Below are 57,671 nucleotides of genomic sequence, written 5' to 3'. Positions count from 1 at the left end.
TCTGTGGACTGGCCGTCGTGGCTGTGTCCGCCTGGTTCGTGCCGCCGCTGGCGATTCCCGTCCTGGGAGCCGTCGCGGCGGCCGCCCTCGCCGTGGAGGAGCGCGGCCGCCGCCGCTGAGTCGGCTGCTCCGGCTGCTCCGAACAAGGTCGGCGCCCGGCGTCGTACCGCGCTCTGTCATGCCCCTGACTTCCTCGTAAGGAAAGGAAAGGCTGAATTCTGATGGCTCCCATCCCCCGCAGGTCCCTCCTCAAGGCGGCCGCCGTCGCCGGAGCCGCCGCCCAGTTCAGCTGGGCCTTGGGCGCGAAGGAGGCGCAGGCCGCCCCGGGAACCGAGGCCGCCGACGCGGACCCGGTGAGCCTGGACTGGCTGGAGGACGGCGGCCTCGGCAAGGCCCCCGGCTCGACCGTGGGCGTCCCCTGGCCGAAGGGCACGTACGAGAAGGACCAGACGTTCGCGCTGACCGACGCCGACGGCAAGGAGGTGCCCGTCCAGTCCTGGCCGATCGGCTACTGGCCGGACGGCTCCCTGAAGTGGACCGCGCACGCCGTCGGGCCAGGGGCAGGAAGCGGAAAGCTCACCCTCGACGCGGGTTCGCCCGCCGCGCCCGCGAAGAAGGTGACCGTCGACAGGCGCGGCGGCTCCATCGAGGTGTCCACCGGTGTCATCACCGCGAAGATCGGCAAGAGCGGGTCAACCCTCGTGAAGTCCGTACTGCGCGGCTCGACGGAGATCGCCAAGGACGGCCGTCTCGTGCTGCTGCGCCAGCCCGAGATCGAGGACGGCGACCAGGGCGCCGAGAGGTACGAGCGGTTCGAGAGCGTCGTCTCGGAGGCCGAGGTCGAGCAGGACGGCCCGGTCCGCGCCGTCGTCCGCATCGACGGCAAGCACCGTAAGGGAAGCAGGAGCTGGCTGCCCTTCTCGGTGCGGCTCTACTTCTACGCGGGCGCCGAGTCGTTCCGCATGGTGCACACGATCACCTTCGACGGCACGCAGGAGCCGGGCAAGGCCAGTGGCGACTTCATTCGCGGCATCGGCGTCCGCTTCAAGGTGCCCATGCGCGACGCCGCGTACGACCGGCACATCCGCATCGGCGGTGAGGGGACCGGTCTGCTGCGCGAGGCGGTGAAGGGCGTCACCGGTCTGCGCCGGGACCCGGGCGCGGCCGTGCGGACGGCCCAGTTCGAGGGCGAGAAGCTGCCCGATCCGTCGACCTGGGACCAGCGGGTGACCACGCGGCTCCAGTACATCCCCGAGTGGGGCGACTACACCCTCTCGCAGCTCTCCGCCGACGGCTTCACGGTCCGCAAGCGGACGAAGAAGGGGCACGGCTGGATCGGCGCCGGCGGTGGCCGGCGGGCGAGCGGCTTCGGTTACGTCGGCGGCGCGAGCGGCGGACTGGCCTTCGGGCTCCGGGACTTCTGGGAGAAGTTCCCTGCCCAGCTCGACATCCGCGACGCCCAGACCGACGAGGCCGAGGTCACCCTGTGGCTCTGGTCGCCCGAGTCGCAGCCGATGGACCTGCGCTTCTACCACGACGGCATGGGCCAGGACACCTACCCCGAACAGCTCGAAGGCCTCAACATCACCTACGAGGACTACGAGCCCGGCTTCGGCACCCCCTACGGCATCGCCCGCACCAGCGAACTCCTGTTCTGGGCGCACGAGTCGACGCCGAGCGCCGAGGCGATGGCCAGGCAGGTGGACGCCGTACGCACCCCGGCGCAGCTCGCCGCCCCGCCCCGGCAGCTCGTCGAGGCAGGCGTCTTCGGCGGGCTGTTCTCCGAGCCCGACCGCTCCACCGCCGCCAAGGCGAAGATCGAGGACCACCTCGACTTCCTCTTCACGTATTACAAGGACCAGGTGGAGATGCGTCGTTGGTACGGCTTCTGGGACTACGGCGACATCATGCACTCGTACGACCCCAGCCGGCACCAGTGGTGCTACGACGTGGGCGGCTACGCCTGGGACAACTCCGAGCTCTCGCCCGACCTGTGGCTCTGGTTCGCCTACATGCGCTCCGGGCGCGCCGACATCTTCCGCTTCGCGGAGGCCATGACGCGGCACACCGGCGAGGTCGACGTCTACCACCTGGGCAAGTGGGCGGGCCTCGGTACCCGCCACGGCGTCCAGCACTACGCCGACAGCGCCAAGCAACAGCGCATCGCCAACACCACCTACCGCCGCTACTACTACTTCCTCACCGGAGACGAACGCGTCGGCGACCTCATGCACGCCAACGTCGACTCCGACGAGACGTTCCTCGTCCTCGACCCGATCCGCAAGATCCGCACCGAGCCGTACGAGCCGGACAGGAACGCGCTCTCGATCGGCTTCGGCACCGACTGGAGCGGCCTGGTCTCCGCCTGGCTCACCGAGTGGGAGCGGCGCGGCCCCAAGTGGGAGAAGGCGAAGGCGCGGGTCCTGTCGACGATGGAGACCATCGCCGCCCAGCCCAACGGGTTCGTCCAGGGCAGCGCCCTGTACGACCTGGACACCGGGAAGTTCGCCGTCGCGGGGAAGGCCGTGGTCGGGGTCTCGCACCTCTCGGCGATGTTCGGGCTGGTCGAGCTGAACGCCGAACTCCTCGACCAGATCGACATGCCGGAGTTCAAGGAGGCGTGGCTCGACTACTGCCGCTACTTCAATGCCACGAAGGCCGAGCAGAAGGCACGCTACGGCTCCGACTTCGGCTCCCTGCTGCTCTTCCAGGGCCACTCGCGCCAGGACGCCTACGCCGCGGTCGAGCTGGGCGACGACGCGCTGGCCGCGCGGGCGTGGCGGCAGTTCTACAACAGCGCCGACACGTGGGACTACAAGGAGTCGACGGACTGGTCCACGAAGAAGGTCGAGGGGCCGGTCGGCCTGGTCGCCGGAAGTGAGGCGTCGTGGGTGTCGACCAACACGACGGCGCTGTACGGGTTGGCCGCGATCCAGAATCTGGCGCTGATCGGCGACAAGATGCCGTGACGCATCCGTCAGGGGCGGGGGAGCGACCGCGGGCCCGCCGGGGCCGGCCGTGCGGTCACTCCCCGCCCCTGACGGGGCTGCCCCCGACGGGCGCCCCGTCAGCGCATCTTTTCCAGAATCTCTCGGACGCGGCGGGCGTCTCGCAGGCGTTGTTCGTACGTGGCGCCCAGCGCGAGCAGCAGCAGACCGGCGAGTGCGGGAGGCGCCCAGCGCGGTACCGCGCCCATGGCCTGGGCGATGTACGGGGCGAGTTCGTGCAGCGCGACCAGGACGAGCGTGCCGCCACCGAGGACGAGCGGTGCCCGGAGGCGGTGCCGGACGCCGACGAGGGTGACGGCGAGCGCCGCGGCGCCCAGCAGCAGGGGGCGCGGCCAGTCCGCGTCACCCCACACCGCCAGGAGACTCGGCACGAGCGTCACCGACAGGCCGGGCCCGTACGCGATCCAGGACGAGGCCTGCGCGTCACGGCTCCGGCGGAGGTACCCGACGAGCAGCGCGGGCACGGTCACCGGCAGCGTGTACGCCTCCGGGGAGCCGACCTCCCAGGCGCCCAGCCGGACCCAGGCGGCCAGCACGAACAGTACGGCCGCGGCATGGCCGACCCGCCTGCGGTCCGGGCGTACGGCCGTGCCCGCGGCGATCACGCCGCACAGGGACAGGACGAGGGCGAGCGTGGGCGGTTCGCCGAGTGCGAGGACGATCGCCGCCGGCCCCGCGACGGCTCCCGTGATCTCGACGGACGCCTTCAGCGTGGCGTCACCGAGCCGGGGCGCCAGCACCGCGGCCGCGGCGGGCACCACCAGGACGAGCAGCCCGATGTGATGCGGCTGCCAGTCGAGAGACGCGCCGGTGGCACAGGCGAGCGCGGTGGCGTACGCCAGGGAGGCGGCAGCGCAGACGGCCCGGAACCTCTCCTGCCCACGCCGGGCGGCGGCCGTCGCGAACAGGACCGTCAGGCTCCCGAGGACGGCGAGTGTGGCGGCCTCGGCGGCGAGGGAGAGGGCGACGAGGTGGAGTGAGCCGAGCAGGGCCAGACAGAGCGCGGTCGTGGCCAGGGGCGACAGCCGACCTGCGGTAGGGGAGGGGAGTGGCGAGGGCCGGTCGTTCGTCGGACTCGTGTACGCCGCCGCTGCCAGCGCCGCCACCGTGGTCACTCCCAGCGCCGACAAGGTGGCCGGGTAGGGGAGTTCCAACGTGGCGGGCAGGACGAGGGCGGTGGCCCAGGCCAGGGCCAGTGCCCCGCCCAGGGCGCGGGACCGGTGCGGGCCGCCTCGCAACGCCAGGGCCAGGACGACCGCGACCGCGGCCAGTACCAGCGCGGCCGTCTCCATGCCGGGTGGCCAGGGCGCGGAGACCGTCACCGCGTCACGGGCGTCCGACGGCGCACCGGACCACACCCGCCCCGCCCAGCCGGCCGGGCCGAGAAGCACCAGGCCGAGCAGGGGCAGGGTCCACGCCACGGCGAGGGCCTGCACCGTCACGGAGGCCCACCCCAGACCACTGCGTACGGTCCCGGGCAGCCAGGCGCCCCGTACGGCAGGCAGCGCGATCGCGCAGGCCAGGCAGGCCGGGACCGTCCACACGTCGGGCAGTACCGAGTGCAGCGCGCCACCCGCCGCGGCGACGGCGATCAGACCGCCGGCCGACGCCAGAGAGAGCGCGGCCCGCGCGGCGGGGGCACGCCATGCCGCCCCCAGCGCGATCGCCGCGGCGAGGGCGAGGAGCGCCGCCGCACGGGTGGCGGCGCTCGGACCGGTGGCCCCCCACGAGAGGAGACCGGCCGACAGGGCGCCCCAGGCGCCCGCCCCGTACGCGCCGACTGCGGCCACGACCCGTACGGACCGCACGGACACCGAGAGCGCGACGGCCGTGTCGAACGAGGCCGTCGCCAGCATCGCTGCTGTGATCGTGTAGTCGCCCGCGTCGGCCGCGAGCACCCAGAGCAGCAGCGGGAGTTGAGCGGCCGCCATGGCCGCCGGGAGCGGTGGGCGCAGGTCACCGAGGACGCGTCCGTACGCCGTCCACAGCGCGGCCAGGAGGGCGGATGCCGCCGCCGCGTAGCCGGTGCCGTCCACCCCGGAGAGGGCGGCCTCGTGCAGGGCGTAGGCGTCGAGCACCGTCAGTGCGAGACCGAGACCCGCCACCGACTCCGCCGTCGAGCGGAGCCCGCGCTTCAGCAGCGGCACGGGCGCGGCGAGCGCGGCCACCGTGACCGCGCCGAGGACCGCCGCCCGCCCGGCGATGCCCATGTCCCCCCAGCTCACCAGTGTGAACGCGATCGCCGCGACGGTCAGCAGGACGCCGCCCAGTACGAGCAGCACGTTCTGCACACCGGGGGCCGAGGCCTCCTCCCGTCGGGGGCGGGGCGTGTGGGCGGGCCAGATGACAGGGACCTGGGCCGGGGTCGCCTGGGACCCGGCCGACCGAAGCACATCGAGCAGCCAGGCCCTGCGGGCCAGCAACTGGGCCTTACGGGCGTCCAGTTGCAGCAGCTCGTGGTCGAGGATCCGCAACTCCTCAGCCGGTGGCGGAATGTTCGTCATGTCCCGGAGTGTGGTCCTGGTCACGCCGCAGGACATGAGCGAACGTACTCAGGACGTACTCAGATCCTCCGTGGGGCATCCGTGGGTCATCCTTGGATTCATGGGCCGTCCGTGGGCTGTCCGTGAGGCAGGGGGGCTTCTTGCCGCGGGCGGGCAGACTCGGACCATGAAGCGCATGGACTGGACGCACTACCGCTTCCGCAGCCTGTGGAGCCTTGCCGCCCCGCTCGACGACGTCTACGGCGCGCTGGCCGACGCCGAACGTTATCCGCGTTGGTGGCCGCAGGTGCGCGAGGTGACACCCGTCGACGAGCTCAGCGGCGTCGTCCGTATCCGCTCGGTGCTGCCGTACGACCTGGTGTTCACCGCCCGGGAAGTGCGCCGCGACCGGGCCGCCGGAATCCTGGAGATCACGATGACGGGTGACGTCGACGGCTGGGCGCGGTGGACCCTCGCCCCCGAAGGACCGGGCACACGCGCCCGCTACGACCAGGAGGTCCAGGTGACCAAGCCCCTGCTGCGGCGGCTCGCCGTACCGGGACGGCTCGTCTTCCGCGCCAACCACGCGCTGATGATGCGGGCGGGACGGCGGGGGCTGGCCGGCCACCTTCGCGAAACCGGGAACCGGGAAGCGGGAAGCGGGGGCCGTGAAGCGGTTTGAAGGAAACGCACGGGGGCCTGTATTGTTCGGTGCGTTCCCGGGCGATTAGCTCAGTGGGAGAGCGCTTCGTTCACACCGAAGAGGTCACTGGTTCGAACCCAGTATCGCCCACCGGGAAAGGCCGGTCCGTCACAGACGGACCGGCTTTTTGTATCGCCCGTGACCCCATGGCTCCGTGGCCTTGTCCTCAGGCCGCCGCCGCCCGGAGTTCGGGCCGCATGGGCCAGGACGGATCGACCGCCTCCTCCACACCGCTGCGGGCGAACCACGCCTGGAGGCCGCGGGCCTGCGCGGCGTGCCAGGCGGTCTGCAGCGTGTGCAGTTCGGCCGGCGAGAGCCGCTCCAGGCGGAGCGCGAAACGACGCCCGACCGCCCGTACGACCTCCAGGGACGCCAGTGCGTCGGCCGCCGCGTCATGGGCCTCCTGCAGCTCCACTTCGTAGTGCGCGCACAGGTCCGTGAGCGTACGGCGGCCCTTGCGGTAGCGGTCCAGGTGTTTGTCGAGGACCCGCGGATCGAGGACGCGCAGGGGCACGGACTCGAACCAGCGGTCCAGCGACGATGCCCGGTGCCTGCGCAGCTCCCGGTCCAGGAGCGTCAGATCGAAGGGCGCGTTCATCACCACGAGCGGCCGTCCCGCCGCGCTCTGTTCGGCCAGTTCCCTGACTATCTCGTCCATCACCGGCGACGGCCAGCGGCCGTTGCACCGCAGGTGCTCATCCGTCAGACCGTGGATCCCGGTGGCTTCCTGGGGCACCGGGACTCCCGGATTCACCAGCCAGCGGCGCACTCGCGGGCGGCTGCCGGGAGCGTCCTGGACGACTACGGCGGCCGACACGATCCGGTCGTTCTCCACGTCGACACCGGTCGTCTCGGTGTCGAACGCGGTCAGGGGTCCTTCGTACCAGCACGTCATACGCACACGCCTCCTCGTTCACGTTCGGCAGTTGACGCGCCGTCCCCTGCCCTTTTTGTGATACCCGGGCTGTTTGCGCTGTACGCCGAAAGGAGACAACAGAGGTACGAGTCTTTGCAGTTCAGCGACTCGTCGCAGGAATTCACCGGATTCGGAAGGCTGTTGGACATGGCGCTCGCGCAGCCCGAGCAGGGCGGGCTGCTGCCCCGGCGGACGGCACCGCATCGCGGCTCACTGGCCACCACGGCATGCATGGAGACACTGCAGGTCGGTTATCTGCACGCGGTGGCGGCCGCCTCGGGCTGCTCCCTGTCCCAGCCCTTTCCGGACAACGGCATCGACTGGCACGTCAGCCACAGCGCCCCCGGGCACACGGTCGACGACGAAGTCACCATCAAGGTGCAGCTCAAGTGCACGTACCAGATCCCGCCGAACCCGCCGGGCTCCGCCTTCTCCTTCACGCTCGACAACGCCCACCTGGAGAAGCTGGCCCGGACCCCGGTCTCGGTGCACAAAATACTGGTCGTGATGCTCGTGCCCAGGTCACAGGACGACTGGCTGCGTGCCGGCCACGACCGCCTCGACCTGCGCCACTGCTGCTACTGGATCAACCTCGCCGGACACCGGATCACCGGCCGGCGCAGGACCACCGTGCGGATACCGACCTCCCGCGTCTTCGACGACCGGGCGCTCTGCGAGATCATGACGCGGGTCGGTACGGGAGGCAGACCGTGACGCACCGCCCCATCGACGAGCCCCTACGCTCCGTCAGGCCTCACCCCGTCGAGCCGCCGGGCCTGTGGGAACAGCCTCCCCGGCCCGAGCAGGTGGACCCGGCCGTCCTCGGCGCGCTCCTTCACCGGCACGGCTGGCAGCGCCGCGGCGGAGCGCCCGGACGGTACGGCCGCTGGACCCCACCCGGGCCCGGCGGCTCCGGCACCAGCCTGCTCGTGCCGGAGAGCCGGGCCTTCCCCGACAGTGAGGACCTCCTCGGGGAGGCCCTCGTCGCGCTGTTCCGCAGCGGGTCGCCCTCCGCCCGTGACGTGCTGGTCGGACTCGCCGTGCCCAGCGACGAGATCCGCTGGTGGCGCGATGTGCCGACGGGCCCTGTCGGCGTCTCGCCGTGGACCGTCGAGGAGCAGTTGCGCACGGCGGCGCGGCAGATGCTGCTCGCGGGCGCCCTCGCCGCACGCGCGCGTGCGGGCTACTACGGCGCCCGGCACCGCAGGCCCGCCGCCGCGGCCCTGGAGAACGTGCTCGTCGGAGCCGCTCCCGGCGGCCGTCAGCTCACCGCCTTCGTGCCGGTCGCCACCGGCCGACCGCTCGCTGTCCGGTTCCACCACGCGTTGTACGCGGCCCGGGAAGCGATCGACTACCAGCGCGCCACCGGTGGCATGGACGCTTTCGACGGTGCGGTCGAGGCGGGAGTGAGCCATGAACTCACCGAGGCGCTCGTGGCGCTGGTCAGGGGTACGGAAGGGGCCAGGATCGCCGTCGAGTGGGCGCCCGCCGCCGGGATTCCCGAAGGGTGCGCGGCGCTTGCGGAACCCGTCGAGTTCTCGCCCGGAGATCTGCCCGCGCTGCGTGCGGCGGGAGCCCGCTATCTGCGCGAGGAGCCGCCCGTGCCCGTGCGCGTCACCGGAACCGTGGTGCGGATGCGCAGGTCCGGGCCACGCGGCGAGGGAAGCGTACGGCTGAGGGTCATCGCGGGAGCCGAGGTGCCGCACATCCGGATGACCCTCGACGAGGAGGCCTACCGGATCGCGGGGCACGCCCATCTGGTCGGGCTGCCGGTGCGGGTGCACGGGCGCCTGGAGAGCCGCGGCGGATTCCGGCGGCTGACCGGGGCGGCCGGGGTGACACCCGTACAGGTCGACGAGGCGGAGCGGGACCGGCTGATGAAGTCGCTGCAGGAGACCGCCGAGATCGCGGCCTTCGTCGAGGAGGCGTGCGGCGGGGACTGAGGACGACTGTTTCGCGAGGGGTGCCCAGGGCTCGGTAGTATCGCGAGCAGCATGGCAGCGCCATGCTGCTCGCGTTACCCCCTCAGTCAGGAGAGTCCGGTGTCAGACGTCCGTGTGGTCATCCAACGCGATTCCGAGCGGGAAGAGCGCGTGGTGACGACGGGCACTACGGCGGCCGAGCTCTTCACCGGTGAGCGCACCATCATCGCGGCCCGGGTGGCCGGTGAGCTGAAGGACCTCGCGTACGAGGTGCAGGACGGCGAGACCGTGGAGGCCGTGGAGATCTCCTCCGCGGACGGCCTCGACATCCTGCGCCACTCCACCGCGCACGTGATGGCACAGGCCGTGCAGGAGCTGTTCCCCGAGGCCAAGCTGGGCATCGGCCCGCCGGTCAAGGACGGCTTCTACTACGACTTCGACGTGGCGAGGCCGTTCACGCCCGAGGACCTCAAGGCCGTCGAGAAGAAGATGCAGGAGATCCAGAAGCGCGGCCAGCGGTTCTCCCGCCGCGTGGTCACCGACGAGGCCGCCCGCGAGGAGCTGGCGTCGGAGCCGTACAAGCTGGAGCTCATCGGCATCAAGGGTTCCGCCTCCTCGGACGACGGCGCGGACGTCGAGGTGGGCGGCGGCGAGCTGACCATCTACGACAACCTCGACGCCAAGACCGGCGACCTGTGCTGGAAGGACCTCTGCCGTGGTCCCCACCTGCCCACCACCCGTAACATCCCGGCGTTCAAGCTGATGCGCAACGCCGCCGCGTACTGGCGGGGCAGCGAGAAGAACCCGATGCTCCAGCGCATCTACGGCACCGCCTGGCCGACCAAGGACGAGCTGAAGGCGCACCTCGACTTCCTCGCCGAGGCCGAGAAGCGCGACCACCGCAAGCTGGGCAGCGAGCTGGACCTGTTCTCCATCCCGGAGCAGATCGGCTCCGGCCTGGCCGTCTTCCACCCCAAGGGCGGCGTCGTCCGCCGGGTCATGGAGGACTACTCGCGCCGCCGGCACGAGGAGGAGGGCTACGAGTTCGTCTACACCCCGCATGCCACCAAGGGGAAGCTCTTCGAGACCTCGGGCCACCTGGACTGGTACGCCGACGGCATGTACCCGCCCATGCAGCTCGACGAGGGCGTGGACTACTACCTCAAGCCCATGAACTGCCCGATGCACAACCTGATCTTCGACGCGCGCGGCCGGTCCTACCGTGAACTGCCGCTGCGGCTCTTCGAGTTCGGAACCGTGTACCGGTACGAGAAGTCGGGCGTCGTGCACGGCCTGACCCGGGCCCGCGGGTTCACGCAGGACGACGCGCACATCTACTGCACCAAGGAGCAGATGGCGGAGGAGCTCGACAAGACGCTCACCTTCGTCCTCGGCCTGCTGCGGGACTACGGTCTGACCGACTTCTACCTGGAGCTGTCCACCAAGGACCCGGAGAAGTTCGTCGGCTCGGACGAGGTGTGGGAGGAGGCCACCGAGACGCTGCGGCAGGTGGCCGAGAAGCAGGGCCTCCCGCTCGTCCCGGACCCGGGCGGCGCCGCCTTCTACGGCCCGAAGATCTCCGTCCAGACCAAGGACGCGATCGGCCGGACCTGGCAGATGTCGACCGTGCAGCTCGACTTCAACCTGCCGGAGCGGTTCGACCTGGAGTACACCAGCCCCGACGGCTCCAAGCAGCGGCCGGTCATGATCCACCGTGCGCTGTTCGGCTCGATCGAGCGTTTCTTCGCGGTCCTGCTCGAGCACTACGCGGGTGCGTTCCCGGCGTGGCTCGCGCCCGTCCAGGCGGTCGGCATCCCGATCGGCGACGCGCACATCGACTATCTGCACAAGTTCGCCGCCGAGGCGAAGAAGAAGGGGCTGCGGGTCGAGGTCGACTCGTCCTCCGACCGTATGCAGAAGAAGATCCGCAACGCGCAGAAGCAGAAGGTGCCCTTCATGGTCATCGCGGGCGACGAGGACATGGCGGCCGGCGCCGTCTCCTTCCGCTACCGCGACGGCTCCCAGGAGAACGGCATCCCGCTCGACGAGGCCATCGCGAAGATCGCGAAGGTCGTCGAGGAGCGGTCGCAGATCTGATGCGCCTGAAGGCCCCCGGGAAGCTCAGCTCCCCGGGGGCCTTTTGCTCCCCGGGGACCGTCATCCCTTGGCTCGACCCGGCGACATGCCGCGAGCGGGCGAAGCCATATGCTGCATCACATGACGAGTGAGCCGGAGCAGCAGATCGGAGTCGGCACACAGGACGCGTTCCAGCGCCTGTGGACGCCCCACCGGATGGCGTACATCCAGGGTGAGAACAAGCCCACCGGCCCCGGGGCCGACGACGGCTGCCCCTTCTGCTCGATTCCGGCGAAATCCGACGAGGACGGCCTCGTCATCAAGCGCGGCGAGCAGGTCTACGCGGTGCTCAACCTGTACCCGTACAACGGCGGCCACCTGATGGTCGTGCCCTACCGGCATGTCGCGGACTACACCGATCTGACCGTCACGGAGACCGCCGAGCTCGGTGAGCTGACCAAGCAGGCGATGACCGCGCTGCGGACCGCCTCCGGCGCGCACGGCTTCAACATCGGTATGAACCAGGGCTCGGTCGCGGGGGCCGGTATCGCCGCCCACCTCCACCAGCATCTCGTGCCCCGATGGGGCGGCGACACGAACTTCATGCCGGTGGTCGGGCACACCAGGGTGCTGCCGCAACTCCTCGCGGACACGCGGAAGATGCTCGCGGAGGCCTGGCCCTCGGCCTGAGCCCATGGAGTGTCCGCCGCGCGGCGGTGTGTCCGCGCGGCGTGGACGTCTACGCGTCGTACAGGTCCGCCTTCCTGGGGGAGACATCCTGGACGGCCGTGCTGAGGGACGACGAGCGGCTGCCGAACTTCTCGGTGTCCACGCCGTTGTCGTTCAGCACGCGGATCGCGGCCGCGTGCACCACGCGCAGCACGGGCGTCGCGGCGCGCAGGGCGTCGTCGGCCATGAAGCGGTGCCGCCAGGGCTTGGCAGCCCACGCGTGGCGCAGGCCGAAGGGCTCGGGCAGGGTCAGCTTGCCGCCGAGCCAGTCCAGGATCGGCGGATACCAGGTGAACGGGGCGCGCACCGCGAGCCGTACGACCTCGTCGGCGTCGATCAGCGGCAGCTTCTGTGTCTTGGTCTCCCAGAACCTGACGGTCTTCGCGACGGTCTTCGTCTTGGCGGCGGGCCCGCTGGTGAAGAGCGAGTGCACGGGCCCGAGAGCATGCCCCGTGACCTCGATACGCAGCGTCTCGTGCAGCACGGTCACGGTGATCAGCATGGTGATGATCAGCTGGCCGTCCCAGAGCGTCCACTGGACCCCGAGGTAGTGGCGGTCGCCGCTGCCGAACTGCTGCTTGTTGCAGATCTCCTGTATTTTGTGCGCCTTGACCTGGTACGCGTCCACATCGGTGCCGCCCGGGCGGGAGACCGAGCCGGCGTTCTCGTTGATCGGCGTGACCACCCAGTGCTTTATCAAGGGGGCCGGGAAACCGCCGGTGTTGAGCGGACCGCGCTCCAGCATGCGCAGCTGGTCGTGGATCGACCGGATGACGTCCCAGCTGCGGAACGGATGGATCTCCTTGGTGGGATCGGCCGACACCAGGTCCTCGGCGAGCTGCCAGCTGCCCCAGCGCGTGCCCATACCCAGTATTCCCTTGGGGCCCGCGTAGAAGACCGCGTTGGACTGCTGCTCGGCGCTGAGCCGGGCCAGGCCCTGGCGCAGCGTCTCGGCCGCCGTCTCGCCGGGGCTGCCGGGCACCGCCTCGGGGATCTTGGCGCCGATGCCGCCGCCCGCCAGCAGGCTGCTCCAGCGATCCCGAAGATCATGCGCGGTGCGCTCGCAGATCTGCTTCGCCCAGACCCAGCCGAGGACGGGTGCGACGATCGCCCCACGCGCGTACCAGGCCCAGAAGCCGGTGAACGGCATCTTCACCAGGAAGAGGACCGCCAGGGCGCCCACCCCGACCAGGATCGTGGTGGCGAGGGCGCCGGCCCGCTTGTCCTCGGCCTTGGCGACCGACCTGCGGATCTGGAAGACCAGCAGCCAGACGAGCAGACCCGGCAGGAAGATCAGGCCGGTCAGCACCATCACGGCCGTCAGCCAGCTGTCCCGCTCCTTGCGGATGCGGTTCGCCGCCAGGCAGTGCTCCACGACCACCTGCGGTTCCGTACCGAAGGACTGGATGAGCGGGCTGCGGCCGCCGCCCAGCATCCGTACCTGCACGGCTCGGGAGAACGCCTCGCCCAGATTCGGCTTGAAGATCGACGCCCATTTGCGGCCCGGCGAGACACTCGACTTGTGCCACTCACTGTTGGCGTCGAGGATCACTTCGACGGGACTGTCCCGGTAGGCCGCGGAGGCCAGCGCGAACGTCGCCGCCGTCTGTCCCGCGGAACCCGAGAGCGGAACCTGTGCCCCGGGCCTGAAATCGAATCCGTCGTCCGCCATTGCCGCCCCCCATCGCCGTGCCCCGCTGCTGCGGCTCTTCCCGACTTCGGTGCCCCGCACACCTGTTGATCAGGTCATCGTCTTGATCAGTTTCCCAGAGTATCGGCAGGGACCGACAATCGTCGGCGGACGGCCACAGCCGTCCGCCGGTCCGAAGGGGGCGTCAATCAGGGATTGCCCTGCGCCTGTTCGCGAATCCTGTCGGTCAACTGCGGTGGCATCGGCTCGTGTCGGGCGTAGGTCCGGTTGAAACGTGCGGTGCCGTGCGAGACGGAGCGCAGATCGACCGCGTACCGCCCGATCTCGATCTCGGGCACCTCGGCCCGTACGAGGGTTCGGCCGCCGGCCGCCTGCTCGGTGCCGACCACCCGTCCGCGCCGGCCCGACAGGTCACTCATCACGGGTCCCACGTACGCGTCGCCCACCAGGACGGTCACTTCGGCGACCGGCTCCAGGAGGTGGATCCGCGCGTCGGCCGCGGCCTCCCGCAGCGCCAGTCCGCCGGCGGTCTGGAACGCCGCGTCCGACGAGTCCACGGAGTGCGCCTTGCCGTCGAGCAGCGTGATCCGCACGTCGATGAGGGGGTAGCCCGCGGTCACACCCCTGGCGGCCTGGGCGCGCACGCCCTTCTCCACGGATGGGATGAACTGTCGGGGCACGGCCCCGCCCACCACCTTGTCGACGAACTCGATGCCGGAGCCGCCGGGCAGCGGCTCCACCTCGATCTCGCAGATCGCGTACTGCCCGTGTCCGCCCGACTGCTTCACATGGCGCCCGCGTCCCGCCGACCTGGCGGCGAACGTCTCCCGGAGGGACACCTTGTGCGGTATGACATCGACCTGGACGCCGTACCGGTTGCGCAGCCGTTCCAGGGCGACGTCCGCGTGGGCCTCGCCCAGGCACCAGAGCACGAGCTGGTGGGTGTCCTGGTTCTGTTCCAGGCGCATCGTCGGGTCCTCGGCGACGAGCCGGCCCAGGCCCTGCGAGAGCTTGTCCTCGTCGGCGTTGCTGTGCGCCTGGATGGCGAGTGGCAGCAGCGGGTCGGGCATCTCCCACGGCTCCATGAGGAGCGGTTCGTCCTTGGCGGAGAGCGTGTCACCGGTCTCGGCCCGGTTCAGCTTGGCCACGCAGGCCAGATCGCCCGCGATCGCGTGGGTGAGGACGCGTTGCTGTTTGCCGAAGGGAGCGGAGAGGGCGCCGATGCGTTCGTCCGCCTCGTGGAGGGCACGGGCCTCGTGGCCGCGGTCGGCCAGCCCGTGCCCGGAGACGTGCACCGTCTCGTCGGGGCGCAGCGTCCCGGAGAACACCCGCACCAACGAGACCCGGCCCACGTACGGGTCGGAGGCGGTCTTCACCACCTCGGCGACCAGCGGCCCGTTCGGGTCGCAGGCCTTGACCAGGCGGGCCCGGCCGTCCGGGGTGGTGACCGCCGGGGCCTCGCGCTCCAGCGGGGTCGGGAAGCCGCCCGTGATCAGTTCGAGCAGCTCCACCGTGCCCAGCCCCTGACGGGCGCCCTCGGCGGCGGGCGCGGCGGCCAGCACCGGGTGGAAGACCCCGCGCGCGACGGCCCGCTCCAGGTCCCGCACGAGTGTGCTGACATCGATCTCCTCGCCGCCGAGATAGCGGTCCATGAGGGTCTCGTCCTCGCTCTCCGAGATGATCCCTTCGATCAGCCGGTTGCGGGCCGTCTCGATGAGCGGCAACTGCTCGGGGCCGGGCTCGGACTCCTTGCGCTCCCCGGAGGCGTAGTCGAACAGCCGCTGCGAGAGCAGGCCGATCAGTCCCGTCACCGCCGTGTGTCCGTCGGGTCCCTGGGGCCCGTGCAACGGCAGGTACAGCGGCAGTACGGCGTCGGGGTCGTCCGCGCCGAAGGCCTCCGCGCAGATCCGTGTCATGTCGTCGAAGTCGGCCCGGGCCGACTCCAGGTGCGTCACCACGATGGCCCGCGGCATGCCGACCGCCGCGCACTCCTCCCACACCATGCGCGTCGAGCCGTCCACCCAGTCGGAGGCCGAGACGACGAAAAGGGCCGCGTCCGCCGCTCGCAGACCGGCCCTCAGCTCGCCGACGAAATCGGCGTATCCGGGAGTGTCCAGAACATTTACCTTGTACCCGTCCCAGTCGATGGGGACCAGGGAGAGCTGCACCGAGCGCTGCTGCCGGTGCTCGATCTCGTCGTAGTCGGATATCGTGCCGCCGTCCTCCACGCGGCCCGCCCTGTTCACCGCTCCCGCCGTCAGCGCGAGAGCCTCCACCAGAGTTGTCTTGCCCGATCCGCTGTGGCCGACCAGCACCACATTCCGTACGGACGCGGGGTGGTCGGCCGCCGTAGCCCTGCCGGCGGCTCCGGGGTGTGCGTTCGCCTTGTCGCCCATGGCCTTGCCTCCCGTACACGGTGAGGTCACTGTGGGCGCGGGCAGGCGGATCCGCGTATGGCGGCTCCGGTGACGCCCGCGGTGTCATCGAGCTTTGCACTCGTGTCACGGTGCGTCCATACACCGGACGCGATCGTGCGCCCCGCCCGGATGCAGGCCGTCGCGATCACGCGCGTCGGCCGGATGTCACCAGGACGTGACCCGGGGCGCGGGTGCCCGACCGTCGCACACGCGCACGCGTGACTACGATGGGCCAGCCGGTGGCCAGCAGGGGCCGCCCGGCCACACCGACCCTCGGGAAGGCCATGCTGAACAAGTACGCGCGTGCATTCTTCACGCGTGTCCTCACGCCGTTCGCCGCGTTTCTCATCCGCCGGGGGGTGAGCCCCGACACGGTCACGATCCTGGGCACGGTCGGAGTGATGGCGGGAGCGCTGGTCTTCTTCCCCCGGGGAGAGCTCTTCTGGGGCACGATCGTCATCACGCTCTTCGTGTTCTCGGACATGGTCGACGGCAACATGGCACGCCAGCTGGGCCGCTCCAGCCGCTGGGGCGCCTTCCTCGACTCGACGCTCGACCGGGTCGCCGACAGCGCGATCTTCGGCGGCTTCGCTCTCTGGTACGCGGGCGGCGGCGACAACATCGTCCTGTGCGCCGTCTCGATCTTCTGCCTGGCCAGCGGTCAGGTGGTGTCGTACACCAAGGCCAGGGGCGAGTCGATCGGCCTGCCCGTCGCCGTCAACGGCCTCGTCGAGCGGGCCGAACGGCTGGTGATCTCGCTGGTCGCGGCCGGTCTGGCGGGCTTCCACAAGACGTTCGGTGTGCCCGGTATCGAGATCCTGCTGCCCATCGCGCTGTGGGTCGTCGCCGTCGGCAGTGTCGTCACGCTGGTCCAGCGCGTCGTCACGGTGCGCCGTGAGGCCGCCGAAGCCGACGCGGCGGACGCCGCCCCGCCGGAGAACACGCCGGAGAACACCTCCCGGAGCAGTGAGGCCACCTCGTGAGCGGTCTGCGGGACCAGCTGACGTACGGGGCGTACGCGGCGGGCTGGGGAGCCGTCAAGAAGCTCCCCGAGCCGGTGGCCGTGCGCCTCGGCCGAACCATCGCCGACATCGCCTGGAAGCGGCGCGGCAAGGGCGTACGCCGCCTCGAATCGAACTACGCGCGCGTGCTGCCCGACGCGTCCCCGGAGCGGCTCGCGGAGCTGTCCCGCGCGGGCATGCGCTCGTACCTGCGCTACTGGATGGAGTCCTTCCGGCTGCCCGCCTGGAGCAAGGACCGCATCAGGGGCGGTTTCGAACCGAAGGACCTCCACCATCTGACCGATGGGCTCGCGGCGGGCAAAGGCGTCATCCTCGCGCTGCCGCACCTGGGCAACTGGGACCTCGCGGGCGCGTGGGTCACCACCGAACTCCGGACGCCGTTCACGACGGTCGCCGAGCGACTCAAGCCGGAGAAGCTGTACGACCGGTTCGTGGCGTACCGGGAAGGCCTCGGCATGGAGGTGCTGCCGCACAGTGGCGGCACCGCGTTCGGCACGCTGGCCCGGCGGCTGCGCGACGGCGGCCTGGTCTGCCTGGTCGCCGAGCGCGACCTGTCCGCCTCCGGGGTCGAGGTCACCTTCTTCGGGGACGCGACCCGGATGCCCGCGGGCCCGGCCCTGCTCGCCCAGCAGACGGGCGCTCTGCTGCTGCCGGTGACACTCTGGTACGACGACTCGCCCGTGATGCGCGGCCGGATCCATCCCCCTGTCGACGTCCCCGAGTCAGGTACCCGGGCCGAGAAGACGTCTGCCATGGTGCAGGCGCTGGCCGATGCCTTCGCCACGGGGATCGCCGACCATCCGGAGGACTGGCACATGCTGCAACGTCTGTGGCTCGCCGACCTGGAGCCCCGCCCCGGTCCGTCCGGCGCGGAGTCCACTGCCGCGGAGTCCGCTGTTGTGGAGCCGTCCGGCGGGGAGTCCCCGTCCGGAGCGCGCGAGGGACAGGTCCGGCCCGGGGAGCGGCGTTGAGAATCGGCATCGTCTGCCCGTACTCCTGGGACGTCCCCGGGGGAGTCCAGTTCCACATCCGCGACCTCGCGGACCACCTCATCGCGCTCGGGCACCACGTGTCCGTCCTCGCTCCCGCCGACGACGAGACACCGCTCCCGCCGTACGTCGTCTCGGCGGGCCGTGCCGTGCCGGTGCCGTACAACGGCTCGGTCGCGCGTCTCAACTTCGGGTTCCTGTCGGCCGCGCGGGTACGCCGCTGGCTGCACGACGGCACGTTCGACGTGATCCACATCCACGAGCCCGCCTCGCCCTCCCTCGGCCTGCTGGCCTGCTGGGCGGCGCAGGGACCGATCGTCGCCACCTTCCACACGTCGAACCCGCGGTCCCGGGCGATGATCGCCGCGTATCCGATTCTGCAGCCCGCCCTGGAGAAGATCAGCGCGCGGATCGCGGTGAGCGAGTACGCCCGGCGCACGCTCGTCGAGCATCTGGGCGGTGACGCCGTGGTCATCCCGAACGGCGTCGACGTGGACTTCTTCGCGAAGGTCGAACCCAAGCCCGAGTGGCAGGGCGGGACGATCGGCTTCGTGGGCCGTATCGACGAGCCCCGCAAGGGCCTGCCGGTCCTCATGAAGGCACTGCCGAAGATCCTCGCCGAGCGGCCGGGGACACGGCTCCTGGTCGCCGGACGCGGTGACGAGAAGGAAGCCGTCGAGAAGCTTCCCGCGGAGCTGCGGTCACGCGTCGAGTTCCTCGGCATGGTCAGCGACGAGGACAAGGCGCGGTTGCTGCGCAGCGTGGACGTGTACGTCGCGCCCAACACCGGCGGCGAGAGTTTCGGGATCATCCTGGTCGAGGCCATGTCGGCGGGCGCGCCCGTGCTCGCCTCCGACCTGGACGCGTTCGCCCAGGTCCTCGACCAGGGCGCGGCGGGCAAGCTGTTCGCCAACGGGGACGCGGACGCGCTGGCTCTCGCGGCGGTAGGGCTCCTCGGTGATCCGGGGCGCCGCGCGGAGCTCCGCGCGCGGGGGAGCGCGCACGTACGGCGCTTCGACTGGTCGACGGTCGGGGCGGACATCCTGTCCGTGTACGAGACGGTCACCGACGGCGCCGCGGCGGTGGCCGCCGCCGAACCGGCGGAGCCGGGGGGACTGCTGGCACGCTTTGGACTGGCCCGGGACTGAGAGGGCGCTGCGCGGCTGGGCCGGGGTGGCGGGCTGCTGCCGCCCGGGTCCGTGTCTCGGGTGGATGACGTCGGCTGCGGGCATCTGGGGGCTGGTCGCGCAGTTCCCCGCGCCCCTGACGGGCGGGGCTGCGCCCCTGCCCTTCAGCCCGTCCGGCGTTTGAGGACGAGGCCGTTCAGGCCGATGCGGGGGTCTGGGGGCGGCAGCCCCCGGGGGCGGACGCCGTACCGGGGGCGACGCCGCGTCAGACGGCGGCGGCCGCACCGGTAGCGTGTGCGCCCGTGACCTCCACACTGATCTGGATCGTGGTCGCCCTCGTGGCGATCGGCCTCTACCTGAGCTGGACCGCGGGCCGTCTCGACCGGCTGCACTCGCGGATCGACGCCGCGCGCGCCGCGCTCGACGCACAGCTCCTCCGGCGCGCCTCGGTGGCACAGGAACTGGCCACCGCCGGAGTGCTCGACCCGGCCGCGTCGATGGTGCTCTACGAGGCGGCACACGCGGCCCGGCAGGCCGAGGAGGACCACAGAGAGGTAGCCGAGAGCGACCTCAGCCAGGCGCTGCGGGCCGTCTTCGGAGAGACCGAACAGGTCGAGGCGGTGCAGGCGGCCCCGGGCGGCGAGGACGCGGCGCGCGAACTCGCCCAGGCGGTCCGCCGGGTGCCGATGGCCCGGCGCTTCCACAACGACGCCGTACGGGCGGCCCGCGCGCTGCGCCGCCACCGCACGGTGCGCTGGTTCCGGCTGGCCGGACACGCGCCGTTCTCCCTGGCCTTCGAGATGGACGACGAGCCGCCGACGGCTCTGGCGGACCGCCCCGGAACGTAGCCCGCGCGCGCGTGGTCCCCGTACAAGCCCCCTGACAGCTCCTCACGGCTCCGTACAGCTGCTGACAGCCAGCTGCTGACAGCCCTGACAGCCCTGACAGCCCTGACAGGCCGCTGATCAGGAGAAACGCGCACGGTGGCACGGAGAATGAGCCACCGCCTCCTCATTGGCCCTTGCTGTGGCCTGGTCCCCGGGCGTTTGCTCGGTGTCTGCAGAAACCCTCTTTCACCGAGTGAGGTCAACCCGTGTCCAGCACGCTCTCCCACCCCGTCCAGCCCACCGACACCCCGGCCACCGGCACCGCGCGCGTGAAGCGCGGCATGGCCGAGCAGCTCAAGGGCGGCGTGATCATGGACGTTGTCACGCCCGAGCAGGCGAAGATCGCCGAGGACGCGGGCGCCGTGGCCGTCATGGCCCTGGAGCGGGTCCCGGCCGACATCCGCAAGGACGGAGGCGTGGCGCGCATGTCCGACCCGGACATGATCGAGGGCATCATCGAGGCCGTCTCCATCCCGGTGATGGCCAAGTCGCGCATCGGCCACTTCGTGGAGGCCCAGGTGCTGCAGTCCCTCGGCGTCGACTACATCGACGAGTCCGAGGTCCTCACCCCCGCCGACGAGGTCAACCACTCCGACAAGTGGGCCTTCACGACCCCCTTCGTCTGTGGCGCCACCAACCTGGGCGAGGCCCTGCGCCGCATAGCCGAGGGCGCCGCCATGATCCGCTCCAAGGGCGAGGCCGGCACCGGCAACGTCGTCGAGGCCGTCCGCCACCTGCGCCAGATCAAGAACGAGATCGCCCGGCTGCGCGGCTACGACAACAACGAGCTGTACGCCGCCGCCAAGGAGCTGCGCGCCCCGTACGAGATCGTCAGGGAGGTCGCCGAGCTGGGCAAGCTCCCGGTCGTCCTCTTCTCCGCCGGTGGCGTCGCCACCCCCGCGGACGCCGCCCTGATGCGTCAGCTCGGTGCCGAGGGCGTCTTCGTAGGCTCGGGCATCTTCAAGTCCGGCGACCCGGCCAGGCGGGCCGCCGCCATCGTGAAGGCCACCACCTTCTACGACGACCCGAAGACCATCGCGGAGGCGTCCCGCGACCTGGGCGAGGCCATGGTCGGCATCAACTGCGACACCCTCCCCGAGTCCGAGCGGTACGCGAACCGCGGCTGGTGACCACCCGCTGCGAGCGCGTCACGTACACCCCTCTCCAGGGCACCACGTACACAAGGCAGGCATTCCGTAGATGAGCAACACCCCCGTCATAGGTGTTCTTGCCCTTCAGGGCGACGTACGGGAGCACCTCATCGCCCTCGCCGCGGCGGACGCCGTGGCCAGGCCGGTGCGGCGCCCCGAGGAACTCGCGGACGTGGACGGACTGGTCGTCCCCGGCGGCGAGTCCACCACCATCTCCAAACTGGCCGTCCTCTTCGGCCTGATGGAACCCCTCCGCGCGCGCGTGCGGGCCGGCCTGCCCGTCTACGGCACCTGCGCGGGCATGATCATGCTCGCCGACAAGATCCTCGACCCGCGCTCGGGCCAGGAGACCATCGGCGGCATCGACATGATCGTGCGCCGCAACGCCTTCGGACGGCAGAACGAATCCTTCGAGGCGAAGGTCGACGTGAAGGGCATCGAGGGCGATGCTGTGGAGGGCCTCTTCATCCGCGCCCCCTGGGTCGAGTCGGTGGGCGCGGAGGCCGAGGTGCTGGCGGAGTACGGCGGTCACATCGTCGCCGTACGTCAGGGCAACGCGCTCGCCACGTCGTTCCACCCGGAACTGACCGGCGACCACCGCGTGCACGGCCTTTTTGTCGACATGGTGCGCGCGGACCGGACATCGGAGTCCTTGTAGGATCTGGGGGTCCCCGGCTCTGCAAGTCCGGGGGGGTTCGTACGGGATGGGTTACGCGAAGGAGACAGGCAGATGTCCGGCCACTCTAAATGGGCTACGACGAAGCACAAGAAGGCCGTGATCGACGCCAAACGCGGCAAGCTCTTCGCGAAGCTGATCAAGAACATCGAGGTCGCGGCGCGCATGGGCGGCGTGGACCTGGACGGCAATCCGACGCTGTTCGACGCCGTACAGAAGGCCAAGAAGTCCTCGGTCCCGAACAAGAACATCGACTCCGCGGTCAAGCGCGGCGGCGGTCTCGAAGCCGGTGGCGCCGACTACGAGACGATCATGTACGAGGGTTACGGTCCGAGCGGTGTCGCGGTGCTCATCGAGTGCCTCACAGACAACCGCAACCGCGCCGCCTCGGACGTACGCGTCGCCATGACCCGCAACGGCGGCAACATGGCCGACCCGGGCTCCGTCTCGTACCTCTTCCACCGCAAGGGCGTCGTCATCGTCCCCAAGGGCGAGCTGTCCGAGGACGACATCCTGGGCGCCGTGCTCGACGCGGGTGCCGAGGAGGTCAACGACCTCGGTGAGTCCTTCGAGGTCCTCTCCGAGGCCACCGACCTGGTCGCGGTGCGCACCGCGCTCCAGGAAGCCGGCATCGACTACGACTCCGCCGACGCCAACTTCGTCCCGACCATGCAGGTCGAGCTGGACGAGGAGGGCGCCAGGAAGATCTTCAAGCTCATCGACGCCCTTGAGGACAGCGACGACGTGCAGAACGTCTTCGCCAACTTCGACGTGAGCGACGAGGTCATGGAGAAGGTCGACGCGTAACACCGCCGCGAGCGGCACCCGCTCAACGGGCCGACGGGACACGCCCGTCGGCCCGTCGCTCTGTCGGGGAGTCGCCGCCTGGCGTTGTCGGTGCCACCCGATAACCTGCACGAACCGGGGGACCTCCCAGCGGAGGCCGGGCGGGACCGAAGGAATCGAAGGAGGGGGCCGGGTGCGGGTACTGGGCGTTGACCCCGGGTTGACCCGGTGCGGTGTCGGTGTCGTCGAGGGCGTGGCGGGCCGGGCGCTCACCATGGTCGCCGTCGGTGTCGTCCGCACCTCCGCGGACTCGGGGTTGGGGCAGCGCCTCGTCGCCATCGAACAGGGCATCGAGCAGTGGCTCGACGAGCACCGGCCCGAATCCGTCGCCGTGGAGCGGGTGTTCAGCCAGCACAACGTCCGTACGGTGATGGGCACGGCCCAGGCCAGCGCCGTCGCGATGCTCTGTGCGGCCCGGCGCGGCATCCCCGTCACCCTGCACACGCCCAGCGAGGTCAAGGCCGCCGTCACCGGCAGCGGTCGCGCGGACAAGGCCCAGGTCGGTGCCATGGTCACCCGGCTGCTCAGGCTGGACGCGCCCCCGAAGCCCGCCGACGCCGCCGACGCCCTCGCCCTCGCCATCTGTCACATCTGGCGCGCCCCGGCCATGAACCGCCTCCAGCAGGCACAGGCCGCGCACCGCCAGGCCCAGGTCTCCCCCCGGAAGGTCACCCGATGATCGCCTTCGTCAGCGGCCAGGTCGCCGCCCTCGCCCCCGACTCCGCGGTGGTCGAAGTGGGCGGCATCGGCATCGCCGTCCAGTGCACGCCGGGCACGCTCTCCGGTCTGCGCATGGGCAAGGAGGCCCGGCTCGCCACCTCCCTGGTCGTCCGTGAGGACTCGCTGACGCTGTACGGCTTCGTGGACGACGACGAGCGCCAGACCTTCGTGCTGCTGCAGACCGCGAGCGGCGTGGGTCCGCGCCTTGCCCTGGCCATGCTCGGCGTGCACAGCCCCGACGCCCTGCGCCGCGCGGTGTCCACCGGCGACGAGAAGGCCCTCACGGCCGTCCCGGGCATCGGCAAGAAGGGCGCCCAGAAGTTGCTCCTCGAACTCAAGGACCGACTCGGCGAGCCCCTCGGCACCGGCGGCCCGGCCATCGGCAGGCCCGTCGCCACCGGCTGGCGCGAGCAGCTGCATGCCGCGCTGATCGGGCTGGGGTACGCGACCCGGGAGGCGGACGAGGCGGTGTCCGCGGTTGCTCCGCAGGCGGAGGCCTCCGGCGGGGCGCCGCAGGTCGGTCAGTTGTTGAAGGCCGCGCTGCAGACGCTCAACCGGGCTCGCTGAACTCCGCGGGAGGCTGTCGTGAAGCTGCAGGTCCGTTGTGGCTGGTCGCGCCCACGCGGCGTAGCCGCACATGTATAGAGCCCCGCGCCCCTACGGGGCCGCGCCCTCACGGGTCGCGCCCCCGTAAAAACGATCCACACCCGTACGACCCGGAACCCCTACATCGCGAGGCACACCGAATGAACTGGGACGACACGACCGACGACGCCACCGCCGAGCGGCTCGTCGGCGCGTCCACCGACGGTGAGGAGCAGGCGGTCGAGGCTGCCCTGCGCCCCAAGGACCTCGGCGAGTTCATCGGTCAGGAGAAGGTCCGCGAACAGCTCGACCTCGTCCTGCGCGCCGCACGCGCGCGGGGCGCCACCGCGGACCATGTGCTGCTCTCCGGAGCCCCCGGCCTGGGCAAGACCACCCTCTCGATGATCATCGCCGCCGAGATGGAAGCCCCGATCCGCATCACCAGCGGCCCCGCCATCCAGCACGCCGGCGACCTCGCGGCGATCCTCTCCTCCCTCCAGGAGGGCGAGGTCCTCTTCCTCGACGAGATCCACCGCATGTCGCGGCCCGCCGAGGAGATGCTCTACATGGCGATGGAGGACTTCCGCGTCGACGTCATCGTCGGCAAGGGGCCCGGCGCCACCGCCATTCCGCTCGAACTGCCGCCCTTCACGCTCGTCGGCGCCACCACGCGCGCGGGCCTGCTGCCGCCACCGCTGCGCGACCGCTTCGGCTTCACCGCCCACATGGAGTTCTACGAGCCCGCCGAGCTGGAGCGCGTCATCCACCGCTCCGCACACCTGCTCGACCTGGAGATCGGTGCGGAGGGAGCCGCCGAGATCGCCGGCCGCTCCCGCGGCACGCCCCGTATCGCCAACCGCCTGCTGCGCCGTGTCCGCGACTACGCCCAGGTCAAGGCCGACGGCATCATCACCCAGGACATCGCCAGGGCCGCCCTCGCCGTGTACGAGGTGGACAGCCGCGGCCTCGACCGCCTCGACCGAGGTGTCCTGGAAGCCCTGATCAAGCTCTTCGGCGGCGGGCCGGTCGGCCTCTCCACGCTCGCCGTGGCCGTGGGGGAGGAGCGGGAGACCGTCGAAGAGGTGGCCGAGCCCTTCCTCGTACGCGAGGGACTGCTGGCGCGTACGCCCCGCGGGCGCGTGGCGACCCCGGCGGCATGGGCACATCTCGGCCTCACGCCACCCCGGTCGTCAACCGGTGGAAACGGACAACAGGACCTGTTCGGGGCGTGACGGCGAGGAGGCTCGCAAGGTCAGGAACCCCGGTGCCATGCTGAGCGTTGTTCCTTGACGGCGGACTCGCCTAGACTCCGCCGGTGCCGCCCTTGTCGACGGCGCACATACCCCCATCCATCAGGCCGCTCACCATCGCGGCCGAATGAAGGAAGTTCCGTCCCGTGAGTCTCGTGACCCTCCTCCCGTTCGTCGTGCTCATCGGGGCCATGTTCCTGATGACCCGGTCGGCCAAGAAGAAGCAGAATGCGGCTGCGCAGATGCGCAATGACATGCAGCCCGGCTCCGGTGTCCGCACGATCGGTGGCATGTACGCAACGGTCAAGGAGGTCAACGAGGAGACGGTCCTTCTTGACGCGGGCCCGGGCGTCGACCTGCTCTTCGCGAAGAACGCCATCGGCGCGATCCTCGGCGACGACGAGTACAACCGCATCGTCCACGGCATCGAGCACGACCTGAAGTCCGACGAGTCGGTCGTGCCGGACGATGCCTCCTCCCTCACCGAGACGGGCGAGCCGGCCGACGCTTCCGACGACAAGCCCATCGACCTCGGCAAGAAGGACGCGGACGACAAGCCCGTCGACGAGGCCATCGCCGAACCCGCCGACAAGCCCGCCGACGAGTCGGTCGACGAGTCCGCCGTCGCGGAGCCGAAGAAGGCCGATGCCGCAGACCTGAAGAAGTCCGACGGCGAGTCCGACGCGAAGTAGTCACGACCGGGGACCGCGAAGTGCGCCGTTCGCGCGCCGCGGTCCCCGGAACGTCTGGCTTCGCTCGAAACCTCGACACTATTTGATGCCCGTCCGCGAAGGTACCGAGTGACCGGGCGGACGAAGAGGGAGAACGAGAAGGTGGCAGCACCTAAGAAGGGCCGACAGGGCACCCAGGGCAGGCCGGGGCGCACCTTGGCCCTGATGATGATCGCCATCGTGGCGCTCACCGGCGGCATGTTCGCCTCAGGGCACGCGACACCGCGACTGGGCATCGACCTCGCCGGCGGTACGAGCATCACGCTCCAGGCGAAGAACGAGCCCGGTCAGAAGAACGCGATCAACAAGACCAACATGGACACCGCGGTCGACATCATGAACCGCCGTGTCAACGGTCTGGGCGTCTCCGAGGCGGAGGTGCAGACCCAGGGCGCGAGCAACATCATCGTCAACATTCCCAAGGGCACGAACTCCCAGCAGGCCCGGGAACAGGTCGGTACCACCGCCAAGCTCTACTTCCGTCCCGTCCTGACCACCGAGGTCTCGGGCGGCGACCCCGCGGCCAGCCCTTCACCGAGCGCCTCCGGCAACTCTTCCGGCAGTCCCTCCGGCAGCCCGTCCGCCGGCTCGGACAAGGAGAGCGAGAAGGCCACCTCGTCGCCCTCCGCCTCCGCCACCTCGCAGGGTCGGGCGGTCACCGACGCGCTGAAGGCCGCCCCCACCCCCTCGGGCAGCGCTTCTGCCCCCTCCGACCCGGCCGCCTCGCCGTCCGCGAGCGTCGACCCGGCCACCGCCAAGCTCCAGGCGCAGTACACCGCGCTGGACTGCAGCAAGAAGACGGCCCGCGCGAAGGCCGGCGACGGCGTCAACGCCGCGGACCCGACCGTGGCCTGCGGTCAGAACTCCCAGGGCCAGTGGCAGAAGTACATCCTCGGCCCGGCCGAGGTCGAGGGCACGGACGTCGACAAGGCCTCGGCCGTGTTCGACACCCAGGGTGCCGCGGGCTGGAAAGTCACCATGGACTTCACGGACAAGGGTGGCAAGAAGTTCGCGAGCATCACGGGCAAGCTGGCGAAGAACCAGTCCCCGCAGAACCAGTTCGCCATCGTCCTCGACGGTGAGGTCGTCTCCGACCCGTACGTCAGCCAGGCACTGACCGGCGGCACCGCGGAGATCTCCGGCAGCTTCGACCAGCAGGAGGCCCAGGACCTCGCCAACATGCTGTCCTACGGCGCACTGCCGCTCACCTTCACGGAGGCGAGCGTCACCACCGTCACCGCCGCGCTCGGCGGCGAGCAGCTGGAGGCCGGTCTGATCGCCGGCGCCATCGGCCTGGCCCTGGTCATCATCTACCTGGTGGTCTACTACCGGGGCCTGTCGGTCGTCGCCATCGTCTCGCTGCTGGTCTCCGCGGTCATGACATACGTGATCATGTCGCTGCTCGGCCCGACCATCGGGTTCGCGCTGAACCTGCCGGCGGTCTGCGGCGCCATCGTGGCCATCGGCATCACGGCGGACTCGTTCATCGTGTTCTTCGAACGCATCCGGGACGAGATCCGCGAAGGCCGTTCGATGCGTCCCGCGGTCGAGCGTGCCTGGCCGCGCGCCCGGCGCACCATCCTGGTCTCCGACTTCGTGTCGTTCCTCGCCGCCGCCGTGCTCTTCGCCGTCACCGTCGGCAAGGTCCAGGGCTTCGCCTTCACCCTGGGGCTGACCACCCTGCTCGACGTGGTCGTCGTCTTCTTCTTCACCAAGCCGCTGATGACGATCCTGGCCCGCAAGAAGTTCTTCGCGGAGGGCCACAGCTGGTCCGGCCTCGACCCGAAGCGACTGGGCGTCGAGCCCCCGCTGCGCCGCACCCGTAGTGTCTCCGCCCCCGTCGACACGAAGGAGGCGTGAGATGTCGAAACTCGGCACCCTCGGCGCCCGGCTCCACCGCGGCGAGATCGGCTACGACTTCGTCGGCAAGCGCAAGATCTGGTACGGCGTCTCGATCCTGATCACCATCCTGGCCATCGCCGGCCTGGCGGTGCGCGGCCTGAACATGGGCATCGAGTTCCAGGGCGGCGCCGTCTTCACCACCGAGCGGACCAGCGTCTCGGTGAGCCAGGCCGAGACGTACGCGGAAGAGGCCTCCGGCCACGACGCGATCGTCCAGGAACTCGGCAACGGCGGACTGCGCATCCAGGTCGCCGGGGTCGACACCAGCAAGTCCGACCAGGTCAAGGAAGAGCTCGCCAAGGACCTGAAGGTCGACGCGGAGAAGATCAACGCCGACCTGGTCGGCCCCAGTTGGGGTGAGCAGGTCGCCAACAAGGCCTGGCAGGGCCTGGCGATCTTCATGGTCCTTGTCGTGATCTATCTGGCGATCGCCTTCGAATGGCGGATGGCCGCGGCCGCGCTCGTGGCACTCATCCACGACATCACCATCACGGTCGGGGTCTACGCCCTGGTCGGCTTCGAAGTCACACCGGGCACCGTGATCGGTCTGCTCACGATCCTCGGTTACTCGCTCTACGACACGGTGGTCGTCTTCGACAGCCTCAAGGAACAGACGAAGGACATCACCAAGCAGACCCGCTGGACCTACAGCGAGATCGCCGACCGCTCGATCAACGGCACCCTGGTGCGCTCCATCAACACCACGGTGGTCGCGCTGCTCCCGGTGGGAGGACTGCTGTTCATCGGCGGCGGTGTCCTCGGCGCGGGCATGCTCAACGACATCTCGCTGTCGCTGTTCGTCGGCCTCGCGGCCGGTGCGTACTCCTCGATCTTCATCGCCACGCCGCTCGTCGCCGACCTCAAGGAGCGCGAGCCGCAGATAAAGGCACTGAGGAAGCGCGTCCTGGCCAAGCGGGCCGCCGCCGCGAAGGGCGAGTCCCAGGAGGCGCCGGCCGTCGCCCGGACGTACGACGAGGAGCCGGAGGACGCGGCGCCCGCCGTCGTCGGGCCCCGTCCGCAGCGCGCTCAGCCGTCGTCCCGTGGCAGGGGCCGCGGCCGTCCGTCGGGCAAGCGCCGATGAACGGACTCGCGGACGCCACGGCGCTGCTGCTCAGCCGGATCCGTGACGTACCGGACCACCCGGAGCCGGGAGTGATGTTCAAGGACATCACCCCGCTCCTGGCGGACCCGGTGGCGTTCACGGCGCTCACGGACGCGCTGGCCGAGATCAGCGTGCGCCACGGCGCCACGAAGATCGTCGGTCTGGAGGCCCGTGGCTTCATCCTGGGCGCTCCCGTCGCGGTCCGCGCCGGACTGGGCTTCATCCCCGTACGCAAGGCGGGCAAGCTCCCCGGAGCGACCCTCAGCCAGGCGTACGACCTGGAGTACGGTTCCGCCGAGATCGAGGTGCACGCCGAGGACCTGAACGCGAGCGACCGCGTCATGGTCATCGACGACGTCCTCGCCACCGGTGGCACCGCGGAGGCCTCCCTCCGGCTGCTCCGCCGGGCGGGCGCCGAGATCGCCGGTGTCGCCGTCCTCATGGAACTCGGCTTCCTGGGCGGCCGCGCCCGCCTGGAGCCGGCTCTGGACGGCGCCCCGCTGGAGGCACTGCTCAAGGTCTGAGCGACTCACGGGACGGTCACCCGCCCGCAGCCGCTCAGAACCCCGTACAAGGCCGCGCAGGCGGGTCCCGGAGGAATCCGGGACCCGCCTCTCGTGTTCCACCCGTGGAAGGCTGTCTCACCGGCCGAAGGCGAGACCCGAGCCCAGGATCGCTACCATGGGGTTTCCGGAACCTGACCGGGGATCCGGATCGCGCACGAGGAGCCCTCTTGCCAGACGAGGCCCAGCCACTCGCCCCCGGGGCCGAACGCCCGGGGGCAGCCCCAGCCGCCGAGCCCGCCCAGTCCGCGGCGCCCGCAGGCACGCCCACGCCGGCCGCGCCCGCCAAGAACGGGTCGGCCGACCGGGCGGCCGGGGCCAAGGCGGCCGAGCAGCCACGCCCTGAGCCGGTGGCCTCCGAGCGGCAGGTCCCCGAGCGCCAGACCTCCGAGCGTCAGGCCCCCGCGTCCGCCGCCCGTCCTGCTCCCGCCGCTCGTCCCGCGGCCGGCCAGCCCGCGCGCTCCGGTGGTTCCTCCAACCGCGTACGGGCCCGGCTCGCCCGTCTCGGCGTCCAGCGCTCCAACCCGTACAACCCGGTCCTGGAGCCGCTGCTGCGGATAGTGCGCAGCAACGACCCGAAGATCGAGACGTCCACGCTCCGCCAGGTCGAGCGCGCCTACCAGGTCGCCGAGCGCTGGCACCGCGGCCAGAAGCGCAAGAGCGGCGACCCGTACATCACGCACCCGCTCGCGGTGACCACGATCCTCGCCGAGCTGGGCATGGACCCGGCCACTCTGATGGCGGGTCTGCTGCACGACACGGTCGAGGACACGGAGTACGGCCTCGACACCCTCCGCAAGGACTTCGGCGACCAGGTCGCCCTGCTCGTCGACGGCGTCACCAAGCTCGACAAGGTCAAGTTCGGCGAGGCCGCACAGGCCGAGACCGTCCGCAAGATGGTCGTCGCCATGGCCAAGGACCCGCGCGTCCTGGTCATCAAGCTCGCCGACCGGCTGCACAACATGCGCACCATGCGGTACCTCAAGCGCGAGAAGCAGGAGAAGAAGGCGCGCGAGACCCTGGAGATCTACGCGCCGCTCGCCCACCGCCTGGGCATGAACACCATCAAGTGGGAGCTGGAGGACCTCGCCTTCGCGATCCTCTACCCCAAGATGTACGACGAGATCGTGCGCCTGGTCGCCGAGCGCGCCCCCAAGCGCGACGAGTACCTCGCCATAGTGACCGACGAGGTCCAGTCCGACCTGCGCGCGGCCCGTATCAAGGCGACCGTCACCGGCCGCCCGAAGCACTACTACAGCGTCTACCAGAAGATGATCGTCCGCGGCCGTGACTTCGCGGAGATCTACGACCTGGTGGGCATCCGCGTACTGGTCGACACGGTCCGCGACTGTTACGCGGCCCTCGGCACCGTGCACGCGCGATGGAACCCGGTTCCCGGCCGGTTCAAGGACTACATCGCGATGCCCAAGTTCAACATGTACCAGTCGCTGCACACCACGGTGATCGGCCCCAACGGCAAACCGGTCGAACTCCAGATCCGTACGTTCGACATGCACCGCCGCGCCGAGTACGGCATCGCCGCCCACTGGAAGTACAAGCAGGTGGCCGTCGCCGGCGCCTCCAAGGTGCGCTCGGACCAGCCGAGGACCACGGGCAAGGACGACCACCTCAACGACATGGCGTGGCTGCGCCAGCTCCTCGACTGGCAGAAGGAGACCGAGGACCCCGGCGAGTTCCTGGAGTCCCTGCGCTTCGACCTGTCGCGCAACGAGGTCTTCGTCTTCACGCCGAAGGGCGACGTGATAGCGCTGCCGGCCGGTGCCACGCCCGTGGACTTCTCCTACGCGGTGCACACCGAGGTGGGCCACCGCACCATAGGCGCACGCGTCAACGGTCGCCTCGTACCGCTCGAATCGACCCTCGACAACGGCGACCTGGTGGAGGTCTTCACCTCCAAGGCGGCCGGTGCCGGACCGTCCCGGGACTGGCTGGGCTTCGTCAAGTCGCCGCGCGCCCGCAACAAGATCCGCGCCTGGTTCTCCAAGGAGCGCCGCGACGAGGCCATCGAGCAGGGCAAGGACGCCATGGCGCGGGCCATGCGCAAGCAGAACCTGCCGATCCAGCGCATCCTCACCGGTGACTCGCTGGTCACGCTCGCGCACGAGATGCGCTACCCCGACATCTCGTCCCTGTACGCGGCGATCGGCGAGGGCCACGTGGCGGCGCAGGGCGTCGTGCAGAAGCTCGTCCAGGGGCTCGGCGGCGAGGAGGCCGCCACCGAGGAGATCGACGAGAGCGTCCCGCCCGCGCGGGGCCGGGGCCGCAAGCGCCGCTCCAACGCCGACCCGGGTGTCGTCGTCAAGGGCGTCGACGACGTGTGGGTCAAGCTGGCCCGCTGCTGTACGCCCGTACCCGGCGACCCCATCATGGGCTTCGTCACGCGCGGCAGCGGAGTGTCGGTCCACCGCACCGACTGCGTCAACGTCGACTCGCTGTCCCGCGAGCCCGAGCGCATCCTCGAAGTCGAGTGGGCCCCCACCCAGTCCTCGGTCTTCCTGGTTGCCATCCAGGTCGAGGCCCTGGACCGCTCACGGCTCCTGTCGGACGTCACGAGGATCCTGTCCGACCAGCACGTCAACATCCTGTCGGCCGCCGTCCAGACGTCCCGCGACCGGGTGGCCACCTCCCGCTTCACCTTCGAGATGGGCGACCCGAAACACCTGGGCCACGTCCTGAAGGCGGTCAGGGGAGTGGAGGGCGTGTACGACGTGTACCGGGTGACGTCGGCACGCAGGCCGTCGGACGCCTAGCAAACAATGCAGGAGGGGCTCCCGGACGAATGTCCGGGAGCCCCTCCTGCATTGGCTGGGCAGCACCCCTTCAGGGGCGCGGGGCTGTGTCGATCTGCGGCTCCGCCGCGTGGGCGCGACCAGCCACGACGCACCCGCGGACAACAAACCGGGCTGTCGGCGGAGCTAACCGCCGAACTCGTGCAACCCCTTCAGCGCTTGCTCCAGCAGCGCCTGACGGCCGTCGAGCTCCCGCTGGAGCTTGTCGGCCTTCGCGTTGTTGCCCCCGGAGCGCGCGGTCTCGATCTGGCCCTGGAGCTTGTCCACGGCGGCCTGGAGCTGACCGGTCAGACCCTCGGCACGCGCGCGTGCCTCCGGGTTCGTCCGGCGCCACTCGGTCTCCTCGGACTCCTGAAGAGCCCGCTCCACCGCGTGCATCCGCCCCTCGACCTTCGGGCGGGCGTCCCGCGGTACGTGACCGATGGCCTCCCAGCGCTCGTTGATCGAGCGGAAGGCGGCCCTGGCCGCCTTCAGATCCTGCACGGGGACGAGCTTCTCGGCCTCCTCGGCCAGCTCCTCCTTGAGCTTCAGGTTCTCCGACTGCTCCGCGTCCCGCTCGGCGAAGACCGAGCTGCGCGCCGCGAAGAACACGTCCTGGGCGCCGCGAAAGCGGTTCCACAGGTCGTCCTCGTGCTCGCGCTGGGCACGGCCCGCGGCCTTCCAGTCCGCCATCAGCTCGCGGTAACGGGCCGCCGTCGGGCCCCAGTCGGCCGAAGCGGAGAGCGACTCGGCCTCAGCGACCAGCTTCTCCTTGGTCTTGCGGGCCTCCTCGCGCTGCGCGTCCAACGACGCGAAGTGCGCCTTGCGGCGCTTGGAGAACGCCGAGCGCGCGTGCGAGAAGCGGTGCCAGAGCTCGTCGTCGGACTTCCGGTCGAGCCGAGGCAGGCCCTTCCAGGTGTCCACAAGGGCGCGCAGCCGCTCACCCGCCGCCCGCCACTGGTCGGACTGGGCCAGCTCCTCCGCCTCGACGACCAGCGCCTCCTTGGAGTGCCGGGCCTCGTCGGACTGCTTGGCCCGCTGCGCCTTGCGCTCCTCACGGCGTGCGTCGACCGTCTCGACGAGCTTGTCCAACCGCGTCCGCAGCGCGGCCAGATCGCCGACCGCGTGGTGGGCGTCCACCTGCTCGCGGATGTGATCGATGGCGATCTGGGCGTCCTTCGAGGACAGGTCGGTGGTCTTCACTCGTCGTTCGAGGAGGCCGATCTCCACGACCAGACCCTCGTACTTGCGCTCGAAGTAGGCCAGTGCCTCGTCGGGAGTTCCGGCCTGCCAGGAACCGACGACCTGCTCTCCGTCGGCCGTACGCACGTACACGGTCCCCGTCTCGTCGACGCGGCCCCACGGGTCGCTGCTCACAGCGCCTCCTCCACATGATGCCTGCGTGGGGCAGGTTTACCCCCGGGCATCGTCCACAGTTTCGTCACGGCCAACATAGGCGACCGGCGGGGCGGCTGTCCGCATCCCGCGCGACCGAAATTTCGCTGCTGGAGGTCAGGATTTCGTCACGGTCGCCTTGTCGATCACGACCGTCGCATTGGGTGCGCCGTCGCCCTGGCCAGTGCTCTCACCGGCGGTCGCGATTTTCTTCAGCACCTTCATGCCCGACTTGGAAATCGTGCCGAACGGTGTGTAGTTGGCCGGCAACTGGCTGTCCTGGTACACGAGGAAGAACTGGCTGCCGCCGGTGTTGCGGCCCTTCTTCGTCTCCGCGTTGTACTGGTTGGCCATGGCCACCGTGCCCGCCGGATACACGTTGCCCTTGAGGCGCTTGTCCTTGAGGTTCTCGTCGGGAATGGTGTAGCCGGGATCGCCCATGCCGGTGCCCTTCGGGTCACCGCACTGGAGCACGTAGATGCCGTTCGTGGTCAGGCGGTGGCACTTGGTGTGATCCAGGTAGCCCTTGCCCGTCAGGAAGCTGAACGAGTTCACGGTGTGCGGAGCCTTCGAGGCCGGCATGTCGATGTCTATCGCGCCGCACGTCGTCTGCAGCTTCATCGTGTAGTCCGCCGACTTGTCGATGGTCATCGCCGGCTCCTTCTTGTAGCTCAGCGACTTCACCTTGCCCTTGGCGGCCTTGTCGCAGGGGTCCGGAGCCTTGCTGGGGGCGGAGGCGCTCGGAGTGGCCTCCGCGGCCGCGTCGGACTTGTCGTCGTCCTGCTTGAACACACCGGTCGCGTACGACACCACGCTGCCCACGACGACCACGCCGAGGACCGACGCGATCACCGCGTTACGAGCATGGGCCTTGCGTCGAGCGGACGTACGCCGCTGCTGTTGCCGCAAGAACTTCTCCCGGGCGAGCTGACGCCGCCGCTGTTCCTGGGTGACCACCGGGTTATCTCCTCATGCGTCTCGTACGTCAGGTGGGACGCGTGCGTCTTGTGAGCCGACCGCCTGCGTGTGCCCCGTACCGTATATGGGTTCGCTGTGGTTCCGGCAGCGCCGGTAGGCTCTGAACCGCAGCGAAGCCATTCCCTCGTACGACATACCGCCCGTACGACGTACCGTCCGTACGGGATACCGCCGTACGGCATACCGAAGGACGAACGTGCTCATTGCCGGGTTCCCCGCCGGGGCCTGGGGCACCAACTGTTATCTGGTCGCCCCCGCCGCAGGTGAGGAGTGCGTGATCATCGACCCGGGCCACCAGGCCGCCCAGGGGGTCGAGGACGCGCTCGCCAAGCATCGGCTCAAGCCCGTCGCGGTCGTTCTCACGCACGGCCACATCGACCATGTCGCCTCGGTGGTCCCGGTGTGCGGCGCGCACGACGTACCCGCGTGGATCCACCCCGACGACCGGTACATGATGAGCGACCCGGAGCGGGCGCTCGGCCGCTCGATCGGGATGCCGCTGATGGGCGAGCTGACGATCGGTGAACCGGACGACGTGAGGGAACTGACGGACGGCGCCGAGCTGAGGCTCGCCGGCCTCGACTTCTCGGTCGCCCACGCGCCAGGCCATACGAAGGGGTCGGTGACCTTCCAGATGCCCGAGAACACGGAGATCCCGTCCGTGTTCTTCTCCGGGGATCTGCTGTTCGCCGGCTCCATCGGACGCACCGACCTGCCCGGCGGTGACATGGACGAGATGCTCGGCTCGCTGGCGCGTGTGTGCCTGCCGCTCGACGACTCGACCGTGGTGCTGTCCGGCCACGGCGCCCAGACGACCATCGGCCAGGAGCGCGCCACCAACCCGTACTTGCGACAGGTGGCGGCGGCCGGCCCGGGAGCGGACCCGACCTCCGCTCCTCGACGAGGAATGTGACGAGAGACTTCCGTTGAACACGTTCAAGGCCCCCAAGGGCACGTACGACCTGATTCCGCCCGACAGCGCGAAGTACCTCGCGGTGCGTGAGGCGATCGCCGCTCCGCTGCGCAGCTCCGGGTACGGATACATCGAGACCCCCGGCTTCGAGAGCGTCGAGCTGTTCGCGCGCGGGGTCGGTGAGTCCACCGACATCGTGACCAAGGAGATGTACGCCTTCGAGACCAAGGGCGGCGACAAGCTGGCCCTGCGCCCCGAAGGCACCGCTTCCGTGCTGCGCGCCGCGCTCGAAGCTAACCTCCACAAGGCGGGCAACCTCCCCGTCAAGCTCTGGTACTCGGGCTCCTACTACCGCTACGAGCGCCCGCAGAAGGGCCGGTACAGGCACTTCTCCCAGGTCGGCGCGGAGGCGATCGGGGCCGAGGACCCGGCTCTGGACGCAGAGTTGATCATCCTGGCCGACCAGGCGTACCGCTCGCTCGGGCTGCGCGACTTCCGGATCCTCCTCAACTCGCTGGGCGACAAGGAGTGCCGTCCCGTCTACCGGGCCGCGCTCCAGGACTTCCTGCGAGGTCTCGACCTGGACGAGGAGACCCTGCGCCGCGCCGACATCAACCCGCTGCGCGTCCTCGACGACAAGCGGGACGACGTCCAGAAGCAGCTGGTCGGCGCCCCGCTCCTGCGGGACTACCTCTGCGACGCGTGCAAGGCGTACCACGAGGAGGTGCGCGAGCTGATCACGGCCGCGGGTGTCTCCTTCGAGGACGACGCGAAGCTCGTCCGGGGGCTTGACTACTACACCCGGACGACCTTCGAGTTCGTGCACGACGGCCTGGGATCGCAGTCCGCGGTCGGCGGTGGGGGACGCTACGACGGCCTGTCCGAGATGATCGGCGGGCCCGCCCTGCCGTCCGTCGGCTGGGCCCTGGGCGTCGACCGTACGGTTCTCGCGCTCGAAGCGGAGGGCGTGTCGCTCCAACTGCCCTCGGCCACCAGCGTGTTCGCGGTGCCGCTCGGGGACGAGGCACGCCGGGTGCTCTTCGGTGTGGTCACCGAGCTGCGCAGGAACGGGGTCGCGGCCGACTTCTCGTACGGCGCGAAGGGGCTCAAGGGCGCCATGAAGAACGCCAACCGCAGTGGCGCGCGGTACACCGTCGTCGCCGGTGAGCGTGACCTCGCCGAGGGGGTCGTCCAGCTCAAGGACATGGAGTCCGGGGAGCAGGTGGCCGTGGGCGTGAACGAGATCGTGGCCGAGCTGGAGTCCCGACTGAGCTGAGGCGTGAGCCTGTTTTCGCCCCCGCCGCCCCTTCCCGTCCCGTCTCGGGGGCCGGCCCCCGAACCCCCGCTCCTCAAACGCCGGAGGGGATGAGACACCAGCCCGTCCGGCGTTTGAGGACGAGCGCGTTCAGCGCGATTGCGGGGGTCTGGGGGCGGCAGCCCCCAGGTACGGGACGGGAAGGGGCGGCGGGGGCGGAAAACTCACTCCAGCAAGCCGAACCGCATCGCACTCGTCACCGCCGCCGTCCGGTCGTCGACCCCCAGCTTCCCGAACGCCCGCAGCAGATGCGTCTTCACCGTGGACTCGCCGATGAACAGCCGCCGGCCGATCTCCGCGTTCGTGCAGCCGTCCGCGACCAGCCGCAGCACCGCGACCTCCCGCGCGGAGAGCCGCGGCCGCTCCGGCTTCGTACGCAGCTGGTCCACCAGCCGTGCGGCGACCGAGGGCGCCAGCACCGTCTCCCCGCGCGCGGCGGCCCGCACCGCGTCCGCCAGTTCTCCGCGCGGCATGTCCTTGAGCAGATATCCCGCGGCCCCGGCCTCGACGGCCCGCAGGATGTCGCGGTCGGTCTCGTACGTGGTGAGCACCACGATCCGGCACGGCAGTCCCGCCTCGGTCATCCGGACGATCGAGTCGACACCCCCGCCACCGGGCATCCGCAGATCCATCAGCACGATGTCGGGCCGCAGTTCGGCCGCGAGGGCCTCCGCCTGGGGGCCACTGGAGGCGTCGGCCACGACGTCGAGATCGGGTTCGGCGCTGAGCATCGCGCGCAGCCCCTCGCGCACGACGGGGTGATCGTCGGCGAGGACGATCCGGATCACGGGGCACTCCTTTCGAGTGGTACGGGCGGTACAGGCAGTACCGGTGGTACAGGCAGTACCGGTGGTACAGGCGGTTCGTGCGGTTCGTACGGCTCGGGCGGTACGGGAAGCCGGACGGTGACCGTCGTTCCGTCGCCGGGCGTGCTGCGGACCAGAGCCGTCCCGCCCACCTCGGCGGCGCGGGCCCGCAGCCCCACCAGCCCGTAACCGTCGGACGGCGCCGACGGATCGAAGCCGCACCCGTCGTCACGCACGGACACCGTGAGCGCCTCGTCGGCGTAGGCGAGCACGACACTCACGTCGGCCGAACCCCCCGCGTGCTTGCGGGCGTTGGACAGTGACTCCTGGCAGGCGCGCAGGACCACGACCTCCGCCCCGGCGGGCAGTGCGCGCACGGAGCCGGACACGGCCACCGACGCCTCGTGCCGCGCGGCGAGCCGGCGCAACGCGTCGGGCAGCGACGCCCCGTGGAGGTCGGCGGGCGTACCGCCGGTGACCAGGGCCCGCGCCTCGGCGAGGTTCTGCCGCGCGGTCCCGTCCATCAGGGCCAGATGCCTGCGGGCCTCGGTCACGTCGGCGCGGTCCAGCTCCGCCTCGACCGCCTGCGTGAGCATCAGCAGACTGGTGAAGCCCTGCGCGAGGGTGTCGTGGATCTCCCGGGACAGCCGCTCCCGCTCGGCCAGCGCGCCGTGCGCGGCCGAGAGCCGCGAGAGCTCGTGGCGGCTGGCGTCCAGCTCGGCGATCAGAACGGCCCGCTCCTGACTTTGCTCGACGACCCGGATGAACCAGCTGCCCACGGCCATCGAGAAGACGAGGGTGACCACGGCGAACACCGAGTTGAAGAAGACGGCGTGGTCGCTGGGCCACCACAGCAGCGCCCAGCCCACCACCGGCGCGAGATTGATGACGGTCACCGCCACCAGGGCCCGGCGCAGGCGCAGCGCCATGAAACACGGCGGAACGAGCGCGAAGGTCATCAGACGCGTCTCGCCGACCAGGATCGCCGACGGCAGGAACAGCGCCACCGACCCGCTCAGATAGACGAGGGCACGCCGTTCGCCGGGCGGTTCGCTCCTCAGGACCGGGCGCCCCACCGCCAAGTACCAGGGAACCAGCGGGACGAGCAGGGCCGCGGCGGCCAGGCGGGTGTGCCACCCCGGAAAGTCCGTGCCGAGCACGAACACCAGGGTGGCCGCCCACACGACGGCGAAGTACGAGTCCCAGAGCCTGAAGGAGCGGTCCCAGGTGTAGGCACCGTCGCCGTGACCCATGGACACGCCGGTCATCCGTCGCGACGGTTCTTCCAGCGGAAGGTCAGCAGACACAGCAGCAATCCTCCGACACACCAGGCCCCGAGCACCAGGGCGATCCGGCCGTACTCCCAGCTCCCCGCCTGCTCCAGGACCTGCGCCGACTCCGGCAGGAACACTCCGCGCAGTCCCTGGCACATCCACTTCAGCGGGAACACCGCGCTGATGTTGAGCATCCAGTCCGGGATGGTGTCGATGGAGATGTAGACCCCGGAGATGAACTGCAGCACCAGGAAGGGCAGTACGACCACGGAGGTGGCGCTCTTGCCGGTCTTCGGAACCGAGCTGATCGCGATGCCGAGCAGGGCACACGCCGTCAGGCCCAGCAGGAAGATCCAGCCGAAGTTCAGCCACCTCGTGGCGTCCGAGGGCAGCTCCACGTCGTAGAACGTGATGCCCACGACGAGCAGGATCAACGTCTCCAGGAAGCCGGTGACGAGAACCAGCCAGATCTTCCCGATGAAGTACGCGGCCGGCGGCATCGGAGTCCCGCGCAGCCGGCGCAGCACCTTCTCGTCCCGCTCGATCGCGATCGAGATGCCGAGCGACTGGAAACTGGTGGTCATGATGCCGGCGGCCATCATCGCCGGCACGTACAGCTGCGAGGCGGTGACGCCCGCGCCCGTCACGTCGTCGCTGAAGATCGACGCGAAGAGGAAGAGGAACACGATGGGAAAGGCGAAGGTGAAGACCACCTGGTCGCGCAGCCGGAAGAACTGTTTGATCTCCAGGGCGCCCCGGTGAAGTCCGAGCCGCCAGGCCGCCGGGAGCCGCTGCGTGCCGCTCTCGTCCGTACGCACCCGTGTCGTCGTCGTGGTCATCGCGCGTCCTCCAGCCCCGTGAGCCGCAGATAGACGTCCTCCAGGGTCGGGCGGCTCACCCGCAGCCCCGGAATCTCCCCGTCGAAACGGTGCATGAGTTCGGCGACCGTACGCGTGGGCGTCCCGGTGTGCTCCGTGCGAGGAGAGCCGTCGGACTCCGTCCACTCGACGGTGGCCCCGGTGCCGTACCGGTCGCGCAGCGCCGCGGGTTCGCCCTCCGCCACGACCTGCCCGCGCGCGATCACCGCGAGCCGGTCCGTGAGCGCCTCCGCCTCCTCCAGATAGTGCGTGGTCAGCAGGATCGTCGTGCCCTCGTCCGCCAGCTTCCGGATCAGCTCCCAGAACTGCCGGCGGGCCGCCGGGTCGAAACCGGTCGTCGGCTCGTCCAGGAGCAGCAGGTCGGGGCCGCCGATCACACCGAGCGCCACGTCGAGCCGGCGCCGCTGCCCGCCCGAGAGCGCCTTGATCCGGCTGCCCGTCTTCTCCTCCAGGCCCACCAGGCCGATGACCTCGGCGGGGTCGCGCGGCTTCGGGTAGTAGCGCGCGAAATGCCGGACCGTCTCGCCCACCGTCAACTCCGCGGGCGCCGATTCGTCCTGCCAGACGATGCCGACACGTGAGCGCCACGCGCGCGTGGCGCGCGCCGGGTCCGTGCCGAGCACCGAGACCTCGCCGGCGTCGCGGGAGCGGTTGCCCTGAAGGATCTCCACCGTGGTGCTCTTGCCCGCGCCGTTGGGTCCGAGCAGGCCGAACACCTCGCCCTGCCGGATGCCGAGGTCGATGCCGTCGACGGCGGTGACGTCCCCGTACTGCTTGCGCAGCCCCCGTACGTCCACCGCGAGTTCGTTCGCGTGTGCTGTCATGTGAACGAGCCTCCCGCCGAAGCGAGCGTTCCGGGACGACCGCACGTACTTCCTTATGTCCATCGAACGGTGGACACACGCGCGTGTGCGGCACAATGACCGTGCCCGGAAGGCCCTCTCAAGCTACGGAAACGGCGTGATGAGCAAGACGACAGTCAGGGAAGGCGTCTCCAACGGCCAGGACGCCGCCGGAGCCCCGCGAGCCGTGGGCGGCGGCCGTTTCCTCGCGCTTCTGCTGGTGATCACCGGTGCGGCCGGGCTGCTGGCCTCCTGGGTCATCACCATCGACAAGTTCAAGCTGCTGGAGGACCCGAACTTCACGCCGGGCTGCAGCCTGAACCCGGTCGTTTCCTGCGGCAACATCATGAAGAGCGACCAGGCCTCCGTCTTCGGATTCCCCAACCCGATGCTGGGCCTCGTCGCCTACGGCATGGTGATCTGCGTCGGCATGAGCCTGTTCGGCCGGGCCGCCTTCCCGCGCTGGTACTGGCTGACCCTCAACGCGGGCACGTTGTTCGGCGTCGGATTCGTGACCTGGCTGCAGTACCAGTCGCTGTACAACATCAACTCGCTGTGCCTGTGGTGCTGCCTCGCCTGGGCCGCGACGATCATCATGTTCTGGACCGTGACCTCGCACAACGTCCGAAACGGCCTCCTGCCCGCGCCCGGCTGGCTGAAGGGGTTCCTCGCCGAGTTCGCCTGGGTGCTGCCGGTCATGCACATCGGGATCATCGGCATGCTGATCCTCACGCGCTGGTGGGACTTCTGGACCAGCTGACGCGCGACCGGCGGAGCCCCGCAGGGGGGATCCCGGGCAGATTCCCGGCAGATCCCTTGCGGGACAAGGGCGGGGCCGCTCTGTCAGTGGCGTGACATAGGGTTTCGCACGTGGAGCCCGACCTGTTTACCGCCGCAGCCGAAGAACGCCAGGAGAAGGACCCGTCCAGCAGTCCCCTGGCCGTACGGATGCGCCCGCGCACCCTCGACGAGGTCGAGGGCCAGCAGCATCTGCTGAAGCCGGGCTCACCCCTGCGCAGACTCGTCGGCGAGGGCGGCGGAGGCCCGGCCGGACCCTCCTCGGTGATCCTCTGGGGTCCGCCGGGCACCGGTAAGACGACCCTGGCGTACGTGGTCTCCAAGGCGACGAACAAGCGCTTCGTGGAGCTCTCCGCGATCACCGCGGGCGTCAAGGAGGTGCGCGCGGTCATCGAGAGCGCCCGCCGGGCCACGGGAGGCTTCGGCAAGGAGACCGTCCTCTTCCTCGACGAGATCCACCGCTTCAGCAAGGCCCAGCAGGACTCCCTGCTCCCGGCCGTGGAGAACCGCTGGGTGACGTTGATCGCGGCGACGACGGAGAACCCGTACTTCTCCATCATTTCTCCTCTGCTGTCCCGCTCGCTCCTCCTCACGCTCGAACCGCTCACGGACGACGACCTGCGGGGGCTGCTGCGCCGGGCGCTCACCGACGAGCGTGGCCTCAAGGGCGCCCTCGCCCTCCCCGAGGCCAGCGAGGAGCACCTCCTGCGGATCGCCGGCGGCGACGCCCGGCGTGCCCTCACCGCTCTGGAGGCTGCCGCCGGGGCCGCACTCGACAAGGGCGACGCCGAGATCACCCTCCAGACCCTGGAGGAGACCGTCGACCGGGCCGCGGTGAAGTACGACCGCGACGGCGACCAGCACTACGACGTGGCCAGCGCCCTGATCAAGTCCATCCGGGGCTCGGACGTCGACGCGGCGTTGCACTACCTGGCCCGGATGATCGAGGCCGGCGAGGATCCACGGTTCATCGCCCGCCGGCTGATGATCTCCGCCAGCGAGGACATCGGCCTCGCCGATCCGAACGCCTTGCCGACAGCCGTCGCGGCCGCTCAGGCCGTCGCCATGATCGGCTTCCCCGAGGCCGCGCTCACCCTCAGCCACGCCACCATCGCCCTCGCCCTGGCCCCGAAGTCGAACGCCGCGACGACAGCGATCGGCGCCGCCATGGAGGACGTACGCAAGGGCCACGCCGGCCCCGTGCCGATGCATCTGCGCGACGGGCACTACAAGGGCGCGGCCAAGCTCGGCCACGCGCAGGGGTACGTGTATCCGCACGACCTGCCCGAAGGCATCGCCGCCCAGCAGTACGCGCCCGAGGAGCTCAAGGACCGCGAGTACTACACGCCGACCCGGCACGGCGCCGAGGCGCGCTACGCGGACGCGGTCGCGTGGACCAGGAAACACCTGAAGGGCACAGGAAACACCTGAGGGCATCCGAGGGATCTCGGTCGAGAGCGGTCCTGAGCACCCTGTAGACTCGCCCGCAGTGCTGAGTCCCGTGTCCGACTCCGGTCGGCGCCTCAGGCGGGACATCCAGCCGGATCTTTCGATCCAGGAGCGTCGCGCACCGTTGTAGGTGTCGCGGGCAGCCCACCACCACCCGGAGTTCCGGGACCGGCCGGTGGGCCGTTCGTGTGCTGCACGTATGTGCCCAGCACAGGGGAGCGGCTGCCCGACATGTCCCTCGCGGACCTGACGGGAATCCCCGGCTGCGGATGCGACCTCCCGTAACCCTGAGGCAGCCGAAGAGAAGAAGGAAAAGAAGTGGCGAACCAGCCCCGCCCCAAGGTCAAGAAGTCGCGTGCCCTCGGCATCGCGCTGACCCCGAAGGCCGTCAAGTACTTCGAGGCCCGCCCTTACCCGCCCGGTGAGCACGGCCGTGGCCGCAAGCAGAACTCGGACTACAAGGTCCGTCTGCTGGAGAAGCAGCGTCTGCGCGCGCAGTACGACGTGTCCGAGCGCCAGCTCGTCCGCGCCTACGAGCGTGCCGCCAAGACGCAGGGCAAGACCGGTGAGGCCCTGGTCATCGAGCTGGAGCGGCGTCTCGACGCGCTGGTCCTGCGTTCGGGCATCGCCCGCACGATCTACCAGGCCCGCCAGATGGTCGTGCACGGCCACATCGAGGTCAACGGTGGCAAGGTCGACAAGCCGTCCTTCCGCGTCAGGCCCGACGACGTCGTGATGGTCCGCGAGCGCAGCCGCAGCAAGACGCTGTTCGAGGTTTCCCGCGCCGGTGGCTTCGCCCCCGACGGCGAGACCCCGCGCTACCTCCAGGTGAACCTCGGCGCCCTGGCGTTCCGCCTGGACCGCGAGCCGAACCGCAAGGAGATCCCGGTGATCTGCGACGAGCAGCTGGTCGTCGAGTACTACGCCCGCTGATTCGGCGTACACCGCACCACCGGCTTCGCGCCTGCTCCGGCCCGTCGCCCCGCCGCCCTTCCGGGTGGGCGAGGCGGCGGGTTCTCGCATGTCCGGGGGCGCCCGGGGATTCGCTGCCGGGTGCGGTCCCGGCGGGTGGTAATCCGGTACGAGGCGGCAGCTCCGGCGCGATAGGGTCGGGGGACGAATTTTTCGATGGTGAGGCACGAATCCAGGGAGCGGGTGCGCAGTGTCCGGTGGTGAGGTGGCCGGGATTCTGGTGGCCGTCTTCTGGGCGATCCTGGTCTCCTTCCTCGCGGTGGCACTCGCGAGGCTGGCCCAGACGCTCAGGGCGACCACCAAGCTCGTCGCGGACGTGACCGAACAGACGGTCCCGCTCCTCGCGGACGCTTCCGCCGCCGTGCGCTCCGCGCAGACCCAGATCGACCGGGTCGACGCCATCGCCTCCGACGTCCAGGAGGTCACGTCGAACGCGTCGGCGCTCTCCACGACCGTCGCATCGACCTTCGGCGGCCCACTGGTCAAGGTGGCGGCGTTCGGCTACGGCGTGCGCCGGGCCATGGGCGGCCGCCGCGAGGACGAGCCCGCCAAGCCCGCGCGTCGTACCGTGATCGTGGGCCGCACCGTCCCGTCGGCGCGACGGGGAAAGCGGAAGAAGGACTGACGCAGCGATGTTCCGCCGTACGTTCTGGTTCACCGCGGGCGCAGCCGCCGGTGTGTGGGCCACCACCAAGGTCAACCGCAAGATCAGGCAGCTGACGCCCGAGAGCCTCGCGGCCCAGGCCGCCAACAAGGCGCTCGAAGCGGGCCACCGCGTCAAGGACTTCGCGCTCGACGTCCGCCACGGCATGGCCCAGCGCGAGGCGGAACTGGGCGAGGTGCTCGGACTGAACGCCGATCCCGAACCGCCCTCCGCGCGCCGCGTCGCCGCCATCGAGAACAGCGACGACGCGAAGTACAGCAACGACCCGAAGTACCGCAAGAACCCGAAGTACGTCGAGGGGTCGACGTACTCGCACAACCGGAATGAGGACCACTGATGGAGTCGGCCGAGATTCGTCGCCGCTGGTTGAGCTTCTTCGAGGAGCGCGGGCACACCGTCGTCCCTTCGGCGTCGCTCATCGCGGACGATCCGACCCTGCTCCTGGTCCCGGCCGGCATGGTGCCCTTCAAGCCCTACTTCCTCGGTGAGGTCAAGCCCCCGTTCGCCCGTGCCACCAGCGTGCAGAAGTGTGTCCGGACGCCGGACATCGAGGAGGTCGGCAAGACCACCCGGCACGGCACGTTCTTCCAGATGTGCGGCAACTTCTCCTTCGGCGACTACTTCAAGGAAGGCGCCATCAAGTACGCCTGGGAGCTGCTCACCAGCCCCCAGGACAAGGGCGGTTACGGCCTGGAGCCCGAGAAGCTCTGGATCACCGTGTACCTGGAGGACGACGAGGCCGAGCGCATCTGGCACGAGGTCGTCGGCGTCCCCAAGGAGCGCATCCAGCGCCTCGGCAAGAAGGACAACTACTGGTCCATGGGCGTCCCGGGCCCCTGCGGTCCGTGTTCCGAGATCAACTACGACCGCGGCCCCGAGTTCGGAGTCGAGGGCGGCCCCGCCGTCAACGACGAGCGGTACGTGGAGATCTGGAACCTCGTCTTCATGCAGTACGAGCGCGGCGAGGGCACCTCGAAGGAGGACTTCGAGATCCTCGGCGACCTGCCGAGCCAGAACATCGACACCGGCCTCGGCCTGGAACGCCTCGCCATGATCCTGCAGGACGTGCAGAACCTGTACGAGATCGACACCTCCATGGCCGTCATCAAGAAGGCCACCGAGCTGACCGGCATCGAGTACGGCGCCGCCCAGGGCTCCGACGTCTCGCTGCGCGTGGTCACCGACCACATGCGGACGTCCGTGATGCTCATCGGCGACGGCGTCTCGCCGGGCAACGAGGGCCGCGGCTATGTGCTGCGCCGCATCATGCGCCGCGCCATCCGCAACATGCGCCTGCTCGGCGCCACCGGCCCGGTCGTCCAGGACCTCGTCGACGTCGTGATCGAGATGATGGGCCGGCAGTACCCCGAGCTCGTCAGCGACCGGCGGCGCATCGAGACCGTGGCCCTCGCCGAGGAGGCCGCCTTCCTCAAGGCCCTCAAGGGCGGCACCAACATCCTCGACACCGCCGTCACGGAGACCAGGGCCGCCGGCGGCCAGGTCCTGTCCGGCGACAAGGCCTTCCTGCTCCACGACACCTGGGGCTTCCCCATCGACCTCACCCTGGAGATGGCCGCCGAACAGGGCCTTTCCGTGGACGAGGACGGTTTCCGGCGCCTCATGAAGGAGCAGCGGGAGCGCGCCAAGGCCGACGCCCGGGCCAAGAAGACCGGCCACGCCGACATGGGCGCGTACCGCGAGATCGCCGACGCCGCCGGCGAGACCGACTTCATCGGCTACGCGAGCACCGAGGGTGAGTCCACGGTCGTCGGCATCCTCGTCGACGGCGCCGCCTCGCCCGCCGCCACCGAGGGCGACGAGGTCGAGATCGTCCTCGACCGCACCCCGTTCTACGCCGAGGGCGGTGGCCAGATCGGTGACACCGGCCGCATCAGGATCGACACCGGCGCCGTGATCGAGATCCGCGACTGCCAGAAGCCGGTCCCCGGGGTGTACGTCCACAAGGGCGTCGTCCAGGTCGGCGAGGTGACCGTCGGTGCCAAGGCCCAGGCCGTCATCGACGTGCGCCGCCGCACCGCCATCGCCCGCGCCCACTCGGCCACGCACCTCACCCACCAGGCCCTGCGCGACGCCCTCGGCCCGACGGCCGCCCAGGCCGGTTCCGAGAACCAGCCCGGCCGCTTCCGCTTCGACTTCGGCTCCCCGGCCGCCGTACCCACGGCCGTGATGACGGACGTCGAGCAGAAGATCAACGAGGTGCTCACCCGCGACCTGGACGTCCACGCCGAGATCCTGAGCATCGACGAGGCCAAGAAGCAGGGCGCCATCGCCGAGTTCGGCGAGAAGTACGGCGAGCGCGTCCGGGTCGTCACCATCGGCGACTTCTCCAAGGAGCTGTGCGGCGGCACGCACGTGCACAACACCTCCCAGCTCGGCCTGGTGAAGCTGCTCGGCGAGTCGTCGATCGGTTCGGGTGTACGCCGTATCGAGGCGCTGGTCGGTGTCGACGCCTACAACTTCCTCGCCCGCGAGCACACGGTCGTCGCCCAGCTCCAGGAGCTGATCAAGGGCCGTCCGGAGGAGCTTCCCGAGAAGGTCTCGGCCATGCTCGGCAAGCTGAAGGACGCCGAGAAGGAGATCGAGAAGTTCCGCGCGGAAAAGGTCCTCCAGGCCGCCGCCGGTCTCGCCGGGTCCGCCAAGGACGTACGGGGCATCGCGCTGGTCACCGGCCAGGTGCCGGACGGCACGAGCGCCGACGACCTGCGCAGGCTGGTCCTCGACGTGCGCGGCCGCATCCAGGGCGGACGTGCTGCCGTGGTAGCCCTGTTCAGCACGGTGGGCGGCAAGCCGCTGACGGTCATCGCCACCAACGAGGCCGCCCGCGAGCGCGGTCTCAAGGCCGGTGACCTGGTGCGTACGGCTGCCAAGACCCTCGGCGGCGGCGGTGGCGGCAAGCCCGACGTCGCCCAGGGCGGCGGCCAGAACCCGGCCGCCATCGGTGAGGCCACCGACGCCGTCGAGCGCCTCGTGGCCGAGACCGCCAAGTGAGCGACGGCGAGCGGGTCATGCGCCGCGGTCGCCGTCTCGCCGTCGACGTCGGGGACGCCCGGATCGGGGTCGCCTCGTGCGACCCCGACGGGATCCTCGCCACCCCGGTGGAGACCGTGCCGGGGCGGGACGTCCCGGCCGCCCATCGGCGGCTGCGGCAACTCGTCGAGGAGTACGAACCGATCGAGGTCGTCGTCGGTCTCCCGCGTTCACTCAAGGGGGGCGAGGGCCCGGCCGCCGTCAAGGTCCGGGCCTTCGCGCAGGACCTCGCTCGGGGCATCGCCCCCGTTCCGGTGCGGCTCGTGGACGAGAGGATGACCACAGTGACGGCCAGTCAGGGACTGCGCGCCTCGGGCGTGAAGACCAAGAAGGGCAGATCGGTCATCGACCAGGTGGCGGCCGTGATCATCCTCCAGCAGGCACTGGAGTCCGAACGGGCGTCAGGTACCTCCCCGGGCGAGGGCGTCGAAGTGGTCATCTGATCGCGGTACGGTAACGTTCCGCGCGATGCGGTGGTGTTCGAATAGCCTCCGCACAGAAGAGAGGCGGACGGTAGCCGAGCTCAGCCACCGCCGTCTCGCGGCTCTAGGGGATCGATGACCGAGTATGGCCGGGGCCCTGGCTCCGAACCGTGGCATCCCGAGGACCCGTTGTACGGGGACGGCGGATGGGGAGGACAGGAGGCCCAGGCGGCCCAGTCCCCCTACGGCGGCCAGCCGCAGCACCATCCGGAGCAGCAGCAGTACGGCGACTGGGGCACGGGCGGGCAGCCCGGCTACGACCATGAGCAACAACAGTACGTCCAGGGCCAGCAGCAGTACGACGGTCATTCTCCGCAGCAGTACAACGGCCAGGGTGGGCAGGGCTACCACAACCAGGGCGGCCAGCAGTACGACCAGAACGGTCAGCCGTACGACGGCGGCGGCTGGAACCCTGGCCAGCAGTACCAGCCGCAGCAGCAGGTCCCGTACAGCGGTGACCCGAACGACCCCTACGGCGGCCAGGCCGCGGCGTACGGCGGTCAGCAGGCCGACTACTACGGGACCCCCGACGCGTATCCGCCGCCGGAACCGCCGAGTCGCCGCGGTGCCGAACCGGAACCGCAGCGGACCGACTGGGACCCGGGCCCGGACCAGGGCGAGCACGCGTTCTTCGCGGGCGGTGACGACGACGAGGACGACACCGGCGACGACACCGGCGACGACCCGCAGGACGGGCGGCGTGGCAAAGGCGGTAAAGGGAGCAAGGGCAAAGGCAAGAGTAAGGGAAAGAGTAAAGGCAAGGGCGAGGGCGAGAAGAAGCGCCGGAGCGGCTGTGCCTGTCTGGTCGTTTCCCTCGTCCTCACCTCGGTGATCGGCGGCGCCGGATATTTCGGCTACCAGTTCTACCAGAGCCGTTTCGGCTCGGCCCCGGACTATGCGGGCGACGGTACGGGCGAACAGGTGACCGTCGTGATTCCCAAGGGCGCCTTCGGATCTGTGATCGGCCAGCGGCTGAAGGCGGCCGGCGTCGTAAGAAGTGTGGACGCTTTCGTGACGGCGCAGTCGCAGAACTCGGACGGGGACAAGATTCAGGCGGGTTCCTATCTGCTGAAGAAGCAGATGTCCGCAGAAAGCGCTGTCTCGTTGATGCTCGACCCCAAGAGCCAGAACAAGCTGGTGGTCAGGGAGGGGCAGCGCAACGTCACGGTGTACGCGGCGATCGACAAGCAGCTGGGGCTTTCCAAGGGCAGTACCGCGGACGTCGCCAAAAAGAAGTACAACAGCCTCGGGCTTCCGGACTGGGCGAACGACGACAGTGACATCAAGGATCCGCTGGAAGGATTCCTCTATCCGGCGACCTACCCCGCGGACAAGGATATGAAGCCCGAGGCCGTCCTGAAGCAAATGGTGTCGCAGGCCAAGGAGAAGTACGCCGAGTACGACGTGGAGGCGAAGGCCGAGGGTCTCGGTCTCGACGACCCGCTGCAGGTCGTCACGGTGGCGAGCCTCGTCCAGGCCGAGGGCATCACGCACGACGACTTCAAGAAGATGGCATCCGTCGTCTACAACCGGCTGAAGACGACGAACAACGTCACCAACCAGAAACTCGAGTTCGACTCGACGTACAACTACCTCAAGGGTCAGAGCAAGATCGATATCTCCGTCGACGAGATTCGCAACTTCGACGACCCCTACAACACGTACTTCTACAAGGGTCTTCCGCCCGGTCCGATCGGAAATCCGGGCGACGACGCGCTGAAGGCGGCGCTGAAACCGGACGACGGTGCGTGGATTTTCTTCATCTCCATCGACGGCAAGAAGACGGACTTCACCAAGACCTTGGCCGATCACGAGAAGTTGGTTCAGAAATTCAATGAACGGCGCAACAAGGACTGACGGGGGCCGGCGGTGCCGAGCCGCCGTTCTCGGCTCCCCGATCGACCATTCCCTTTCCCCGGTACTGCATCGCGCCGCGTACGAGGAACTGGGTCTGGACAATTGGTCGTACGACCGCTTCGACATCGACGAGGCGGCGCTGCCCGAATTCGTCGGGAAACTCGGTCCCGAGTGGGCCGGACTCTCGCTGACGATGCCGCTGAAGCGGTCGGTGATTCCGCTGCTCGACAGGATCAGTGACACCGCGGCCTCCGTCGAGGCCGTGAACACGGTGGTGTTCACCGAGGACGGGCGCCGCGTCGGCGACAACACCGACATCCCCGGGATCGTCGCCGCCCTGCGCGAGACGGGCATCGAGCAAGTGGACTCCGCGGCGATTCTCGGCGCGGGCGCCACCGCCTCCTCCGCGCTGGCCGCGCTCGCCCGTGTCTGCACGGGCGAGGTCGTCGCGTACGTCCGCAGTGCGGCGCGCGCCGCCGAGATGCGGCAATGGGGCGAGCGGCTCGACATCGAGGTGCGTACGGCCGACTGGGCGGACGCCGGGCGGGCGCTGAGCGCCCCACTGGTGATCGCGACCACCCCGGCGGGCACCACCGACGCACTCGCCTCGTCCGTCCCCGAGCGGCCCGCCACCCTCTTCGACGTCCTGTACGACCCGTGGCCGACCGACCTGGCGGCACGCTGGTCCGCCTACGGAGGCGCCGTCGTCAGCGGCCTCGACCTGCTTGTACACCAGGCGGTCCTCCAAGTCGAGCAGATGACGGGCCTGACTCCGGCCCCGATCGGCACCATGCGAACAGCGGGGGAGAAGTCCCTCGCGGCCAGGTAGGGCCGACAGCTAGGATCCGGTTTTCGATTCCGCAGGGGGCGGCGTCGGGGGAATCGGGGGGACTGATCCATGTACGTGACACAGGCGGGCTGGAAGTCGGAGATCTTCCAGGTGACGGTCGGGTTCCTGCCGGACTGGGCGAAGGGCACCGCGCTCGGACTCGTGGCGCTCGGGTTCCTCACGCTCTGGACCGTCAAGCTGAAGCGCAAGCTCGCCTACCACCGGGCGGTGCGCTCGGGGCAGCCCATTCCCGCGGCGGCACGGTACGCGCAGGGCCGCGGCACCGACTATCTGGGCTCGTACGCCCCACAGCCCCGGCCGGACGACACCTCGGCGTGACGCGAGCGCGCCGGGGCCCGCGTCCGCCTGGTGGACCTGGGGCCGGGCAGAGAACGCGGACGTGGGACAATCCGAGGCGGCGGGCCAGGGCCGCGCACCCGGTCGCGCCGCCGCCGTACGCGAGGACGCGCGTACGCGAAGGAGCACGCAGCACCAGGGCGCGAGCATGAGGAGCACCGTTGAGCAGGTTGCGCTGGCTGACCGCCGGGGAGTCCCACGGTCCCGCACTGGTGGCGACGTTGGAGGGTCTTCCCGCCGGCGTGCCGATCACCACGGACATGGTGGCGGACCACCTGGCCCGGCGGCGTCTGGGCTACGGGCGCGGTGCGCGGATGAAGTTCGAGCGGGACGAGGTCACCTTCCTGGGCGGGGTCCGTCACGGTCTCACCCTCGGATCGCCGGTCGCGGTGATGGTCGGCAACACGGAGTGGCCCAAGTGGGAACAGGTGATGGCGGCCGACCCGGTCGATCCGAAGATCCTCGGTGAACTGGCGCGCAACGCCCCGCTGACCCGGCCGAGGCCCGGCCACGCCGACCTCGCCGGAATGCAGAAGTACGGGTTCGACGAGGCGCGGCCGATCCTGGAGCGGGCGTCCGCGCGGGAGACGGCGGCGCGGGTGGCGCTGGGCGCGGTGGCCCGTTCGTACCTGAAGGAGACCGCCGGTATCGAGGTGCTCTCGCACGTGGTGGAGCTGGCGGCGGCGAAGGCCCCGTACGGCGTCCTCCCGACGCCCGCCGATGTCGGGAAGCTGGACGCGGACCCGGTGCGCTGCCTGGACGCGGACGCCTCGAAGGCGATGGTCGCGGAGATCGACCAGGCCCACAAGGACGGCGACACGCTCGGCGGAGTGGTCGAGGTCCTGGCGTACGGCGTGCCCGTGGGACTGGGCTCGCACGTGCACTGGGACCGCCGCCTCGACGCCCGGCTGGCGGCGGCGCTGATGGGCATCCAGGCGATCAAGGGCGTGGAGGTCGGCGACGGCTTCGACCTCGCGCGGGTGCCGGGTTCCAAGGCGCACGACGAGATCGTCCACACCGACGAGGGCATCCGGCGCACCTCGGGCCGCTCCGGTGGCACCGAGGGCGGTCTGACGACGGGTGAACTGCTGCGTGTGCGAGCGGCGATGAAGCCCATCGCCACGGTGCCGCGTGCCCTGGCGACCATCGACGTGGCGACCGGCGAGGCGACCAAGGCTCATCACCAGCGCTCGGACGTGTGCGCGGTGCCGGCGGCGGGGATCGTCGCCGAGGCGATGGTCGCGCTGGTCCTGGCGGACGCCGTGGCGGAGAAGTTCGGCGGCGACAGCGTGCCCGAGACCCGGCGCAACGTCGAGTCCTACCTCAAGCACCTGGTCGTACGGTGACCGGCCCCAGGGTCGTCCTGGTCGGCCCGATGGGGGTCGGCAAGTCCACCGTCGGCGCGCTGCTCGCGGAGCGGCTCGGCTGCCGCTTCCGGGACACCGACGAGAACATCGTGGCCGAGCAGGGCCGCACCATCGCGGACATCTTCGTGGACGAGGGTGAACCGGTCTTCCGCGCCATCGAGAAGCAGGCCGTGCGGCGGGCACTCGCGGAACACGACGGCGTCCTGGCACTGGGCGGCGGTTCCGTCCTCGACGCGGACACCCGGGCGCTGCTCGCCGGACAGCCCGTCGTGTACCTCTCGATGGACGTCGAGGAAGCGGTACAGCGCACCGGTCTGAACGCGGCCCGCCCGCTGCTCGCGGTCAACCCGCGCCGGACGTGGCGTGAGTTGATGGACGCCCGCCGGCCCTTGTACGGCGAGGTCGCGAGCGCCGTGGTGGCCACCGACGGCCGTACTCCCGAAGAGGTCACCCGAGCGGTCCTCGACGCACTGGAGTTGAAGACCGCATCTTCCGGGGAAGAATCCCCGGACCCCCGGCAGGAGGACACATGGCGGACCAGGTGACAAGGATCCACGTCGGCGGCACGGCGGGCAGCGAGCCGTACGAGGTCCTGGTCGGCCGCCAACTGCTCGGTGAGCTGGGCCAGTTGGTGGGGGAGAGGACCAAGCGGGTCGCGGTGATCCACCCCGAGGCGCTCGCGGAGACCGGTGACGCGCTCCGCGCCGACCTGGCCGGACAGGGCTTCGAGGCGGTCGCCATCCAGGTACCCAACGCGGAGGAGGCCAAGACCGCCGAGGTCGCCGCGTACTGCTGGAAGGCGCTCGGGCAGTCCGGCTTCACCCGCACCGACGTGATCATCGGTGTCGGCGGCGGGTCCACCACCGACCTGGCGGGGTTCGTCGCGGCGACCTGGCTGCGCGGGGTGCGCTGGATCGCCATCCCCACCACCGTGCTGGCCATGGTGGACGCGGCGGTCGGCGGGAAGACCGGCATCAACACCGCCGAGGGCAAGAACCTGGTCGGCGCCTTCCACCCGCCCGCGGGTGTGCTGTGCGACCTCGCCGCGCTCGACTCGCTGCCGGTCCATGACTTCGTGTCGGGGCTCGCCGAGATCATCAAGGCCGGTTTCATCGCCGACCCGGAGATCCTCGGGCTCATCGAGGCCGACCCGCAGGGCGCCCGTACACCCGCCGGGCCGCACACCGCCGAGCTGATCGAACGCTCCATCAGGGTCAAGGCCGAGGTCGTCTCGTCCGACCTGAAGGAGTCCGGGCTGCGCGAGATCCTCAACTACGGGCACACCCTCGCCCACGCCATCGAGAAGAACGAGCGCTACGAGTGGCGGCACGGCGCGGCGGTCGCGGTCGGTATGCACTTCGCGGCCGAACTGGGCCGCCTCGCGGGGCGGCTCGACGACATCACCGCGGACCGGCACCGCACGATCCTGGAGTCCGTCGGGCTGCCGCTGAGCTACCGCTACGACCAGTGGCCGAAGCTCCTGGAGAACATGAAGGTCGACAAGAAGTCCCGAGGCGACCTGCTCCGCTTCATCGTCCTCGACGGACTGGCCAAGCCGACCGTCCTGGAGGGCCCCGACCCGGCGGTGCTCCTCGCCGCCTACGGCGAAGTGGGCGAATAACCCCCGCAGGCGGTACTTGGGTCGATTTGCCTTGTGTCGATGGGCACTTCGGACCGTTCCCGGCCGTTCACCAAACGGCGGCCGGGGACGGTACCGTTCGGTAGGGAGCGGGGTAGGTGCCTCGCTGCCAGCGCCCATTGCCTGTACGAGACGGAGTGGCACCGGATGCAGCACGCAGTGGGGCCTCCGCTGCCGCCGCCCCATCAGCCGGGGCACGGACCGGCCGCCGGCTGGCCGGGGGCCGCACCACAGCCGGGAGCGCACCACCCGGGCCCACCCGTCGGCGCGCCCCCGGGACCGCCCCCGCGGCCGGCGCCGGTGAACCCGCCCGCGGGTCCGCCGCCGGCCTTCGCCGGAGCGCATCCCGGGCCCGCCGCCCCGCACCCGCCGGGCCACCCGCCCGCGCCGCATCACGCGGTCCCGCACCACGTTCCCGTACCGCCGACGCCGGACACCACGGGCCATGTCCAGCTGCCGCCGGGCGGTCCTGTCCCGATGCCGAGCGCGCCGCCCGCGGCCGGCACACCCGATCCGACGTCCACGACGCTCGCCGTGCTGCTCATCGGGCCCGCGGGCGCGGGCAAGACCAGCGTCGCCAAGTACTGGGCCGACCACCGCAGGGTGCCCACGGCGCACATCAGCCTGGACGATGTGCGCGAATGGGTGCGCTCGGGCTTCGCCGACCCGCAGTCGGGCTGGAACGACATGTCGGAGGCGCAGTATCGTCTCGCCCGCCGCACCTGCGGCTTCGCGGCCCGCAACTTCCTGGCCAACAACATCTCCTGCGTCCTCGACGACGCCGTCTTTCCCGACCGGCCCGTCGTGGGCCTCGGCGGCTGGAAGCGGCACGTCGGGCCCGGCCTGCTGCCGGTCGTCCTCCTGCCGGGCCTCGAAATAGTCCTGGAGCGCAACGCGGCGCGCTCCGGAAACCGCCGTCTCACCGACGAGGAGGTGGCCCGCATCCACGGCCGGATGGCCGGCTGGTACGGGTCGGGCCTGCCGATCATCGACAACTCCCAGCTCGACGTCCCACAGACGGCCCGAGTCCTGGACGACGTACTGGCGAGGTCGATCGCCAGCCCGCCCCAGTGGTAGCCACAGCCCCCTGAGAGGTACGCCCCAACGAGCCCGCACCGGCTCTCCCAGGGGCGCGGGGAACTGCGCGATCAACCCCCACCGGCCCGCACCCGGCAAACAACCTCCCGCCGCAGCGCGCTGCGCGCAGCGCACCCGCTCGGGCCCCTCAAACCGGCGCGAACCGGGCGAATCCCATACGCTCGCCCCATGTTCGAGGTGTACGAGACCCGCCGAGCGCGGCTACGGGAACGCTGCAACGCAAGCGGCAGCGCCTCCGCGCTGGTCACGCGCCCAGCCAACGTCCGCTACCTCACGGGCGCCGCGCCACAGGGCGCGGTTCTCCTGCTGGGCAGGACGCAGGACCTGCTCGTGTACGGCGCCCCGCCCGGAACGCCACCCCAGGCCGCGGCCGGAGAGGGCCGTCCTGACGAGGCCCTCCGGGTCCACGCGGTGCCGAGTCCCGGAGGCGACCCCGCTGTCGCAGCCGCCGGCCTCGCTGTGTCGCAGGGTGCCGAATCCCTCGCGGTCGAGGAGCACCACCTGACCGTGGGCCGACACCGGGCGATCGCCTCGGTGGCCCCCGGACTGCGCCTCGCAGACGTCGGCGCGGCCGTCGAACAGCTGCGTGTGGTCAAGGACGAGGAGGAGATCGCCTGTCTGCGCATCGGCGCGGAGATCGCCGACCAGGCCCTGGGCGAACTCCTGGAGTCGATCCTCGTCGGCCGCACCGAACGGCACCTCGCGCTGGAACTGGAACGCCGCCTCGTCGACCACGGCGCCGACGGACCGGCCTTCAGGACGTCGGTCGGCACGGGGCCGCACTCCGGGCGCCGCGGGCACCGGCCCACCGACCGCCGGGTCGAGGAGGGAGATTTCCTCTCCGTCTGCCTCGGTGCGACCTACCGCGGATACCGCTGCGAGATCGGCCGTACCTTCGTCATCGGCACCTCGCCCGCCGACTGGCAGATCGAGCTGTACGACCTCGTCTTCGCATCCCAGCGGGCCGGCCGCGAAGCCCTGGTGCCCGGCGCCGCCTACCGTGAAGTGGACCGCGCGGCCCGCCAGGTGCTGGACTCCGCGGGGTACACGGAGGGCCTCCCGGCGTCGACCGGACACGGTGTGGGGCTCGAAATCGACGAGGAGCCGCAGTTGGCTCCCGCGGCCATGGGTAAACTGGACGCTTGCGTGCCGGTCACCGTCGAACCGGGGGTCCACCTCCCGGGCCGGGGCGGCGTCCGGATCGATGACACGCTCGTCGTGCGCCCTGAGGCGGACGGCGGACCCGAGCTACTCACCATCACGACCAAGGAACTGCTCGCGCTCTAGTTTCGAAAGCTTCGAATGCCTTCACCGCTTCGACTGCTTCGAGCTGTGCGCGTGCCACCGGGGTCGTCCACGTCAGTCCAGGAGATTCCGCAACCGTGGCTTCCACGAACGACCTCAAGAACGGCCTGGTGCTCAAGCTCGACGGAGGCCAGCTCTGGTCCGTCGTCGAGTTTCAGCACGTCAAGCCCGGCAAGGGCCCGGCCTTCGTGCGTACCAAGCTGAAGAACGTGCTTTCCGGCAAGGTCGTCGACAAGACGTTCAACGCCGGCGTCAAGGTCGAGACGGCCACTGTCGACAAGCGCGACATGCAGTTCTCGTACATGGACGGCGAGTACTTCGTCTTCATGGACATGCAGACCTACGATCAGCTCATGGTCGACCGCAAGGCCGTCGGCGACTCCGCCAACTTCCTGATCGAGGGCTTCACCGCCACCGTGGCGCAGCACGAGGGCGAGGTGCTCTTCGTCGAGATGCCGGCCGCCGTCGAGCTCGTCGTCCAGGAGACCGAGCCGGGCGTCCAGGGCGACCGCTCCACGGGTGGCACCAAGCCCGCCACCCTGGAGACCGGTCACCAGATCAACGTCCCGCTCTTCATCACCACCGGTGAGAAGATCAAGGTCGACACCCGCACGAGCGACTACCTCGGCCGGGTGAACAGCTAACCGTGGCTGCCCGCAATACGGCCCGCAAACGTGCCTTCCAGATCCTCTTCGAGGGTGACCAGCGAGACGTCGACGTCCAGACGGTCCTCGCGGACTGGATCCGGCACTCCAGGACCGACACCCGGCAGCCGCCGGTGAGCGAGTTCACGATGCAGCTCGTCGAGGGCTACGCGAACTACGCGCGGCGCATCGACGAGCTGATCTCGCAGTACGCCGTCGACTGGACGCTCGACAGGATGCCGGTCGTCGACCGCAACATCCTGCGCCTTGGCGCGTACGAACTGATCTGGGTGGACGAGACCCCGGACGCGGTCGTACTCGACGAGTCGGTGCAGCTCGCCAAGGAGTTCTCCACGGACGAGTCGCCCGCCTTCGTGAACGGCCTGCTCGGCCGTTTCAAGGAGCTCAAGTCGTCGCTGCGGCGCGACGAGGGCTGAGCCCCAGCGGCTCCGCCCCCTGCAAGGAACGCCGGAGGGCCCCCAGCATCGCGCTGGGGGCCCTCCGGCGTTCCCGTAC

The 57,671-nt window shown here is 70.2% G+C and carries 51 protein-coding genes and 1 tRNA gene (1 of these 52 running past the window's edge); 42 read left to right on the top strand and 10 right to left on the bottom strand.

The annotated features are described in order from the left end of the window. Together AB0D14_RS28150 and AB0D14_RS28145 are read left to right on the top strand one after the other, a co-directional pair. Positions 1-119, top strand: partial view of a hypothetical protein gene (locus AB0D14_RS28150; RefSeq protein ID WP_362784358.1) — the final stretch only. The gene continues 487 nt to the left of window position 1, outside the view; the window shows 119 of its 606 coding nt (coding positions 488-606); its start codon lies off the left edge, out of view; it ends in the stop codon at positions 117-119. Positions 120-221: 102 nt separating this feature from the next. Beyond that, positions 222-2,969, top strand: coding sequence for a Tat pathway signal sequence domain protein (locus AB0D14_RS28145; protein WP_362784357.1), 2,748 nt, complete (start codon positions 222-224; stop codon positions 2,967-2,969). Positions 2,970-3,067: 98 nt separating this feature from the next. Here the strand turns inward: AB0D14_RS28145 and AB0D14_RS28140 are convergent, their stop codons facing one another. Next, the gene (locus tag AB0D14_RS28140; RefSeq protein ID WP_362784354.1) at positions 3,068-5,512 is read right to left on the bottom strand and encodes a hypothetical protein; all 2,445 of its coding nucleotides are present in this window, start codon (positions 5,510-5,512) and stop codon (positions 3,068-3,070) included. Between the two features lie 175 nt (positions 5,513-5,687). Between AB0D14_RS28140 and AB0D14_RS28135 the strand changes: the two genes are divergently transcribed. Beyond that, positions 5,688-6,173 carry an SRPBCC family protein gene (locus AB0D14_RS28135; RefSeq protein WP_362784504.1) on the top strand — a complete coding sequence of 162 codons (486 nt, stop codon included), beginning with the start codon at positions 5,688-5,690 and terminating at the stop codon, positions 6,171-6,173. A gap of 39 nt (positions 6,174-6,212) precedes the next feature. Next, a tRNA-Val gene (locus tag AB0D14_RS28130) sits at positions 6,213-6,284 on the top strand. 76 nt (positions 6,285-6,360) lie between these two features. Here AB0D14_RS28130 and AB0D14_RS28125 read toward each other — a convergent pair. Continuing rightward, entirely contained in the window at positions 6,361-7,089 is a 729-nt protein-coding gene (locus AB0D14_RS28125; protein ID WP_362784352.1) for a 3'-5' exonuclease, read from the bottom strand. Positions 7,090-7,257: 168 nt separating this feature from the next. On the opposite strand from AB0D14_RS28125, the gene AB0D14_RS28120 reads away from it, so the two are divergent. The 4 genes from AB0D14_RS28120 (at position 7,258) to AB0D14_RS28105 (ending at position 11,798) form a co-directional block, all read left to right on the top strand. Beyond that, the gene (locus AB0D14_RS28120) at positions 7,258-7,824 is read left to right on the top strand and encodes a DUF4365 domain-containing protein (protein ID WP_362784350.1); all 567 of its coding nucleotides are present in this window, start codon (positions 7,258-7,260) and stop codon (positions 7,822-7,824) included. Next, positions 7,821-9,053: a hypothetical protein gene (locus tag AB0D14_RS28115; protein ID WP_362784348.1), complete on the top strand. Its 1,233-nt coding sequence runs from the start codon at positions 7,821-7,823 to the stop codon at positions 9,051-9,053. Before AB0D14_RS28120 ends, AB0D14_RS28115 begins: the two co-directional genes overlap by 4 nt. Before the next feature lie 99 nt (positions 9,054-9,152). Continuing rightward, positions 9,153-11,129 carry a threonine--tRNA ligase gene (thrS, locus tag AB0D14_RS28110; RefSeq protein ID WP_362784346.1) on the top strand — a complete coding sequence of 659 codons (1,977 nt, stop codon included), beginning with the start codon at positions 9,153-9,155 and terminating at the stop codon, positions 11,127-11,129. A 108-nt stretch (positions 11,130-11,237) separates the two neighbouring features. Next, positions 11,238-11,798: an HIT domain-containing protein gene (locus AB0D14_RS28105; RefSeq protein ID WP_362784343.1), complete on the top strand. Its 561-nt coding sequence runs from the start codon at positions 11,238-11,240 to the stop codon at positions 11,796-11,798. Positions 11,799-11,847: 49 nt separating this feature from the next. On the opposite strand, the gene AB0D14_RS28100 is transcribed toward AB0D14_RS28105, so the two are convergent. Together AB0D14_RS28100 and AB0D14_RS28095 are read right to left on the bottom strand one after the other, a co-directional pair. Then, a complete protein-coding gene (locus tag AB0D14_RS28100; protein ID WP_362784340.1) occupies positions 11,848-13,509 on the bottom strand; it encodes a hypothetical protein in 1,662 nt (553 codons plus the stop codon). Positions 13,510-13,676: 167 nt separating this feature from the next. Next, positions 13,677-15,884, bottom strand: coding sequence for an elongation factor G-like protein EF-G2 (locus AB0D14_RS28095; RefSeq protein ID WP_362784339.1), 2,208 nt, complete (start codon positions 15,882-15,884; stop codon positions 13,677-13,679). A gap of 248 nt (positions 15,885-16,132) precedes the next feature. Between AB0D14_RS28095 and pgsA the strand changes: the two genes are divergently transcribed. The 15 genes from pgsA to AB0D14_RS28020 all read left to right on the top strand — a co-directional run bounded on the left by pgsA (position 16,133) and on the right by AB0D14_RS28020 (position 32,227). Beyond that, positions 16,133-16,888 (top strand): phosphatidylinositol phosphate synthase, encoded by a 756-nt coding sequence (gene pgsA / locus AB0D14_RS28090; RefSeq protein WP_362784501.1) that lies wholly within the window; start codon positions 16,133-16,135, stop codon positions 16,886-16,888. Then, complete coding sequence (locus AB0D14_RS28085) at positions 16,885-17,898, top strand: phosphatidylinositol mannoside acyltransferase (protein WP_362784336.1); 1,014 nt, start codon at positions 16,885-16,887, stop codon at positions 17,896-17,898. Before pgsA ends, AB0D14_RS28085 begins: the two co-directional genes overlap by 4 nt. After that, positions 17,895-19,064, top strand: coding sequence for a glycosyltransferase family 4 protein (locus AB0D14_RS28080; RefSeq protein ID WP_362784334.1), 1,170 nt, complete (start codon positions 17,895-17,897; stop codon positions 19,062-19,064). Before AB0D14_RS28085 ends, AB0D14_RS28080 begins: the two co-directional genes overlap by 4 nt. Before the next feature lie 281 nt (positions 19,065-19,345). Next, positions 19,346-19,891 (top strand): hypothetical protein, encoded by a 546-nt coding sequence (locus AB0D14_RS28075; protein ID WP_362784332.1) that lies wholly within the window; start codon positions 19,346-19,348, stop codon positions 19,889-19,891. 245 nt (positions 19,892-20,136) lie between these two features. Continuing rightward, entirely contained in the window at positions 20,137-21,060 is a 924-nt protein-coding gene (pdxS, locus tag AB0D14_RS28070; protein WP_362784330.1) for a pyridoxal 5'-phosphate synthase lyase subunit PdxS, read from the top strand. 70 nt (positions 21,061-21,130) lie between these two features. After that, the gene (gene pdxT, locus AB0D14_RS28065) at positions 21,131-21,739 is read left to right on the top strand and encodes a pyridoxal 5'-phosphate synthase glutaminase subunit PdxT (RefSeq protein WP_362784327.1); all 609 of its coding nucleotides are present in this window, start codon (positions 21,131-21,133) and stop codon (positions 21,737-21,739) included. A 72-nt stretch (positions 21,740-21,811) separates the two neighbouring features. Next, positions 21,812-22,564 (top strand): YebC/PmpR family DNA-binding transcriptional regulator, encoded by a 753-nt coding sequence (locus tag AB0D14_RS28060; protein ID WP_362784324.1) that lies wholly within the window; start codon positions 21,812-21,814, stop codon positions 22,562-22,564. A 172-nt stretch (positions 22,565-22,736) separates the two neighbouring features. Further along, positions 22,737-23,282: a crossover junction endodeoxyribonuclease RuvC gene (gene ruvC, locus AB0D14_RS28055; protein ID WP_362784321.1), complete on the top strand. Its 546-nt coding sequence runs from the start codon at positions 22,737-22,739 to the stop codon at positions 23,280-23,282. Beyond that, on the top strand, positions 23,279-23,890 hold the full coding sequence (ruvA, locus tag AB0D14_RS28050) for a Holliday junction branch migration protein RuvA (RefSeq protein ID WP_362784318.1): 612 nt from the start codon (positions 23,279-23,281) through the stop codon (positions 23,888-23,890). Before ruvC ends, ruvA begins: the two co-directional genes overlap by 4 nt. Positions 23,891-24,069: 179 nt before the next feature. Then, positions 24,070-25,140, top strand: a complete 1,071-nt coding sequence (ruvB, locus tag AB0D14_RS28045) for a Holliday junction branch migration DNA helicase RuvB (protein ID WP_362784315.1) — start codon at positions 24,070-24,072, stop codon at positions 25,138-25,140. Positions 25,141-25,304: 164 nt separating this feature from the next. Continuing rightward, a complete protein-coding gene (gene yajC / locus AB0D14_RS28040; RefSeq protein WP_362784312.1) occupies positions 25,305-25,850 on the top strand; it encodes a preprotein translocase subunit YajC in 546 nt (181 codons plus the stop codon). Between the two features lie 141 nt (positions 25,851-25,991). Then, positions 25,992-27,749, top strand: a complete 1,758-nt coding sequence (gene secD / locus AB0D14_RS28035) for a protein translocase subunit SecD (protein WP_362784309.1) — start codon at positions 25,992-25,994, stop codon at positions 27,747-27,749. A 1-nt stretch (position 27,750) separates the two neighbouring features. Then, entirely contained in the window at positions 27,751-28,872 is a 1,122-nt protein-coding gene (gene secF, locus AB0D14_RS28030; RefSeq protein WP_362784307.1) for a protein translocase subunit SecF, read from the top strand. Beyond that, the gene (locus AB0D14_RS28025) at positions 28,869-29,417 is read left to right on the top strand and encodes an adenine phosphoribosyltransferase (RefSeq protein ID WP_362784306.1); all 549 of its coding nucleotides are present in this window, start codon (positions 28,869-28,871) and stop codon (positions 29,415-29,417) included. The genes secF and AB0D14_RS28025 overlap by 4 nt, the downstream gene beginning before the upstream one ends. A gap of 209 nt (positions 29,418-29,626) precedes the next feature. Further along, a complete protein-coding gene (locus AB0D14_RS28020; RefSeq protein ID WP_362784303.1) occupies positions 29,627-32,227 on the top strand; it encodes a bifunctional (p)ppGpp synthetase/guanosine-3',5'-bis(diphosphate) 3'-pyrophosphohydrolase in 2,601 nt (866 codons plus the stop codon). 165 nt (positions 32,228-32,392) lie between these two features. On the opposite strand, the gene AB0D14_RS28015 is transcribed toward AB0D14_RS28020, so the two are convergent. Together AB0D14_RS28015 and AB0D14_RS28010 are read right to left on the bottom strand one after the other, a co-directional pair. Further along, positions 32,393-33,622, bottom strand: a complete 1,230-nt coding sequence (locus tag AB0D14_RS28015) for a DUF349 domain-containing protein (protein ID WP_362784300.1) — start codon at positions 33,620-33,622, stop codon at positions 32,393-32,395. Positions 33,623-33,757: 135 nt separating this feature from the next. Then, positions 33,758-34,597, bottom strand: coding sequence for a peptidylprolyl isomerase (locus AB0D14_RS28010; protein WP_362784298.1), 840 nt, complete (start codon positions 34,595-34,597; stop codon positions 33,758-33,760). Between the two features lie 217 nt (positions 34,598-34,814). Between AB0D14_RS28010 and AB0D14_RS28005 the strand changes: the two genes are divergently transcribed. Both AB0D14_RS28005 and hisS read left to right on the top strand, forming a co-directional pair. Further along, entirely contained in the window at positions 34,815-35,531 is a 717-nt protein-coding gene (locus AB0D14_RS28005) for an MBL fold metallo-hydrolase (protein ID WP_362784295.1), read from the top strand. A 13-nt stretch (positions 35,532-35,544) separates the two neighbouring features. Continuing rightward, positions 35,545-36,807 (top strand): histidine--tRNA ligase, encoded by a 1,263-nt coding sequence (hisS, locus tag AB0D14_RS28000; RefSeq protein ID WP_362784292.1) that lies wholly within the window; start codon positions 35,545-35,547, stop codon positions 36,805-36,807. Positions 36,808-37,010: 203 nt separating this feature from the next. On the opposite strand, the gene AB0D14_RS27995 is transcribed toward hisS, so the two are convergent. The 4 genes from AB0D14_RS27995 to AB0D14_RS27980 are packed head-to-tail and all read right to left on the bottom strand — an operon-like array spanning position 37,011 to position 40,628. Next, positions 37,011-37,634: a response regulator transcription factor gene (locus AB0D14_RS27995; RefSeq protein WP_362784289.1), complete on the bottom strand. Its 624-nt coding sequence runs from the start codon at positions 37,632-37,634 to the stop codon at positions 37,011-37,013. Further along, positions 37,631-38,920, bottom strand: coding sequence for a sensor histidine kinase (locus tag AB0D14_RS27990; protein WP_362784498.1), 1,290 nt, complete (start codon positions 38,918-38,920; stop codon positions 37,631-37,633). Before AB0D14_RS27990 ends, AB0D14_RS27995 begins: the two co-directional genes overlap by 4 nt. After that, positions 38,917-39,765: an ABC transporter permease gene (locus AB0D14_RS27985; protein WP_362784287.1), complete on the bottom strand. Its 849-nt coding sequence runs from the start codon at positions 39,763-39,765 to the stop codon at positions 38,917-38,919. The genes AB0D14_RS27990 and AB0D14_RS27985 overlap by 4 nt, the downstream gene beginning before the upstream one ends. Then, the gene (locus AB0D14_RS27980; RefSeq protein ID WP_362784284.1) at positions 39,762-40,628 is read right to left on the bottom strand and encodes an ABC transporter ATP-binding protein; all 867 of its coding nucleotides are present in this window, start codon (positions 40,626-40,628) and stop codon (positions 39,762-39,764) included. Before AB0D14_RS27980 ends, AB0D14_RS27985 begins: the two co-directional genes overlap by 4 nt. A 139-nt stretch (positions 40,629-40,767) precedes the next feature. Between AB0D14_RS27980 and AB0D14_RS27975 the strand changes: the two genes are divergently transcribed. The 17 genes from AB0D14_RS27975 (at position 40,768) to nusB (ending at position 57,592) form a co-directional block, all read left to right on the top strand. Continuing rightward, positions 40,768-41,406 (top strand): vitamin K epoxide reductase family protein, encoded by a 639-nt coding sequence (locus tag AB0D14_RS27975; protein WP_362784282.1) that lies wholly within the window; start codon positions 40,768-40,770, stop codon positions 41,404-41,406. 110 nt (positions 41,407-41,516) lie between these two features. Further along, complete coding sequence (locus AB0D14_RS27970; RefSeq protein ID WP_362784279.1) at positions 41,517-42,875, top strand: replication-associated recombination protein A; 1,359 nt, start codon at positions 41,517-41,519, stop codon at positions 42,873-42,875. 336 nt (positions 42,876-43,211) lie between these two features. Further along, complete coding sequence (gene rpsD, locus AB0D14_RS27965; RefSeq protein WP_164315037.1) at positions 43,212-43,826, top strand: 30S ribosomal protein S4; 615 nt, start codon at positions 43,212-43,214, stop codon at positions 43,824-43,826. A 229-nt stretch (positions 43,827-44,055) separates the two neighbouring features. After that, a complete protein-coding gene (locus AB0D14_RS27960) occupies positions 44,056-44,490 on the top strand; it encodes a DUF948 domain-containing protein (RefSeq protein WP_362784275.1) in 435 nt (144 codons plus the stop codon). Between the two features lie 7 nt (positions 44,491-44,497). Then, positions 44,498-44,866, top strand: a complete 369-nt coding sequence (locus AB0D14_RS27955) for a DUF6167 family protein (protein WP_362784273.1) — start codon at positions 44,498-44,500, stop codon at positions 44,864-44,866. Beyond that, the gene (alaS, locus tag AB0D14_RS27950; RefSeq protein WP_362784270.1) at positions 44,866-47,538 is read left to right on the top strand and encodes an alanine--tRNA ligase; all 2,673 of its coding nucleotides are present in this window, start codon (positions 44,866-44,868) and stop codon (positions 47,536-47,538) included. The genes AB0D14_RS27955 and alaS overlap by 1 nt, the downstream gene beginning before the upstream one ends. Before the next feature lie 17 nt (positions 47,539-47,555). Then, positions 47,556-48,020 (top strand): Holliday junction resolvase RuvX, encoded by a 465-nt coding sequence (ruvX, locus tag AB0D14_RS27945; protein ID WP_362784495.1) that lies wholly within the window; start codon positions 47,556-47,558, stop codon positions 48,018-48,020. Positions 48,021-48,134: 114 nt separating this feature from the next. Continuing rightward, positions 48,135-49,916: an endolytic transglycosylase MltG gene (gene mltG / locus AB0D14_RS27940; RefSeq protein WP_362784268.1), complete on the top strand. Its 1,782-nt coding sequence runs from the start codon at positions 48,135-48,137 to the stop codon at positions 49,914-49,916. Then, the gene (locus tag AB0D14_RS27935; RefSeq protein WP_362784265.1) at positions 49,894-50,745 is read left to right on the top strand and encodes a shikimate dehydrogenase; all 852 of its coding nucleotides are present in this window, start codon (positions 49,894-49,896) and stop codon (positions 50,743-50,745) included. Before mltG ends, AB0D14_RS27935 begins: the two co-directional genes overlap by 23 nt. 69 nt (positions 50,746-50,814) lie before the next feature. Further along, on the top strand, positions 50,815-51,084 hold the full coding sequence (locus AB0D14_RS27930; protein ID WP_362784263.1) for a hypothetical protein: 270 nt from the start codon (positions 50,815-50,817) through the stop codon (positions 51,082-51,084). 179 nt (positions 51,085-51,263) lie between these two features. Then, positions 51,264-52,448 carry a chorismate synthase gene (aroC, locus tag AB0D14_RS27925; RefSeq protein ID WP_362784260.1) on the top strand — a complete coding sequence of 395 codons (1,185 nt, stop codon included), beginning with the start codon at positions 51,264-51,266 and terminating at the stop codon, positions 52,446-52,448. A gap of 29 nt (positions 52,449-52,477) precedes the next feature. Next, complete coding sequence (locus tag AB0D14_RS27920) at positions 52,478-53,014, top strand: shikimate kinase (protein ID WP_362784492.1); 537 nt, start codon at positions 52,478-52,480, stop codon at positions 53,012-53,014. Next, positions 52,999-54,090 (top strand): 3-dehydroquinate synthase, encoded by a 1,092-nt coding sequence (gene aroB, locus AB0D14_RS27915; protein WP_362784258.1) that lies wholly within the window; start codon positions 52,999-53,001, stop codon positions 54,088-54,090. The genes AB0D14_RS27920 and aroB overlap by 16 nt, the downstream gene beginning before the upstream one ends. A gap of 165 nt (positions 54,091-54,255) precedes the next feature. After that, complete coding sequence (locus AB0D14_RS27910) at positions 54,256-55,185, top strand: Pro-rich N-terminal domain-containing protein (protein WP_362784255.1); 930 nt, start codon at positions 54,256-54,258, stop codon at positions 55,183-55,185. Between the two features lie 189 nt (positions 55,186-55,374). Further along, positions 55,375-56,493 carry an aminopeptidase P family protein gene (locus tag AB0D14_RS27905; protein ID WP_362784252.1) on the top strand — a complete coding sequence of 373 codons (1,119 nt, stop codon included), beginning with the start codon at positions 55,375-55,377 and terminating at the stop codon, positions 56,491-56,493. Between the two features lie 95 nt (positions 56,494-56,588). Continuing rightward, positions 56,589-57,155 (top strand): elongation factor P, encoded by a 567-nt coding sequence (efp, locus tag AB0D14_RS27900; protein ID WP_362784249.1) that lies wholly within the window; start codon positions 56,589-56,591, stop codon positions 57,153-57,155. A gap of 2 nt (positions 57,156-57,157) precedes the next feature. Further along, entirely contained in the window at positions 57,158-57,592 is a 435-nt protein-coding gene (nusB, locus tag AB0D14_RS27895; RefSeq protein ID WP_362784246.1) for a transcription antitermination factor NusB, read from the top strand. Positions 57,593-57,671: the final 79 nt, after the last annotated feature.

Origin of the sequence: Streptomyces sp. NPDC048484 (assembly GCF_040651415.1) — a bacterium.
Taxonomy (GTDB): domain Bacteria; phylum Actinomycetota; class Actinomycetes; order Streptomycetales; family Streptomycetaceae; genus Streptomyces.
The sequence above is the reverse complement of the archived record's forward strand: the minus strand, read 5'-3'. Positions and strand labels throughout refer to the sequence as shown.

What these genes read in the sequence shown, in the direction of transcription:
- AB0D14_RS28145 (WP_362784357.1), top strand. Translation starts at nt 222, where the DNA reads ATGGCTCCCATCCCCCGCAGGTCCCTCCTCAAGGCGGCCGCCGTCGCC.
- AB0D14_RS28140 (WP_362784354.1), bottom strand. Translation starts at nt 5,512, where the DNA reads ATGACGAACATTCCGCCACCGGCTGAGGAGTTGCGGATCCTCGACCAC.
- AB0D14_RS28135 (WP_362784504.1), top strand. Translation starts at nt 5,688, where the DNA reads ATGGACTGGACGCACTACCGCTTCCGCAGCCTGTGGAGCCTTGCCGCC.
- AB0D14_RS28125 (WP_362784352.1), bottom strand. Translation starts at nt 7,089, where the DNA reads ATGACGTGCTGGTACGAAGGACCCCTGACCGCGTTCGACACCGAGACG.
- AB0D14_RS28120 (WP_362784350.1), top strand. Translation starts at nt 7,258, where the DNA reads ATGGCGCTCGCGCAGCCCGAGCAGGGCGGGCTGCTGCCCCGGCGGACG.
- AB0D14_RS28105 (WP_362784343.1), top strand. Translation starts at nt 11,238, where the DNA reads ATGCTGCATCACATGACGAGTGAGCCGGAGCAGCAGATCGGAGTCGGC.
- AB0D14_RS28100 (WP_362784340.1), bottom strand. Translation starts at nt 13,509, where the DNA reads ATGGCGGACGACGGATTCGATTTCAGGCCCGGGGCACAGGTTCCGCTC.
- AB0D14_RS28095 (WP_362784339.1), bottom strand. Translation starts at nt 15,884, where the DNA reads ATGGGCGACAAGGCGAACGCACACCCCGGAGCCGCCGGCAGGGCTACG.
- pgsA (WP_362784501.1), top strand. Translation starts at nt 16,133, where the DNA reads ATGGGCCAGCCGGTGGCCAGCAGGGGCCGCCCGGCCACACCGACCCTC.
- pdxT (WP_362784327.1), top strand. Translation starts at nt 21,131, where the DNA reads ATGAGCAACACCCCCGTCATAGGTGTTCTTGCCCTTCAGGGCGACGTA.
- AB0D14_RS28060 (WP_362784324.1), top strand. Translation starts at nt 21,812, where the DNA reads ATGTCCGGCCACTCTAAATGGGCTACGACGAAGCACAAGAAGGCCGTG.
- ruvA (WP_362784318.1), top strand. Translation starts at nt 23,279, where the DNA reads ATGATCGCCTTCGTCAGCGGCCAGGTCGCCGCCCTCGCCCCCGACTCC.
- ruvB (WP_362784315.1), top strand. Translation starts at nt 24,070, where the DNA reads ATGAACTGGGACGACACGACCGACGACGCCACCGCCGAGCGGCTCGTC.
- secF (WP_362784307.1), top strand. Translation starts at nt 27,751, where the DNA reads ATGTCGAAACTCGGCACCCTCGGCGCCCGGCTCCACCGCGGCGAGATC.
- AB0D14_RS28025 (WP_362784306.1), top strand. Translation starts at nt 28,869, where the DNA reads ATGAACGGACTCGCGGACGCCACGGCGCTGCTGCTCAGCCGGATCCGT.
- AB0D14_RS27990 (WP_362784498.1), bottom strand. Translation starts at nt 38,920, where the DNA reads ATGACCGGCGTGTCCATGGGTCACGGCGACGGTGCCTACACCTGGGAC.
- AB0D14_RS27985 (WP_362784287.1), bottom strand. Translation starts at nt 39,765, where the DNA reads ATGACCACGACGACGACACGGGTGCGTACGGACGAGAGCGGCACGCAG.
- AB0D14_RS27980 (WP_362784284.1), bottom strand. Translation starts at nt 40,628, where the DNA reads ATGACAGCACACGCGAACGAACTCGCGGTGGACGTACGGGGGCTGCGC.
- AB0D14_RS27975 (WP_362784282.1), top strand. Translation starts at nt 40,768, where the DNA reads ATGAGCAAGACGACAGTCAGGGAAGGCGTCTCCAACGGCCAGGACGCC.
- AB0D14_RS27955 (WP_362784273.1), top strand. Translation starts at nt 44,498, where the DNA reads ATGTTCCGCCGTACGTTCTGGTTCACCGCGGGCGCAGCCGCCGGTGTG.
- alaS (WP_362784270.1), top strand. Translation starts at nt 44,866, where the DNA reads ATGGAGTCGGCCGAGATTCGTCGCCGCTGGTTGAGCTTCTTCGAGGAG.
- ruvX (WP_362784495.1), top strand. Translation starts at nt 47,556, where the DNA reads ATGCGCCGCGGTCGCCGTCTCGCCGTCGACGTCGGGGACGCCCGGATC.
- mltG (WP_362784268.1), top strand. Translation starts at nt 48,135, where the DNA reads ATGACCGAGTATGGCCGGGGCCCTGGCTCCGAACCGTGGCATCCCGAG.
- AB0D14_RS27935 (WP_362784265.1), top strand. Translation starts at nt 49,894, where the DNA reads ATGAACGGCGCAACAAGGACTGACGGGGGCCGGCGGTGCCGAGCCGCC.
- AB0D14_RS27930 (WP_362784263.1), top strand. Translation starts at nt 50,815, where the DNA reads ATGTACGTGACACAGGCGGGCTGGAAGTCGGAGATCTTCCAGGTGACG.
- AB0D14_RS27920 (WP_362784492.1), top strand. Translation starts at nt 52,478, where the DNA reads ATGGGGGTCGGCAAGTCCACCGTCGGCGCGCTGCTCGCGGAGCGGCTC.
- aroB (WP_362784258.1), top strand. Translation starts at nt 52,999, where the DNA reads ATGGCGGACCAGGTGACAAGGATCCACGTCGGCGGCACGGCGGGCAGC.
- AB0D14_RS27910 (WP_362784255.1), top strand. Translation starts at nt 54,256, where the DNA reads ATGCAGCACGCAGTGGGGCCTCCGCTGCCGCCGCCCCATCAGCCGGGG.
- AB0D14_RS27905 (WP_362784252.1), top strand. Translation starts at nt 55,375, where the DNA reads ATGTTCGAGGTGTACGAGACCCGCCGAGCGCGGCTACGGGAACGCTGC.